Here is a 57,108-nt window from a genome sequence, read left to right on the forward strand (position 1 = left end):
GATGGCCGTGCCGACGGTGGCCAGCAGCAGGGCCAGGGTGACGGGGGCCGGGAGGAGTTCGGCCGGGACGGCGCCCAGCATGAGGAACTCGAAGAGCGTGAAGAAGAGGCTCATGGCGTCCTCCCTCCACGTCCGCGGTCGGTTCGCATCCTATCCGTGCCGGGAGCGGCCCGACAATGCGCGGTCGGCTCCCGGGCGACACGACAGGAGAAATCCGCCGACACTCCGCCCGAGCTCCTCTCGGTTCGCGTGATCCTGTAGCTAAATGACACAGAGTAACCAACTCCGTACTCGCGAGGAGCCGTCGTGCCCGTGCGAGCCCAGCAGAGAAGGGGAATCACGTGCCGATCCGCCCTGCGAACCTCGCCACCATGTCCGCCACCATCGCCGGAGCGATCGCCGGACTGTCAAGCAGAGAGGATCAGGCTCCCACCGTCCGTGTCACCTTCGAGTCCGGCTATGAGCAGACCGTGGAGAACGGGGGCTGCCGCACCCTCAAGACCGGACAGGGCGGCGTCACCGGGATCGCCACGGAGGGCAAGGTCAGGTACGCCCTCTTCTCCGGCACGAGCTGCCAGGGCAGCCGAGCCCTGGCCTCCGGGCACGGCTCGGTGAGCTTCGGCGACCCGGTCCTCGCGGGCGCCATCGTCATCGGCTGACCGTCCGCCCCGGCACCGCGCCAGCGCGCACGTACACGCGGCCGCGAAGCCACACCTCCAGCGAAGGAGTCCACGGATGTCCAAGAAGGCGGTCCACACCGACAACGCCCCCGTCCCCGCCGGCGCGTACAGCCAGGGAGTCGTCGTGGACGGGCTCCTGTACACCGCGGGCTTCGGGCCGCAGGAGCCTGGGACCGGCCGGGTGGCACCGAGCGTGGGCGAGCAGACCGCCCAGGTACTGGCCAACCTCTCCGCCGTTCTCGCCGAGCACGGCCTGACCCTGGATGACGTCGTGAAGGCGACCGTCCACCTGGAGAACCTCAAGGCGGACTTCGCCGAGTTCGACGCCGTGTACGAGGAGCACTTCACCGCGCCCTATCCCGTGCGCACCGCAGTGGGGTCGGATCTGGCCAACATCCTGGTCGAGATCGACGCGGTGGCCAGGATCCGCGACTGACGGGCCGTCCGCGGGACAGCCGCCCCTCCAGCCGTCCCGCGGACGCGGTCAGGCGCTCCTTCGGGCGCGGACCACCAGGTCGTGCACGGTGTAGGTCCTCCCGCCCATGGTGGAGGCCCCGGGACGTGCCTCGTCGACCAGCACCGTCCACTCCCCCTCGGGCAGGGCGGCCACCACCTCGTCGCCCGTGTAGAACATCTCCGGGAACGGCGGGCGCGGCACCCCCTCCTCCAGGTCCCGGGGATGGTGCGCGACGACCAGGAGCTCTCCCCCGGGTGCGACCGCCGAGGCCAGCGCCGGGAAGAGCCGCGCGCGGTCCTTCGGCTCCAGGTGCATGTACTGCGACGTCACCAGCTCGAACGCGGCCTCGGGCGGGGCCCACCGGGTCACGTCCGCCTGCGTCCACGTAATCCGCCCGGCCACGTCCTCGCCGCGTTCCCGGGCGTGGGCCCCGCCCTTCTCCAACGCCACAGTCGAGATGTCGAGCGCGGTCACCCGCCAGCCGCGCTCGGCCAGCCAGACCGCGTCGGCCCCCTCGCCGCTGCCCACGTCCAGTGCCCGGCCGGGTGCCAGGCCAGCCGCCTCGGCCACCAGGCGGCGATTGGGCTCTCCGCTCCAGATCCGCGCCTCCGAACGGTAGCGCTCGTTCCAGAAGTCCTCGCCCATGTCCTGGGGCAGGGGGTTCGTCGTGTGTTCGTCGGCCATGTCCGCCACCTCCGCGCCCCACTCTTCCCGCAGGACCCGCGGAGCACGAACTTCTTTGCCGTAACGGCAAAACATGTCGTCAGGACCACCCCTACGGATACCGCGTTCCCCGCGGTCCTCACCGAGCCCTCCACCGGCAGCGCACGCATGGTGGCGGAAGGACCGCGAAAATGCCGAAAAAAGGGGAAATGGTCGTAGTTCTCCGCTAACCTACGCAGGTCCGAAACAGACTCTCCCCCAACACGAAGAGGCACACCATGATCATCTGGAAGGGCTGGGGCATTCTGGTCCTGCTGATCGGGGCGGTCTTCACCGTTCCCCTGGGATTCGGTGCGGCTGCGCTCCTCGGTAGTGAGCGCGCCGGTTTCGGCGCCGGACTGGGACTCGTCCTGGCCTCGGTCGCCGTGTTCTTCGTCGGCCAGAAGCTCAACGCCCCCGTCCGGGGCTTCCACCCCGCCACCGGTCAGCCCGTGCTCTACCGCAACTCGCACACGTTCTTCTTCGTGCCGATGCAGTACTGGGCCTTCCTCCTGCCCGTCGGCGCCGTCGCGGCGGTCATCGCCTCGGTCCCCGCCCTGGCCTGAGGCTGACGGACGGCGGCCTTCCACACTCCCGAAGGCCGTCGTCCCAGATCACAACGGCCCCTCGGACCTCTCCGCCCCACCCGGCCCCTCCGGTGCGTCGAAGTCCTCCAGGCACAGGTCCAGCAGAGCATGGAGCCGTTTCGTGAGCAGCTCGCGGTTCAGGTCTCTCAGCGCCGTCGCCCCCTCGACCAACCGCACCCGGGTCAGCCCCAGCATCACCGCCGCCATCAGGGATGCGTGCGCCCGTGCGCCGTCCACCCCCAGATAGGTCGTCAGGGGATCGATCATCGCGGTGGTGATCCGTCCCTGGTAGACCGCTTGCAGGTCGGGATCGCCCGCCGAGTCGTCCAGGGCGCGCTGGAGCGCGGTGCCCTCACCGTGCATGCGGCTCACCGCGTGTTCGGCCAGGCGCCGTGTGAGAGTGGCGGGATCACCCTCGATCAGCCCGGGGAAGACGCCGTCCTCGCGGAGGAGTTCGGTCAGCAGGCCGCGCTTGGCTCCGAAGTAGCGGTTGATCAGCGCGACGTTGACCCCCGCGTGCGAGGCGATCATCCTCGACGACACCGAGCCGTACCCCTCGTTGGTGAACAGCTCCTTGGCGCTGGCGAGGATGCGAGCCCTCGTGGCCTCCCGGCCCCGCGTCGGCCCAGCACCGCCTCCGGTCTCTTCCGGACGGTCCATCTGCACACCCCTTGGCGGCTGTGATCTGGCTTCAGTCCTCCAGGCTGACACCTCTGAAGACCTCACGCATACCGAAACGTGAGGAGAGATATCGCTTTGCCAGGTAAACAGAGTTTACCTACATCCGGAAACGGGACCGCACAGCACGCGACCGACCGGGATCAGAGGTAGCGGCGGAAGCTCTCGGCGGACTTGTCGAAGCCCAACGAGGCGTAGAACCGGTGGGCGCCCCGCCCGTCCTCGTGGGACAGGAGCTCCATCTTGTAGCACCCGGCCTGTGTGGCGCGGTCCAGCGCGTCCTCCATCAGGGCCCGGCCGATACCCCGGCCCCGGGCCAGGGGGTCGACCACGAGGTTGTCCACCACCGCCCAGGGCTGGGCGTCATGGGTCAGGTTCGCCACTACCAGCAGGTCCAGGGTGCCGATGATCTGCCCGCGCTGCTCGGCGACGAGGATCGTGCGGTCGGGGTCGTTCTCCATCCGCGTCCAGGCACGTACGGCCGCAGAGGACATGCGGACGTGAGCGCTCTGCGTGCGGGTGGTGTCACCGAGTTCCCTGAGCAGGCGCAGAATCGCACCGAGGTCGGACCGGATGGCCGCGCGGATAATCATGGCTGTCGGCATCGTAGCCGACAACCTGTGACAAGGCGGACGCCACCCTACAACTGGCCATAAAACGCCGGGGGCGGGGACTGCGTCCCCACCCCCGGAAACCGTTCCGCACGAGGGACGGCGTTCCTGCTCCCCGTCGTCGTGGCGCACGGGCACATGAGCGGCGCGGTCGGATCGGGGCGTCTAGGGCTTACGGATGACCCGAACACCCTCATCGCCCGTGGGCGGCTGGTTCGGGCCGAACTGCTGGTTCGGACCAGCCTGCTGGCCCGGGCCGGACTCCGGACGGCGGTATACGCCGGTGATACCCGGATCGCCTCCGGTGGCCCGCGTGTCCGAATGGTCCTGCTGGCCGCCGGAGTGGTTCTGCTGCGCCTCAGGCCGTCCCTGCTGCGTGCCCTGGGCGCCCTCCGGCGCGGGAGCGTTGAAACGTGCGCCCTGCGGAGGACGGGACGCGGCCTGCGCCTGAGCGTCCTTCTCCTCCTCGGGCGGGGCCTGCCCGGCCTTCGGGGAATCCTGTTCGGCCTGTTCCGGCTTGGCCACCGGCTTGATACGCACGGTCGCCTCGTCCGTCTCCTGCTGGAGCGGAGGCAGTTTGGTGGTCGCCTCGGACTGCTCCTCCTTGCGCTCCGGCTCGGGCTTGGCGGCCTGGGCGGACTCGGCCTCCTCGGAGCGGGCCGCTTCCTTCCGTCCGGGCTCCTGCGACTTCGCCTCGGCCTCCCCCGACCTGCCAGAAGCGGGCTTGGCCGGCTGAGCGGGCTGAGCGGACTTGGCGGGCTGAGCGGACTTGGCCGCGCCGTCCTGCTTGCCGGCCTGATCCGGTGCGGAAGCCGAGTCCTCCCGGGCCAGGCCGGCCTCCAGGACGCCCGCCTCGTCCTCGGCCGCGACCAGGTCGGCCAGGGTCGAGTGCATGTCCTTGAGACGGCGCAGCGCCTCGGCGTGCGTGGCCGTGAGCGTGGCGAGCCTGCGGTCCGCCGTGTCGTGGATCTTCTTCGCGCGTGCTTCGGCCTCGCTCAGACGGCGGTCGCCCTCCCGCTTGGCCTGCTCGCGGAGCTGGTCGGCCTCCTTCTTGGCGCTGTCGACCATCTCGGTGGCCTCCGAGCGCGCGGAGGAGACGATCCGCTCGGCGTGCTGCTCGGAGTCCTTGCGATGCTTGGCGATCTCATCCTGGGCCTTTTTCTCGGCCTCCTTCACGTCGGCCTCGACCCTGGAGCGGCGCTCCTTGGCCTCCTCCTCGGCGATCCGTAGGATCTCGGCCATGCGCTCGCTGATCTGCTCGTGCTCAGGCTTGACCTGAGCCTTCTCGCGGGCGATGGCGAGGTCGCGCTTGTACTGCTCCAGCTCGTCGTCCATCCGCTGCAAGCGCTCGCGGAGGCTCTTGAACTGGTTGTCCATCCGTACGTAGTAGTCGTCGACGTGCGCCTTGTCGTAGCCGCCCTTGCGCACCGTCGGGAACCTGTCTTGTTGCAGTCCGCCGCCCGGCAACATATCGCTCATGTGCCTTTCATGTCCTTAACACCGTTTGACTGCGCATAGAAGAAGGTGCGAGTTTGCCCGTACCCATTGTCACAAGGACACCCATCGGGCCCCGTTAGCGACATCCGCCCGATAGTGTCCTTTTTCCGCGTCGGCTCGGCCGTATGGGGGGAAGTGGTCGAGAGCGGAGCGTAGCGTCGTGGACACCGTCCAGATGACCAAGGTAGACACGCGCGAAGCGACCACGTCAAGATCCCCGACAGGTACATCGCCGTGCGGACCCTGGTCCCGTTCTTACTAAGGTATGCGCGATCATCCCCGTACGGGGGTAGAGCGGTCAACTTCCCGCTGGTCCGGCCCCGCGGGGGGAGAACGGACACGGCGGCACAAGACGCAGGGAGGGCCACGAGATGAGTAGTGCGACGGACGCGGGGAACGGATCCGCTGGGCCGCGCGTGGGCGGCGCCGACTTCGGACGGCCGGAGATCCACCCCACCGCGTGGATCGCGCCCGGAGCGGTCGTGGTCGGCCGCGTGCGCCTGGGCGCTCAGAGCAGCGTCTGGTACGGGTCGGTGCTACGCGCCGACAGTGAGGACGTCGTCGTCGGGGACAGGGTCAACATCCAGGACCAGTGCGGCCTGCACTCCGACCCCGGCGAACCCGCCGTCCTGCACGACGATGTGAGCCTGGGCCACAAGGCGATGGTGCACGGCGCCGTCGTGGAGGAGGGCGCGCTCATCGGCATCGGCGCGATCGTCCTGGGCGGCGCCCGCGTGGGCCGGGGGGCGCTGGTCGCTGCTGGCTCCCTCGTCCCGCCCGGTAAGACCGTCCCGCCGGACACCCTGTGGGCGGGCGTGCCCGGCAAGGTGATCCGCGAACTGAACGACGACGACCGGCTCGTGCTCCAGCACACCCCGGCTCATTACGCCGCGCTCGCGGTCCAGCACCAGGACGTCACCTGGGGGTGACCCGAAAGCACCGCACCGAGCGCTCCTGGCTAACACGGGTGACCCCCGCTCTGGTCCTCACGGGTCATGTGCGGACACGTGCTCCCGCATACCCTGGAAACCCATGCCGCGTGGGACCGGTTCTGTCGCGCCCGTGCCCCACGGCAGCCCTGACCGGGCCACCGGCACACCTTCCGCGACACCGTCGTCGCCGGGAGGTGAGCGCACGTGGAACACGACACGGACCTGCGTCCGCACGACCGTCCCACCCTCCACGACCACGTCGCGCTGGATGAGATCGAGCTGTACGCCGAGGTGCTCATCGCCGTGGCCGACGCCGACCACCAGCTCACCCCGGACGAGATCGACCGCGTACTCGGGCTCCCGCCCCGGGGCGACGGAACCGGGAACGGCGTCGGGGCGGAGGATCCCCGGCCGGACACGGCGGACGCGCGAACGGACCGGGCCGAAGGGCGGGCCGTGCGGCCGACCGGGCCTTCCCCGCGCGTTCCGGAGCGGGCCCCGGGCACACGGCCGTCCGAGCCACGTGAGGAGGAACCCGGGACCCACGTGCTCCCCGACACCGGGCCCCTGCTCCCCGGGATGCGCGTCCTACCGGAGGCGCCGCCGTTCACCGACATGCTCCCGGTGCCGTTCAACAGGCCCCTCACGGCACGGAACCCGCCCGTTCTCCCCCTCACCGCATGGCCGCCCTGACGGCATGGACCGGTTCTTCCACGTTTCCCGCCCCTCGGCGGGGAACGGCCTCATCCGGCCACCCGTGTCCGGCTCCCTTCGCTCTCCCAGTGGGTACTTCCTCTGCGGGGCGCCCCCTCGCGCCCCGCAGAGGACACCTTCCAGGAGAGGTACATGCAGCCAGAGGATCCGGACCGCCAGGAGACCCGGGGCGGTGTCGACACGCGTCCCCGCCCCCGGCAGGGGCCCGACTCCACGCGCCGGGCGACGCTGGCCGTCGCGCTCGCCGTAACCTTCGTCCTCCTACTGGTCACCGCCGCCGGCCTGGGCCTGTTCCTGTCCGGTAACGGCCTCCTCTCCGGTTCGGGCCCCCTCACGTCCGATGGGAGCGGCGGGACCGCTGAGAGCGAGGAGGACACCGCTCCGGGCGGCTCCGCGGCCGGGAACGCCGACGAGGACGCCCGCGTGCCTGAGGGCACGGTCGAGGACCCCGCGTCGGGGCTGTCCTACCAGCTGCCGGGCGAGGACTGGCAGCGGCTCGGCGACGACGAGGTCCCTCCGGAGTACTCCTCGCACGCGGTGTACGGGTCCCCGGACGACCCCGACGCGTTCATCGTGACCGGCAGCGGGGACCTCGGCCCGGGGGAGTCGCTACCCGTGGCCGGAGCGCGCCTGGCCCTGGACGCGCTGGGCGACCTGGTCACCGACACCGGATCTCTCCGGGTGGAACCCTCCGGCCCGACCGAGGTGGACGGCGCCTCAGCGTTCGAGGCCGCCGTGGGCGGCGGCGCGGAGGTCTCCTACGGACGGTTCCTGCTGGTGGAGACGGTCGACCAGAAGGGCTCGTTCATGCTCGGGCTCAACACGGGCGAGGGGCCGGAGGCCTCCGCCGCCGTCGACGCGGCCTTCGAGACGGTGGAGCTCCTCTGAGGGGCCTCAGAGGGGGATCACGGTCCGGAGCAGGAAACCGCCGGTACCGGTGCGCGCCGCCGACATGGACCCTCCGCCCATCGAGACACGCTCGGACAGCCCCGCCAGCCCGTTGCCTGAGGACTCCTCCCAGGTCCCGTTCCCGCGTGCCCGGTCGTTGGACACCTCCACCACCAGGGCCCGGCCCACCGCGACGTCCCTGGCCGGTGTGAAGACGATCTGGCACTCGGTGGCGTCGCTGTGCCGCAGCACGTTGGTGGCGCCCTCCCGGACCACCCACGCGGCCAGCGCCGCCCGGTCCGGGGGCAGCACCAGACCGTCCAGCCCGGTGACGGACACCCGGGTGCCGTTGGCGGCCAGGACGGCGCTCACCGACTCCACCTCATCCGCGAGGTCGACCTCGCGGTAGCCGCTCACCGCGGTGCGTACCTGCTGGAGAGCCTTGCGGGCGAGTTCGTGCACCTCGTTCATCTCCGCGGCGGCCCGTTCCGGCGCGCGTTCGGCCAGCTTGCCCGCCAGTTCGGCCTTGACCGCCAGGGCCGACAGGCTGTGTCCGAGCAGGTCGTGCATGTCCCGGGCGAAACGCAGGCGTTCCTCGGTGACCGCGAGCTGGGCGCGTGCGGCCTGCCCCCGGACCGCGTCGTTGGTGACGTCCCACAGCCAGAGGGAGGCGAGGGAGCCCGCGGCCAGGACCAGGGCCCAGCTGACCGCGCCGACCCACATCACCAGGAAGGAGAGGAGGTTGACGTCCGTGGGGACGAGCGGGATGAACAACCAGGGCAGTACCAACAACCCCAGGGTGACCGCGACTCCACGCCCGCGGGGCGTCACGAACACCCCGATCCCCCACCAGGCGGCCAGGAAGAACATGGAGGTGAGGGGGTTCTGGAGGGCGGCGCTGCCGATGACGGCCAGCACGATCGACCCCCAGTAGAGACGGGGGTCGGGGTCGCGCCGCCCGTCGATCCTGCTGCGCAGCATCAGTACGAGCGCGGCGCTGAGCGGGACCGCGGCGACTTCAGCGACGAGGGGGCGCCACAGGGAGAGGTCGTCCGCGGCCATGGCCGCCTCCATCAGCGGGAAGACGAACAGCATCACGAGCAGGAACGCCATCGATCCCAGGATGATGAGCCTGGCGACGCGGAGCTTGCGGTCGTTCCGGGCGTCCCCGGCTGACGGCGTCCCGTTCTCTGTCAACGCGGTGCCTCCTCGTGAGCGGGTTCCTGGCCGGTCCGGGATCTCTCCCCGGGCACCGTGGACACGGGTCCAGTGTCCCGTGCCGGGGAGGCCGTCCGTCCCCGGCCTCCCCGACACCTCGGTACCGCCGCCCCTCAGGGCTGGCGGGGGTCCCACCTGAAGTACCGGCGCACCAGCAGCCCCATCACCGTGATCCAGGCGAGCATGATTCCGATGGAGGGCAGGGCGGCGATCCACAGGCCCGCGTAGCTCTTCTCCTCCCCCTCACCGAAGCCCCGGAAGGCGTCGTAGCCGGAGTAGGCGGTCTGTGCCATCTCCCCGGCGGGGAGGGAGGGAACGAAGCCGACGACCACGCGAGCGCTCTCCGGCAGGACCTCCAACGGGATGATGCCGCCGCCCAGGAACAGCAGGACCATCATGGGCAGCATCGAGATCATCTGGGCGGCCTCGGCGTTGCGGACGACCGTCGTGAGGAGCAGCCCCAGCAGGGAGAACATGACGGCGCTGAGGACGACGGCGACGACGAGCATCAGCGGGTCCCGGGGCAGGCTCCCGAAGACGGCGAAGACCAGGGCGGCCACCACCACCATCATGGCCAGGGAGAGGACCACCACGACCGCGATGACACCGCCGAAGATCGCCTGCTGGGGCACCCCGCTGACCCGCAGCCGCTTGAGGACCAGCGCCTCCCGCCGAGCGGTGAACACGTTGGAGGGATGTCCGACGCCAAGGATGAGCCCGATGGAGCCGATGGTGGCGACCATGGCCATCTGGCCCGTCCCGAAGCCGGGGACCACCTCGTTGTTCGGGAGGTTCATGGCCATGAAGGCGAAGAACGGCGGTAGGACCAGGTACATCCAGGCGGTCTTGTACCGCATGAACAGGGTGAACTCGGTCCGGGCCAGGCGGAGGCCCTGCTTCAGCCAGCTGGCGGTGGGCCGGAGACCGGGACTGGTGGTCTCACCGGCGGGTGCGGTGGTGCTCGTGCTCATGGCGGTGTCTCCTCGAAGGGCTCTGCGGGGCGGGGTCGGCGCGGAACGCGGCGGCGTGCGTCAGGCCAGTTCGGCGGCGCCGTCCGCGACACGGAGGAACACGTCCTCCAGGGAGGCGCCGCGGACCTGGAGGTGCTTGAGCGTGGTTCCGCGTTCGGCCGCCCACGCGACGAGCGCCGCGACCGCGTGGTGCGCCCGGTCGGCCACGTCCTCGCCCATGGCCGTGTAGGTGGCCCACGGGGTGTGGTCGCGTGTCTCCACGACCAGTTCGGTGCCGGGCAGCTCGGGCAGGTCGCCGGTGCGCACGTCCTCGGGGAGCAGGAAACTCACCCGGTCGCCCCAGCCCGCCAACACGCCGGACAGGGTGCCCTCGACCCTCACCTCGCCGCGGTGCATGATCGCCAGCCGGTCGGCGAGCCGCTCGGCCTCCTCCAGGTAGTGGGTGGTGAGCAGGATCGCGACCCCGTCCCGCTTCAGGTTGGAGATGATCCGCCACGTCTCCAGCCGTGCCTCGGGGTCCATGCCGGTCGTCGGCTCGTCCAGGTACAGCACCTCGGGCCGGGTCACCAGGGCCAGGGCCAGGTCCAGGCGGCGCTTCTGACCTCCGGAGAGCTGCCGGACCGCGACCTTGCGCTTGTCCGCCAGGTTCACCATGTCCAGGATCTCGGCGGCGGATCGGGGGGCGGCGGCGAGGTCGCGGGCGAGGTCCATGGTCTCGTCGACGCTCAGGTCATCCAGCAGGCCGCTTCCCTGGAGGACCGCGTTGGTGCGCTCACGGACACCGTGGGGCTGGCCGTAGGGGTCGGTCCCGAAGACCCGGACGGTGCCCGAGCTGGGGCGGCGGAAGCCCTCCAGGGTCTCGATGGTGGTGGTCTTGCCCGCGCCGTTGGTTCCGAGGAGGGCGAAGAGCTCGCCGGGGTGGATCTCGAAGGAGACCCCCTTGACCGCCTCGAAGTCGCCGTAGTGCTGGCGTAGGTCGCGGACGGCCACCACCGGTCCGGTGGTCTCCCGGCTGCTGGGGTCGGCCGCCTCGGTGTTCGCTGTCGTCGTCATACACCCAGGTTCCCGCCGAACCGGGGCCGCCGGACAGACGCCGTTGTCACCGGCTGCCGGTGTGGAACCTCCCGGAGGACCCACTGACAAATGTCATCCGCGGTGCGCTCCCCGCCGCCCTTCGGCGGTGACGGCGGCGACGGCCGCCGTCACCGCCGCGCGCTGGGCCTCCAGCGAGGCGCCCGGCGGCTGGCGGACGGCGCTGAGCCAGATCCCGTCCACCAGGACCAGCAGCAGCTCCACCAGGGCGTCCGTGTCCTGGCCCGGTGCCAGCTCACCCTGCTCGGCGGCGTGGGCGACGGCGGTTCGGAGGGCCGCGCGGGCCTGGACGTCGAGCTCGGCGAGTGTGTCCGCGAAGTCGGCGTCCACGGCGGCTCTCGCGTAGAACGCGGACCAGACACGGGCCTCGGCCAGACGCTCCTCGTCGGTGGGCAGCAGGTCGGTGAGGACCCGGCGCAGCCCCTCAGCGAAGGACAGCCCTCCGGGGCCGACACGGATTCCGGAGAACCGCCTTGCCACGTTGGCGAGCGCCTCGCGCAGGGCGAAGCGGAGCAGTTCGTCCTTGGTGCCGAAATCGCGTTGGACGGCGCCGACGGAGAGCCCCGCCTCGGTCGCCACGGTACGGATGCTGACGCTCTCCAAGCCCTCCCGTGCGGCGATCCGGTGGAGCGCGGCGGCCACGTGGCGGCGGCGTTCGTCCTTGTCTACGTACCTGGGCACGGCCGTATTCTGACACACTCCATACACTGATACAGTCGTATCGATACACGCGTATCAGAAGGAGGACGTATGACCCCCCGGCTCTTCACGCGAGACCGACTGGCCATGGCCGGACACTGGCTGTCTGTCGCCGTGGCGGGTGCGACCGCCCTTATCGGCACGTGCGCCGTGGCACTCGTCCTGCTGCCGCCGCCCACCTGGTCGGCGTGGCAGTTCGGACTGCTGGCACTGGAGTTCAGCCTGGTGTTCGCCGTGCTGGCCGCTGTCGGCCTGCTGCTGTCCCTCGTCGCGGTGAGACGCCCCCGGCCGCGCGCGAAGGCGGACGCCGGGCGCGCCGGACCGGTGTGGAGGCGGCGCCTCGCGGCTCTGGCCGCCACGGCCAACGGTGTCGTACTGGTCGCGGCGCTCGTCCCGCCCGCCGCGGTCTGGTCCACCGCACGCGCCGAGGACGTCCCGCTCAGCCTCGGCGAGTACACCGCCGGACTCGCCACCAGCACCGACCGCGCACCCGAGACCCGCGTCTACCTGCGGACCGACGGCTCCGGCGCCGAGGACGCCTCCACGCCCCAGGATCTGGAACTGGACGTGTGGGAGCCCGCGAACCGGGACGGCGACGCCCCGCTGCCGATCGTGGTGAACGTCCACGGAGGCGCGGACGACCTGCCGCAGAGCCTCCTCCCCCGCTGGGACACGTGGCTCGCCGACAGCGGGTACGTGGTGTTCGACGTCGACTACCGCTACTTCCCCGACGGGGACTGGTCAGCGCCGGTGTCCGACGTCAAGTGCGCGATCGGCTGGGCCCGCGAGCACGCCGGGGAGTACGGGGCCGATCCCGGGCGGGTCGCCGTGACCGGCCAGTCGGCGGGCGGTCTGCTCGCCCTCCTGGCCGGGTACACGTCGACCGAGGAGATCCCGCCGAGCTGTGCGGTACCGGACACCGGTGTCGACGCGGTCGTGGCGTGGTACTCGGTGGCCGACGGGACCGCCGACGCCCCCGAGGTGCCGTGGCGGCAGCGGCACTCCCCGATCGGTGAGGAGCTGGCCGAGGACACCAGGCGGATGATGGGCGGCACCCCGGACGAGGTGCCCGGGGAGTACGCGTTGAGCTCACCCCTGACCCACGTCTCCGCCGACACCCCTCCCACCCTGCTGGTCATGTCCGGCCACGACCTGTTTCTGGACGTGGAGGACAACCGGCGCCTCGCCGCACGGCTCGACGCCGCCGGTGTCCCGCACCGGCACCTGGAGATCCCCTGGGCGGAACACATGTTCGACCTCAACTGGGGAGGGTTCGCCAGCCAGGTCGCCCGGCACACGGTGGACGACTTCCTCACCGGACACCTCGCCCCCTCCTGACGAGGGGACGGGCCCGGGAACGGACCGTGTCGCGGTGCGCGGCCCCGTGCCTCCCGCGGCCCCGGCCAGACGTGGGAGTGGCCGGGGCCCGACCTCGCGGTCGGCGCCCCGGCCACTCCCAGGTACTCCGGGCGTCAGCCCTGGGTGTCGGCGGCGGCCTCCTTGGGCGCCTCCTCGCCCCGGACCGAGCGCAGCAGCAGCTGGGAGACGTCCACGACCTCCAGCGACTCCTTCGCCTCACCCTGCGACTTCTTCTCGTTGATCGCGTCGCCGAGCATGACCTGGCAGAACGGGCACGCGGTGGAGACGGTGTCGGGGTTGGTGGTCAGCGCCTCGTCCACACGCTCGGTGTTGATGCGCTTGCCGATCCGCTCCTCCATCCACATGCGTGCGCCGCCGGCGCCGCAGCAGAAGCCCCGCTCCTTGTGACGGTGCATCTCCTTCGTCTTGACCCCGGGGACCTGCGCCATGATGTCGCGCGGCGGCGTGTACACCTTGTTGTGGCGGCCCAGGAAGCAGGGGTCGTGGTAGGTGATGTTCTCGTCCACGGAGTTGACCGGCGTGAGCCTGTCCTCCTCCACGAGCTTGGCCAGCAACTGGCTGTGGTGGATGACCTCGTAGGTACCGCCGAGCTGCGGGTACTCGTTGGCGAGGGTGTTGAAGCAGTGCGGGCAGCTGGCCACGATCTTCGTGACACCGGCCTCGTTCAGTGTCTCCACGTTCTGCTGGGCGAGCATCTGGAAGACGTACTCCATGCCCAGGCGGCGCGCCGGGTCACCGGTGCAGGCCTCCATGCCGCCCATGACGGCGAACTTCACGCCCGCCATGTCCAGCAGTTCGGCGATGGCCTTGGTGGTCTTCTTGGCGCGGTCCTCCAGAGCACCGGCGCAGCCGACCCAGAACAGGTACTCGGTGTCCTCGGGCAGCTTGTCCTCGACGACCTGGACCTCGACCGGGTTCTCCTTGGCGGCCAGCTCCTCGACCCAGTCCATGCGCCGGTCCTCGGCCATGCCCCACGGGTTGCCCTTGTTCTCCAGGTTCTTGAGGAGCGTGTTGGCCTCGGACGGGAAGTTGGACTCGACCATCACCTGGTAGCGGCGCATGTCGAGGATGTGGTCGATGTGCTCGATGTCGACCGGGCACTGCTCGACGCAGGCACCGCAGTTGGTGCAGGCCCACAGCTCGTCGGGGTGGATGACGCCACCCTCCTCCTCGGTGCCCACCAGCGGCTTGTTGAGGAGGGAGAGGACGTCCACGCCCGCGTGGCTCTCGTCGGGCTGCTCGGCGAGGGTCTCCTCGGTGATGCCCTGGAGCAGGTACGGGGCCTTCTCGTAGGCGTGCTGTTGCAGGTCGAGGATGACCTTCTTGGGCGAGAGCGGCTTGCCGGTGTTCCAGGCCGGGCACTGGGACTGGCAGCGTCCGCACTCGGTGCAGGTACTGAAGTCCAGGAGGCCCTTCCAGGTGAAGTCCTCCAGCTTGCCCGCGCCGAACGGGTCCTCGTCGGGGTCGGCCTCCTCGAAGTCGAGGGGCTTGGTGCCGGTCCTGTCCATCATCTGCTTCGCGCCGCCCAGCGACGGGGAGCCGTCGGCGTTGCGCTTGAAGAAGATGTTGAACGGCGCGAGGAAGCGGTGCCAGCCGATGCCCATGGTGAGCACGCGGGCGATGACGACGAAGAACATGTAGCTGATGACCAGCTTGAACGCGGCGACCAGGGCGATGGCGGGCTCGGCGACCGCGGGGTCGCCGGGCAGGATCGCGCCGAGACCGGTGGAGACCGGCGTGGCCCAGGCCGGGAAGGGGAAGTCGCCCATGGCGGACTTGAGACCGCGGATCACGAAGATCGAGATCAGCAGGCCCCACAGGTAGGCCTCGACGTAGTACGCGGTCCAGTGCCGTGAGTTGGTGAACCGGGACTGGCGGCCGAGGCGGCCGGGGCCGTTGAGCAGCCGGTAGACGGTCAGGCCGACGATACCGACGAGGCTGGCCGCGGCGATGACCTCGATGACCAGGCCGTAGAGGGCCCAGTCGTAGATGATCGGCAGCTTGAAGTGCGGATCGAAGACCTCTCCCTGGGCCTCCACGACCGTGAAGACCAACAGCGGGAACGAGACCATCACGAACCAGTGGGCGACACCGACCCAGGGCCGCTTGAGCATCCGCCCGTGTCCGAGGATCTCGATGAGCGTCATGGTGAGCCGCTGGCCGAACGGCCCCTTGCGCTCCGGCTCCGCCGTACGGCCCACACCCACGGTTCGCACGATCTGGCGAATGCCCAGAGCGAACATGGTGAACGCGACCACGGCGAAGACCGAGGTGATGATGCCCAGTGTCAGGTACAGCATCGTCCGTGGCCTCCCATCCTGCTTCGTCGTCCGGTGCGCCACACACCGGCGGTCCAAGTCTATGTTACTTACGAGTAATAGCGCGTCCGCCACCGGACGGCCCGGCGCTCCCGAAGGCCCTCCGGAAGCGCCGCCGTCGCCACGCGAACCAGGCCGCGGAACCCGGTCGGCGCGTGTGCGCCAGCACTGGTCGGCACTGGCACGGCGGACCGCGCGGGTGCGTCCGAACGGAGTTCGAAACACACCGCACGTCCTATGTGTAGCGGACGGCGGTCACGGGACGACTCGACGGGGGTATCGGTGACTTCACCGTTCCCCCGATACCAGGTTGCGGCATGCCCGGAAATGGTGCGACCACGCCCTCGGACCTGTGGCCACAGCCCCCGCGGCTGCGCCCCGGGAGCACCCCTGGATTCCCCTGAGAACCCCTGGTTTCCAGATCAAGGATCTCCCCGAGTTGTCCCGGAGTCGTCCCGTATCCCCCGCGAAGAATGCCCAGGCCGGGAACATCCCAGCCCGTCCAGCCGTTGTCAGGGCGTAGGATTTACTATGAGTCGGGTTGGCTCAACTGACTTGACAGCCGCTACTCGACGAAGCAATATTGTGCCTGAACGACTCAACTTTGACGGAGGAAGCAACCATGGCACGTGCGGTCGGAATCGACCTCGGTACGACGAACTCGTGTGTCGCGGTCCTGGAGGGCGGCGAACCGACGGTCATCGCCAACGCCGAGGGTTCCCGCACCACCCCGTCCGTCGTCGCCTTCGCCAAGAACGGCGAGGTGCTCGTCGGTGAGGTGGCCAAGCGGCAGGCCGTCACCAACGTCGACCGCACCATCCGCTCAGTCAAGCGCCACATCGGCACCGACTGGTCGGTGAAGATCGACGACAAGACCTTCAACCCCCAGCAGATGAGCGCCTTCGTGCTCCAGAAGCTCAAGCGCGACGCCGAGGCCTACCTGGGCGAGGACGTGACCGACGCGGTCATCACCGTCCCGGCCTACTTCAGCGACTCCCAGCGCCAGGCCACCAAGGAGGCCGGCACCATCGCGGGTCTCAACGTCCTGCGCATCATCAACGAGCCGACCTCGGCCGCGCTGGCCTACCACCTGGAGAAGGAGGACGAGGCGACGATCCTCGTCTACGACCTCGGTGGCGGTACCTTCGACGTCTCCCTCCTGGAGGTCGGCGACGGCGTCGTGGAGGTCAAGGCGACCAACGGTGACAACCACCTGGGCGGCGACGACTGGGACCAGGCCATCGTCGACTGGCTGGTCGAGCGCTTCAAGAACTCCAACGGCGTGGACCTGTCCAAGGACAAGATGGCTCTCCAGCGCCTGCGCGAGGCCGCGGAGAAGACCAAGATCGAGCTCTCCAGCTCCAGCGAGTCGGCGATCAACCTGCCCTACATCACGGCTTCGGCCGAGGGCCCGCTGCACATGGACGAGAAGCTCAGCCGCGCCGAGTTCCAGCGCCTGACCTCCGACCTGGTCGAGCGGACCAAGGCTCCGTTCCAGCAGGTCCTCAAGGACGCCGGGATCCAGCTCAGCGCCATCGACCACGTGGTCCTCGTCGGCGGCTCGACCCGTATGCCCGCCATCGTGGAGCTGGTCAAGGAGATGACCGGCGGCAAGGAGCCCAACAAGGGCGTCAACCCGGACGAGGTCGTGGCCATCGGCGCCTCGTTGCAGGCCGGTGTGCTCAAGGGCGAGGTCAAGGACGTCCTGCTGCTGGACGTCACCCCGCTGTCGCTGGGCATCGAGACCAAGGGCGGCGTGTTCACCAAGCTCATCGAGCGCAACACGACCATCCCGACCAAGCGCTCGGAGATCTTCACCACGGCCGACGACAACCAGCCGTCCGTGCAGATCCAGGTGTACCAGGGTGAGCGCGACATCGCCCAGTACAACAAGAAGCTGGGTGTCTTCGACCTGACCGGACTGCCCCCGGCGCCGCGCGGCGTCCCGCAGATCGAGGTCGCCTTCGACATCGACGCCAACGGCATCGTCAGCGTCACCGCGAAGGACCTGGGCACCGGCAAGGAGCAGTCCGTCACCATCTCCGGCGGTTCGGCGATGTCCAAGGAGGACATCGACAAGATGGTCCGCGAGGCCGAGCAGTACGCGGAGGAGGACCGCAAGCGCCGCGAGGAGGCCGAGGTCCGCAACAACGCCGAGTCCCTCGTCTACCAGACCGAGAAGGTCATCAAGGACAACGAGGACAAGGTCCCCGCGGACGTGCGCTCCGAGACCGAGGCGGCCATCGCCGAGCTGAAGACCGCTCTTGAGGGCACCGACGTCGAGACCATCCGCTCCACGAGCGAGAAGGTCGCGCTGGCCAGCCAGAAGATCGGTTCGGCGATCTACGGCCAGGGCCAGCAGGACGGCGCCGAGGGCGGCGCTGGCCAGGACCAGGGCCAGGGCGCTTCGGGCTCCGCCGACGACACCGACGTCGTGGACGCCGAGATCGTCGACGAGGACAACGGCAAGGGCAACCAGTCCTAGCCCGAGGCCAAGTCGAGGAAGGAGGGCACGTCGCAGATGGCTCCGTCGGAGAACACGAACAGCACCGGCGACGGTGAGGAGCGCCAGGGGCCGGTGATCCGCGACAACCGGCGGATCGACCCCGAGACCGGTGAGGTCAGGAACCCAGAGGCCGAGGGCGACGCCACCGAGGAGATCCCCGAGGTCGTCGAGGAAGAGGTCGTCGAGACCGACCTGGAGGACGACGCCCCCGAGGTGCCGGACACCCCGGAGTCGGTGGTGACGGACGCGATCAACGCCGATGAGCGGGTCGTCGAGCTCACCCACGACATCAAGCGGGTACAGGCGGAGTACGCCAACTACCGCAAGCGCGTCGAGCGCGACCGCGTGGCCGTCCGCGAGATGGCCACCGCCCAGGTCGTCGGCGAACTCCTGCCGATCCTGGACGATGTCGGACGCGCACGTGAGCACGATGAGCTCAACGGCGGGTTCAAGGCGGTGGGCGAGGCCCTGGAGGCCACGGCCACCAAGCTGGGCCTGGAGCGGTACGCGGAGAAGGGCGACGCGTTCGACCCCAATCTCCACGAGGCGCTCACCCTGGTCCCGGTTCCGGGCATCTCCGACCAGACGGTGATCGAGGTGTTCCAGCCCGGGTACCGCATCGGTGAGAGGATCCTCCGTCCGGCCCGTGTGGTCGTCGGGGACCCGGTGGAGGAGGGCGACGAGGCTGCGGCCGAGTCGTCGGAGTCCACCGCCGGCGGACAGGGCACGGACGCCCCCGAGCCGTCCGGCGGGGTTGACACCGACGCCAACGGTGGGGAAGACAACAAGTAACGGGTCCGCCCGTGATCCTCCGGCCGCGGCCACCGCTCACGCGGGGCCGCGGCCGGAGACGGACCCCGGACCGAAAGGGTTCGGGGCCACGTGGAAGCATCGGACGCAACCGGCACCAGCGGGAGAAGGCACCAGTCGATGAGCACCAAGGACTACCTGGAGAAGGACTACTACAAGGTCCTCGGAGTCTCAAAGACCGCCTCGAAGGACGAGATCAAGCAGTCCTATCGCAAGCTGGCCCGGGAGAACCACCCTGACGCGAACGCCGACGACCCGAACGCGGCGGAGCGCTTCAAGGAGATCTCCGAGGCGTACAACGTCCTGTCGGACGAGAAGCGCCGCAAGGAGTACGACGAGGCGCGCTCGCTGTTCGGCGGGTCCTACCGGCCCGGCGGCGGCACCGGCCCCGGCGGATTCGACATGGGCGACCTGTTCGGCCAGGGCACCGGCACCGGCGGAGCCCCCGGTGGTGAGCGTCTGAGCGACCTCTTCGGCGGTCTGTTCGGCAGCCGCGGGCGCGGCGGCGGTGGCACCCGCAGCAGGCGCGGCACCGACATCGAGACCGAGACGACACTGACCTTCCGCGAGGCGGCGGAGGGGGCCACGCGCTCCTTCAAGCTGGCCAGCGAGGCGCCGTGTCCCACCTGCAAGGGCACCGGTGCCAAGTCGGGGACCGCCCCGCGCATGTGCCCGAAGTGCTCCGGGACCGGGCACGAGAACACGAACCTGGGCGGCTTCTCGCTGTCCGAGCCGTGCAGCGAGTGCAAGGGCCGAGGCCTGGTCGTGGACGACCCCTGCCCCACCTGCACCGGCAGCGGGCGCGGCAAGAGCACCCGCACCATCCAGACCCGCGTCCCCGGCGGCGTGTCCGACGGGCAGCGGATCCGTATCAGGGGCAAAGGCGCACCGGGCGAGAACGGCGGCCCGGCAGGCGACCTCTACATCGTCGTTCATGTGAAGGGGCACCCGGTGTTCGGCAGGAGTGGTGACAACGTGACGATCTCCGTGCCGGTGACCTTCCCCGAGGCCGCGCTCGGTGCCGATGTGCGCATCCCCACCCTCCAAGGTTTCCCGGTGACGGTGAAGATCCCGCCGGGCACGCAGAACGGGCACAAGCTCCGGGTGCGCGGCAAGGGCGCGACCCGCAAGGACGGCACCACGGGCGACATGCTGGTCACCATCGAGGTGGCGGTGCCGAGAACACTCAACGGTGACGCGCGCGAGGCTCTGGAGAAGTTCCGCGCCGCGACCTCCGACTACGACCCGCGCGACGGTCTCGAGTCGCGGGCGAAGGGTGTGTGAATGAAGTGAACGACTCCTTCGGCGCTGACGCTCCGGTCTACGTGATCTCGGTGGCAGCCGAGCTGGCGGGGATGCATCCCCAGACCCTGCGACAGTACGACCGATTGGGGATCGTCTCGCCTGGCCGCGCGTCCGGCCGCGGACGCCGCTACTCCATGCGCGACGTGCAGACGCTGCGCCAGGTACAGCAACTCTCCCAGGAAGAGGGCATCAACCTCGCCGGAATCAAGCGGATCCTGGAACTGGAGCACGAGGTGGAACAACTGCGCGAGCAGGTGTTCCACCTGGCCAACGAGCTGGAGGCCGCGCGCCGGGCCGTGACCCGGCGGGGCCGTCCGGCGCGTCCCGAGGACGGCGCGGGGGTGCGCGGCGAACTGGTGCGCCGCACCCGCGTGACGATCTTCAACACCGCCGAACCACGAAGCGACGACGAACCCCGGGACGGGGGCTCCGGGGAGGGCGGCCCCGGCCGCGCCGAGGACGGGCAGGACTGACGGAGCTCCGCCACGGCGACACGGGGGCGCGGTCGGCCGCTGGACATCACCCCCCGTGACACGACTTGTGAAAAGGGTTACCGCGTATGAACTACAAGCTCACCCAGAAGAGCCAGGAAGCCCTGTCGGTGGCGATCCGGCGGGCCACCACGGACGGAAGCCCGCAGACGGAGCCCGTGCACCTGCTGGCGGCGCTGCTGGACCAGGCGGAGGGCATCACCCGGCCGCTGCTCAAGGAGGTCGGTGCCAGCCCGGACACGCTCAAGGACAAGGTCGACGCGGCCATCGAGGCGCTGCCCAAGGCGGCGGGTTCCACGGTCAGCTCACCGAGTTCCTCGCGCCAGCTGATCGTCTCCATCAACACGGCGGCGCAGCGCGCCCAGCAGATGGAGGACGAGTACGTCTCCACGGAGCACCTGCTGGTGGGGCTGGCCGCGGACGGCGGCGAGGCGGCCCGGCTGCTCGCTGAGGCCGGTGCGGCCCCGGAGACGCTCCTGGAAGGGTTCGAGCGGGTGCGCGGCTCGGGCCGGGTCACCTCCGAGAACCCCGAGAACACCTACCAGGCCCTGGAGAAGTTCGGTGTCGACCTCACCGAACGGGCCCGCGAGGGCAAGGTGGACCCGGTGATCGGCCGTGACGGCGAGATTCGGCGGGTCATCCAGGTACTCAGCCGCCGCACCAAGAACAACCCCGTGCTCATCGGTGAGCCGGGCGTGGGCAAGACCGCGGTCGTGGAGGGCCTGGCGCAGCGGATCGTGGCCGGTGACGTGCCGCGGTCGCTGGTGGGCAAGCGCCTGGTGAGCCTGGACCTGTCCGCGATGGTGGCGGGTGCCAAGTACCGGGGTGAGTTCGAGGAGCGGCTCAAGGCGGTGCTCTCGGAGATCAAGGACTCCGAGGGCCAGATCATCACGTTCATCGACGAGCTGCACACCATGGTGGGCGCCGGTGCCGCCGAGGGCGCCATGGACGCGGGCAACATGCTCAAGCCCATGCTGGCGCGCGGCGAGCTGCGCATGGTGGGCGCGACCACGCTGGACGAGTACCGGGAGCGGATCGAGAAGGACGCCGCCCTGGAACGCCGGTTCCAACAGGTCATGGTGGGCGAGCCCTCGGCCGCGGACACGATCGCGATCCTGCGCGGGCTCAAGGGCCGCTACGAGGCTCACCACAAGGTACAGATCGCCGACTCGGCCCTGGTGGCCGCCGCGACCCTGTCCGACCGCTACATCACCGCGCGGTTCCTGCCGGACAAGGCGATCGACCTCATCGATGAGGCGGCTTCCCGTCTGCGCATGGAGATCGACTCCAGCCCGGTGGTGATCGACGAGCTACAGCGCGCCGTCGACCGCCTGAAGATGGAGGAGATGGCGCTCGACAAGGAGTCGGACCCGGCCAGCCGCCAGCGGCTGGAGCGGCTGCGCGCGGACCTGGCCGACCGCCAGGAGCAGCTCAACGGGCTCGTGGCCCGGTGGGAGCAGGAGAAGGCCGGACTCAACCGGGTCGGCGAGCTCAAGGGGCAGCTGGACGACCTGCGCACGCGGGCGGAGCTGGCCCAGCGCGAGGGCGACTTCGGCGAGGCGTCCCGGCTGATGTACGGGGACATCCCGCAGCTGGAGAAGCAGGTCGAGGAGGCGTCCAAGGCCGAGGAGAACGCCGCCAGCCAGGGCGGCGACACCATGGTCAAGGACGAGGTGGGCGCCGACGAGGTCGCCGACGTGGTGTCGTCGTGGACCGGCATCCCGGTGGGACGGATGATGGAGGGCGAGACCTCCAAGCTGCTGCGCATGGAGGATGAGCTGGGCAGGCGGCTCATCGGCCAGAAGGACGCCGTGGCGGCGGTGTCGGACGCGGTGCGGCGTGCCCGGGCGGGCATCTCCGACCCGGACCGGCCGACGGGGTCGTTCCTCTTCCTGGGTCCCACGGGCGTGGGCAAGACCGAGCTGGCCAAGGCTCTGGCGGAGTTCCTGTTCGACGACGAGCGCGCGATCGTGCGCATCGACATGAGCGAGTACTCCGAGAAGCACTCGGTGTCGCGCCTGGTGGGCGCGCCCCCCGGCTATGTGGGGTACGAGGAGGGCGGCCAGCTGACCGAGGCGGTACGCCGCCGCCCGTACACGGTGGTGCTGCTGGACGAGGTGGAGAAGGCGCACCTGGAGGTGTTCGACACCCTGCTACAGGTGCTGGACGACGGTCGGCTGACCGACGGACAGGGCCGCCAGGTGGACTTTCGCAACACCATCCTCATCCTCACCTCCAACCTGGGGTCGCAGTTCCTGGTGGACCAGTCGCTGGAGGAGTCGGTGCGCCGGGACCGCGTGATGGACGTGGTGCGCGCGACGTTCAAGCCGGAGTTCCTCAACCGGCTGGACGACGTGATCATGTTCGACGCGCTCTCCACCGAGGACCTGACGCGGATCGTGGACCTACAGGTCGACAAGCTGGCCAAGCGCCTGGCGGACCGGCGGCTGGAGCTGGACGTGACGCCGGGCGCCCGCGAGTGGCTGGCGCTGACGGGCTACGACCCGAGCTACGGCGCGCGTCCGCTGCGCCGCCTGGTGCAGTCCGCGATCGGCGACTCGCTGGCCCGTGAGCTGCTGTCGGGCGGACTCGCCGAGGGCGACACCGTGGTGGTGGACGTGGACGACGCCTCGGACAGGCTCCGGGTGACCCCGCACAAGACCGGGGTCCCGTCGGTCTGACGGCGGTGACCGAACACGGACTGTGAAGGGCCGTCCCCTCGGGGCGGCCCTTCGCCGCGTCCGCGGCCGGGAGGAGCCGGCCTCCTCAGACGGGGACGATCCGCACCATGCTGTCGAGCCCGAGGAAGTCGTCGGCGTTGCGCGTGTACAGGGGAAGCCCGTACAGCGAGGCCACAGCGGCGATCATCAGGTCCAGGCGGCGCGGCTTCGGAGCGCGGTTCGCCGCGAGGGTGAGGGCGACGAGCGTTCCGTAGCGGGCCGCGGCCTCACCGTCGAACGGCAGGGGAGAGAAGTCCACCACGGCGGCCTGGAGTTTCTCCGTGCGCTGGGCCCTGTCCACCGGGTCCTTCGCCATCGCCACACCCTGGTGGAGCTCGGCCATCGTGACGGAGGTGATGTCGGGAAACCTGGGGAGTCCGGCCGGATCGATCTCACCGAGGTCGACGAAGACGCACGTGTCGAGGACGCCTCGGTCAGGCCGCTCAGCCACGTTCGTCGTCCCCGATCCGGTCCTCGCCGCCGAAGGACTCGTCGGATTCCTCACGCATCCGTGTGTAGTCCACCCGGGGAAGCCTGCGGTGACGCTCCACGAGTTCCTCCGCGCTGAGGCGCCGACGGCGTGCGACAGGGCTGACCTGGGCCACCTCGACCCCGTTGCGGGTCACGTGGAAGCTCTCACCCGCTTCGACCTGGTCCATGACGGAGGCCGCGTTGTTGCGGAACTCTCGCTGAGTGATGGTCTTCATAGCCCGATTGTAGCTCTCCGTGTCCCGAGGTGCTACACACCTTCTCCTGGAGCCGCCGGAACACCGCGTGGGCGCATCCCTCCGGGCACACCCGCGCGGATCCTGCGGTCCGGGACCGCGTCAGGCGCCGAGCAGTCGGGCCTCCACCCGCGGGTCCAGACCGACCCGGGGGCGGTCGGGGCGCTGGGGCGCGCCGCCCTCCAGGGTCCGCAGCCACGCCCAGGTGTCGGCGACGGTCTCGGCCACGGGGCGGCAGCGCAGCCCGGTGGCGAGCGCACGGGACACGTCGCCCCGGTGCATGGTGTCGTACGTTTCGCCCGGCGGCAGCCAGATCGGCAGCTCCGTCCACGGCTGGACGCCCGCGTCGAGGATGTCCCGGGGACCGGTCCAGCGCAGCTCGGCGTCGGATCCGGTGACCGCCGCGCAGGCCTCCAGGAGCTCCTCCGTCGTGGTGTGCCCGGGCGGACTCACCAGGTTGTACGGACCGCCCCGGCCCTTCACGACCGCGTCGAGGGTCCACGCGGCCAGGTCGCGCGCGTCGACGTACTGGAGCGGCAGGTCGCGCGGACCGGGTACCAGGACCGGGCCGCCCCGGGCCATCCGCTCCAGCCACCAGGGCAGCCGGCTGATGTTCTCGTACGGACCGAGGATGAGACCGGCCCGTACGGACAGCGCGCGGTCGCCGAAGGCCGCCTCCGCGGCCAGCTCTCCGCCCCTCTTGGCCCGCGCGTAGTCCGTGCCGTCGTCCTCGGGAGAGGCGTCCACGACCGGCCCGTCCTCGTCCAGCCCCGCCCTGGCGGGGAAGGCGTAGACGGACCGGCTGGAGACGTAGGCGTAGTGCCCGGCCCGGTCGGCGAGCAGACGGGCGGTGCCGGCCACCGCGGCCGGGGCGCCCGACCAGGTGTCGACGACGGCGTCCCACCGGCCCGGCGCCAGGGAGCCGAGCCCGTCCCCCTCGGTCCGGTCACCGTGGAGGACGGTGGTGCCGGGGGGCGCGGGATGCCTGCCGCGGTGGAAGACGGTGACGTCCCAGCCCCTGGCGAGCGCGTCCTCCACGACGGCCCGTCCCACGAACTCGGTGCCACCCAGAACCAGAAGTCTCATGGCGGGCAGTCTGCCGGGTCCCGGACCGACACGCCAGGCCCGCCTGCTCCTGGCAGAATCCCGGAGGGGGCCCGGTCGTCAGACCACGTCGCGGCGGAGGGTGGTGACCGAGGCCAGGACGACCGCCACGGCGGCGTAGCCCACCAGGACGAGGGCCGCGCCCCAGACCGGGAGCAGGTCCGCGACGCCGAAGCCGTAGTCGGTCCCGGTGTCGTAGAGCGCGGAGACCGCACCGCCGGGCATCCACTTGCCGACGTCCTGGAGCCGGGGGATGACGACCAGGACCGGCTCCAGCATGAACACCCACAGGATGCTGAACACCAGTGCGGCGACCTGGTTGCGGACGAGGGCTCCGATACCCACGCCGATCATCGCGTAGACGACGTAGGCGGCCACGGAACCGACGAGGATACGCGGCACCTGGTTGTCGACCAGGTCCAGCCCGCCGCCCGCGCTCAGGATGGAGGCGCCCGCGGCGAGGGCGGACGCCCCGACGACGACCACGCCGAACACCAGGCTGACCAGGACCGCGGCCACGACCTTGCCGAGGATCACGGGTAGGCGCCGGGGGCTGACCAGGAAGGTGACGTTGATCGTGCGGTGCTGGTACTCCGACGTCACCATCATGATGCCGATGATCATGACGAACAGGGTCCCGGAGGCGCCCATGGGCCAGACCGACCCGGCGTACTCGGTACTTTCGCGGCTGAGGCCGCCCTCCATCCCCGAGGCGAAGACAGCGAGGCCCAGGGACAGCGCCACCCAGGCCAGTGCGACCAGGAGCAGGATCCACCACAGCCGGGTGGTGAGGACCTTGCGGAGTTCGGACTTGACGAGCGCGATCACTTGGAGTCTCCAACCGGGTGGGAGGCCGTCCCCGCGGCGGTGAGGCGGAGGAAGGCGTCATGCAGGCTCTCACCGTTGCCGGTGACCTCGGTGAGGGACCCCTGGTGGACCAGGCGGCCCCTGGCGATGATGACGACGTCGTCGACGGTCTGCTCGACCTCGGCCAGGACGTGACTGGACACGAGGACCGCCACACCCTTCTCGTGTGCCTGGTGGCGCAGGAAGCGGCGCAGCCACTCGATGCCCTCCGGGTCCAGTCCGTTGGCGGGCTCGTCCAGGATCAGCACCCCGGGGTCGCCCAGGAGCGCCCCGCCCAGGGACAGGCGCTGGCGCATACCCATCGAGTAGCCGCCGACCCGCTTGTCCCCGGCCTCGGCGATCCCGACCTCCGCGAGTACCTCATCGGCCCGGGAGCCCGGCAGGCCCGCGGCGTCGCACATGACGCGCAGATGGTTGCGGCCGGTACGGCCCGGGTGCAGGTTGGTGGCCTCCAGGACCGCGCCGACCTCGGTCAGCGGATTGGGCAGGCTCGTGTAGGAACGGCCATTGATCAGTCCCTCACCGCTGTCCGGCCGGACCAGGCCGAGCAGGCACCGCAGCGTGGTGGTCTTGCCCGCACCGTTCGGTCCCAGGAAACCGGTGACCGTGCCCGGCTCCACCGCGAAGGAGACCCGGTCGACCGCCTGGTTCCCGCGGAACGACTTCGATACGTTCCTTATCTCGATAGCTGACATTTCCTGCGCTTTCATAGGGGGAATGGAAGGGCGAACCGTCGGACAGAAACGCCCAATCCTCATACGGCCCTTGATTCTGTGCCCGCGATGAGGCTAGCAAGAATTCACCCGGGCCCCCGGGCGGCCGGGCGGGCCGAACCGAACGCCGCCACATATGACTTTCGTTGGTTGCGAACCGTCGCATGCAGAAGCTATGGCCTGGGAAGCAGGGCGGTAGGCCGTCGGCCAGCGGCGCGGCCGGACCGGGCGCGGCCCGTATCGAAACAGGCACATCTTTCGACACGTCGGCGCCTGCCTTTCGCAGTACCGCCTTCGAAGGAAAAGGCACGGCGGAGCCGCTGAAGGCCGCAGAAAAAGGCCGCCACCCTCCCGGAGATGACCACATGCGGCCAGACCGCCCGGGTCAGCCGCCGCGGTCGCGGACTCGCGCCAGGAGCAGGCCGCGTTCGCGCTCGTTGCGGGTGAGGGCGGCCGCACGCTCGAACTCCGCACGGGCCTCAACACGGCGGTCCAACCGCGTGAGCAGGTCGCCGCGCACCGCGGGCAACAGGTGGTACCCGGCCATCTCGGGCCGGCCTCGCAGCGCGTCCACGATCTCCAGCGCCGGGCCGGGCCCGAAGGCCATCGACACCGCCACGGCCCGGTTCAACTCCACCACCGGCGATCCCGTGACCCGGGCCAGCGACAGGTACAGCCTGGCGATGCCCGCCCAGTCGGTGTCCTCATGGGTGACCGCCCGGGCGTGCTCGGCCGCGATGGCCGCCTGTAGCGTGTAGGGCCCCCGCGGCTCGTCCGGATCGGTCGGCAGCGCCCTGGCCAGGGCCTCCAACCCTCGGGTGATGAGCATCCGGTCCCAGCGCGAGCGTTCCTGCCCGGCGAGGGGGACGGGCTCCCCGTCACGGCCGACGCGGGCCCGAAGCCGTGAGGCGTGCAGCTCCATCAGCGACACCAGGCCGTGTACCTCGCGTTCCTTGGGCAGCAGCCCGGCGAGCACCCTGCCCAGCCGCATGGCCTCCTCGCACAGGTCCGGACGCATCCACTCCGCGCCCGACGTGGCCGTGTACCCCTCGTTGAACACCAGGTAGACGACCTCCAGGACCGAGGCCAGCCGGGCGTCACGGTCCTCGCCGACGGGCACCTCGAAGGGCACCCTCTTCCTGGCGAGGGTGCGTTTGGCACGCACGACACGCTGGGCGACGGTGGGCTCGGGCACCAGGAAGGCGCGGGCGACCTCGTCGGTGGTGAGTCCGCCGAGCAGCCGGAGGGTGAGTGCGACGCGGGCCTCGGCGGTCAACACCGGGTGACAGCACACGAACATCAGTTTGAGGAGGTCGTCGCCGTAGTCCTCCTCCAGGACGGCGTCGAACTCAGCCTGCCCGTCACGTTCGGCGATCTCGCGGCCGAGGTCGGCCATACGCTGCTGGAAGCGCTCGTCACGGCGCCAGCGGTCGAGCACGCGGCGCTTGGCGACGGTGGTCAGCCAGGCTCCGGGGTTGTCGGGCACGCCCTCGTCCGGCCACTTCTCCAACGCGCTGACCAGGGCGTCCTGGGCGAACTCCTCGGCGAGCCCGACGTCGCCGACCATACGTGTGAGCGCGCCGACGAGGCGGGCCGACTCTATGCGCCAGACCGCCTCGACCGCACGCGTGGTGTCGGTGTGACTCACGGATTCATCACAGCACCGCGGGCCACACCGGCGCAAGCACGGTCAGCTTCCGTGCGCGTATCCCTCGGCGCGCAACTCGCGCTCGCGATCCTTCAGGTGCTCGGGCATCTCGTCACCGAAGTCCTCGGTGTCGAGGATGCGCCGCAGCACCAGGTTCGTCTCGGTGTCGTCGCCCTCCTGCGGGTGCGGGCAGCGCTTGGCCCACTCCACGGCCTCCTCGTGCGAGGACACCTGGATGACCCAGTACCCGGCGATGAACTCCTTGGCCTCCGCGAAGGGGCCGTCGGTCACGTTCGCCCCGCCGTTGCCGAAGGTGACCCGGGTCGCCTCGGAGCTGGGGGCCAGACCGTCCCCCGCGAGCAGGACCCCGGCCTTGACCATCTCCTCGTTGTAGGCCGCCATCGCCTCGAAGACCTCCGGGGCGGGCCCCTGCCCCGCCTCGGACTGCTCGTCGGACATGATCGCCATCAGGTAGCGCATGGCTCGCTCCTCTCGTTCGGTGTGGGGACTTCTCCTCCCCGCTCTCATACACACGTCGAACGGGTCCACGCCGAATCGACACCCCTCCCGAACTTTTCCGAGGATTCTTCTGGTGGGTCTGACCGCTCCCCTCGCCGAAGCGCCGACCAGCGGACACAGGCACCGGCCGACGGCGGGCCCGGGTGAAGCCGCGCAGGCGGGTGCGGCCCCCGTCGCCGGACACAGCGGACTCCCGCCGTCCCTGATCGCCCTGGGGACTCCCGTCCGCCGGGCGAGCGCCTTCTCCTCCGCCGGAGAACCGCTGCGACCAGCGGTCATCCCGCGCCAATAGTCCGGTGATAAGGCGGGGAACGGTTCTCTTCCTAAGTTGGTGACATCCCCGAAAGGTCAAGGGCACATCCCTCACAGGAGACACGAAATGCGAATCGCCACGCTGACCCTCACACTCACCGCGACCGCCGCCCTCTTCTCGCTCACGGCTCCCCCCGCGTTCGCCGAGTCCGGTCGGACCGCCTCGGCAGTGACCGAGCTGCCGCAGCACCTCTCGACGGCCTCCGCGTGCGAGCTGACGGCGGTGGAACCGTGCTCCGCCAACGACCCCTGGCAGTAGGCCCCGGGGTCAGCCCCCCAGCTTGGCCAAGGCACGCTCGGCTTCGGCCAGACCCTGCTTGTCACGGATGCGCTCATAGACCCCGCGGGCCCGTTCGAGTATCGGTCGGGCCCGCTCGGTATCGCCTCCCCCAGAGTGCGCCCGAGCCAGGTCGTGGAGTATCAGGGCCTCACCGACCGGGTCGTCGAGGCCCTTGACCAGCTCCAGGGCGCTGCCCAGGTTCCGCAGCGCCGACACGTGGTCCCCGGCTAGCAGGTCGGTCTGTCCGATGAGACGGAGCACCTGGGCACGCCCCCGGATGTCGCCGGTCCGCTCGGCGAGGGCGCGCGCCTCGTCCAGGCGTTCCCGCCCCCGGTCGATGTCGCCTCCCCTGGCCCGCAGGTGGCCCAACAACATCAGACTGCGCCGCTGGCCGCCCAGGTCGCCGACCTTCAGGAAGCCCCTGAGCGCCAGATCACTCTCGGCCAGGGCCGAGGCGTCGTTGCGCTCACGGCGGTCCATGAAGGCCAGGTGGGTGCGGACCAGGGCCTCACCACGGATCTCACCCAGCTCGGCGAACTCGTTCAGGGTCCACTCCAGCAGGCGACGACGGTCGTCCCCGCTGTAGCGGTGGCTGAGCACGTTCGCCAGTCCTTCGGCCAGGGCCGCTGCGCCGAGCCGGTCGCCCGCCGCCGTGACGACCGGTTCGGCGCCGTCGTACAACTCAGCGAGGTCGTCCACGTACCCACGCCGCGTCAGGAACGTGGAGAAGCCCACCGCCAACTCCCAGCACTGCTGGTGCATGCCCTCGTACGCGGCCTGGAACACGGCGTGTCGCAGGTTGGCGCGCTCGGCCTCCAGCCAGGTGTAGGGATCGGCCAGCAAGCGTTCCACGTACCTGCCGGGCGGGGACCACCGCAGTGCGTTCCCGCGCACCTGGAGGAAGTCACCCCCCAGGAGCCGACGGTTGGCCTGGTCCAGCAGGGCCAGCCACCCTCCGAGCAGGCGCTCCAGCGCAGCCCGCCGCTCCTCGGGGCTCACGTACCGGGAGAGCTGCTCGCGCGCGTAGTCGCGGACCAGGTCATGGAACCGGTACAGCGGTTCGCCAGCCGCGTCCACCCCCACCACGTCGAGCATGTGCGCGTCCACCAGCGGTTCGTCCAGGTCCGTGGGGAACGGGGAGCCGTCGTCCAGCAGCGCCCCGGCCGCCCAGGCGGGGATGGTGGGGCCCTCCACCATCCCGATGAGGGCGAACACCTTGCGGTCCTGGTCGCTGAGGCCCTCGTGGGTCAGGGACAGGCTCGCCCGCACGGTCATGTCGCCGTGGCTGAGCTCGTCCAGGCGACGGCGCTCGTCCGCCAACCGGTCCACCATCCCGGCCAGGGGCCAGTGCGGCCGTGCCGCCAGACGGGCCGCGGCGATGCGCAGGGCCAACGGCAGGCGTCCGACCGCGCGGACGAGGGCGCGCGCGGCCTCGGGCTCGGCTCCGACGCGTTCTTCCCCCAGCACGTGTCCGAGCAGTTCCAGCGAGACGTCCCTGGACAGGATGTCCATCTGCACGAGGGTGGCTCCGGAAAGACCCGTGATGCGGACCCTTGAGGTGACGATGACACCACACCGTGTCCCGGCGGGAATGAGGGGGAGCAGCTGGCCCTCCGACGAGGCGTCGTCGAGCAGGACGAGAACCCGGCGACTGGCCAGGATTCCCCGGTACATGGCGGACCGCTCGTCGATGTCCTCCGGGATTCCCTGACCGGGTACGCCGAGGGCACGGAGGAAGCGGGCCAGCACGTCCGCGGGCTCCAGGGGGATCTCGCGGCTGCCCCGCATGTCGCAGTACAGCTGGCCGTCAGGGTAGTGCTCCTCCGCCAGGTTGTGGGCGGTGTGCACGGCCGTGGCGCTCTTTCCGACGCCGGCTTTGCCCATGAGGACGACGAGGCCCACCGAGTCCCGCCGTCCCAGCAAAGCCTCCTCGACGGTGCTCAGCACGTCCTTCCTGCCGACGAAGTCGGCCGTGACGGTCGGTAACTGGTACGGGGTCACGGTGTTCGCGGCGGTCTCGGGCCCCGGCAGCTCCGGTGCGGACCCGAAGCCCTGCCCTATGGCATAGCCCTGCGCCGACTCCCCGGGCGGGTTCAGCACCGGGTCCCCGGCCAGGACGGCCCGCTCCATGTCGCGCAGGCGGCGCCCCGGTTCGAGGCCGAGCTCCTCCACGAGCAGGTCACGGCCTGCCCGGTAGGCCTCCAGCGCCTCGGCCTGGCGTCCGGACCGGTAGAGGGCGAGCATGAGCTGGGCCCGCAGGTTCTCCCGGAGCGGATGGGCCTCCACGAGGGCACTGATCTCCGAGACCAGGTGTGAGTGACGCCCCAGGCCCAGCTCGATCTCGAGATAGGCCTCTGTGGCGTCGACGCGCTCCTCCTCCAGCCGTACGGCCTCGGAGGCGAGTACCTCGTTTTCAGCTCCCCCCAGCGCGGGTCCGCGCCACATACCGACCGTCGCCCTCAGAAGGTCGGCGGCCTCCTCGGCGCGTCCCTCACGGAGCAGGACGGAGGCGTCCTTGATCTGGAGGGAGTGAAGTTGGGCGTCCACCGCCTCCGCCGGGGCGGACAGCTGATAGCCGGGACGCCTAGTGACGATGGTGATCCCGGTGTCCCGGAGGTGCCTGCGCAGGCGGGACACACAGATCTGAACCTGGGTGCGCGCTGTCTCGGGAGGATCATGGCGCCAGAGGGCGTCCACGATCCTGTCGGTGGGCACAACCCGGTTGAGCTCCAGGAGCAGCAGGAACAGGACCACCTGCTGCCGTCCCGGAGGCACACGTACCGGCCCGCCCTCTCCCATGACCTCCAGCGGGCCGAGGATACGGAAAGTCACCTCTGGTGCGTTCTGTTCACGACTCCGGGCTGTGTCGATCGGGAGACCTCCCGCATCAATTTAATTACTCACTGTAAACATGAGAGAACTGACGGGAAAAATGTACCACGGGCCGCTTCGGAGCGACATCAGATCTTCTCCGCGCATCCCCGCGGCCCCGAAGATAGCGAAAGAATAGCGCGACGGTTCCGACGGCCTTCACAATGAAGGCGTCAAAGTCACCGACAGACTTGGGAGGGGCCGTGGTCTATCCGGCGGAAAGGGGGCACGAGCTGGCTGCCAGCGCACGTGCCACAGTGGTCGGACGCGAGCACATCCACCTGTCCTATGGATACCTGGACGACGATGACCCCGAAAGGTACGCGTCTCTGGTAGACCCGGAAGCCCGCTTCCACGGACCGGAGCAGAGCGTGGCACGCGGCCCCCAGCAGGCGGCCGAACTCCTTGGCGGGCTGCTCGGCGGGGGCGGACGCCACAAGCTCCACAGAACCATCGTCGAGAACGGCAGCGCCGCCACGGTCGGCACCCTGGTCGACGGAAACACCATCCGGCATGAATTCGTTGACGTATTCACCATTTCCGAGCACGGCCTCCTGCTCTCCTGGAGACGATTCCATGCTGCCTGACGGCTTTCGCCACAGGTAATCATAGCCAAGAGAAAAACGGTACCAAACCGACAGGAAAAGGACAGGACGCAAACGGTTTCACGGCGCATACCCCCTGGTGTGCGCCCTCTCTCCGGGAGGATGGCCACAAGCGGCCACCGGTGGTACCCGCCCGTGTCCCGGGAGCTGGAGGTCGGTAGAGTTCCGGCACGGTCGGCGCGTTCGAGGGCGGAGGTAAGCGGATGGGGCTGTTCCTGAGTACCGCCTTCGGGTTCCCCACGGTGCTGTTCACCCCGCTGCTGATCGTCGCCGCCGCCTACTGGTTGTTCGTCGTGATCGGCGCCGCCGACTCCGAGATGCTCGACAGCGCGGACGGCTCCGGCGACGCCGCGGGCCTGAGCGCGGTCATGGTCAGAGCCCGCATGGGGCGGGTCCCCGTCACCGTGGCGCTGAGCATGCTGGTCTGCGTCGCCTGGTTCGTGAGCATGATGGGGAGCATCGTGACCAGCCTTCTGGAAACCACTTCCACCCCGCTGCTGATCGCCCTGGGCACGGTGGTCCTGCTGATCGCGGTCGTGGTCGCGTGGGCGGTCACCAGCGGCCTGGTCATGTCGGTGCAGCGGTTCCTGCCCGAACGCCGCGGCGACTCCAAGCACGAACTGGTCGGGCGCACCTGCACGGTCCGCATCGGTGAGGCGAGCGAGGGCTTCGGCCAGGCCGAGATCACCACCGCGGGCGGCGCCTCGATCTCCGTCCCGGTGCGCACCACCGGCGGCGAGGTCCTGCCGGTCGGCAGCACCGCTCTGATCTTCGACCACAGCGCCGAGGACGACGTCTTCCTCGTCACCTACTTCGACTCGGCGCTGGACCCCGGCCAGTAGGACGCCCCTGCCTGTAGAGCACCGGCAGGACCTCTTCCGCGAACGCACGGACCGCCGTGCGCCGCGCCCGTGGGAGACGCTCTGCCCCGCCCCTTCGCACGGCGCCGGGCCGCGACGCGGAACCGTTCCCCGCCTCGGTGCGTCACAGTTCCGGAGCGCCCCCTCACAACGCTCTCCCCTCTACACACGTCACTCGCAGAAAGAGACCCCTACGTGTTTCTGAGTGCCACAACGAACGGGCAGGAGGCGGCGGACGCGGCCTTCCTGACCGTGGGCGTCGCCATCGCCGTCGGCGTCGTCGTCCTACTCGCCCTGATCCTGATGGTCACCCGGCTCTTCCGCAAGGTCGAGCAGGGCAAGGCCCTGATCATCTCCAAGATCCGCGACGTCCACGTCACCTTCACCGGCTCGATCGTCCTTCCGGTCCTGCACAAGGCCGAGATCATGGACATCTCGCTCAAGAGCCTGACGCTTGAACGCGGTGGCCGCGACGGCCTGACCTGCAAGGACAATATCCGCGCGGACATCAAGGTGTTCTTCTACGTCCGGGTCAACGAGACCGCCGAGGACGTCAAGAAGGTCGCCAAGGCGATCGGGACCGAGCGCGCCAGCGACCAGGACACCTTGCAGGAGCTGTTCAACTCCAAGTTCTCCGAGGCCCTCAAGACCGTCGGCAAGCAGTTCGACTTCGAGGAGCTGTTCACCCAGCGCGAGGAGTTCCGCCAGGCGATCGTCTCGCTGATCGGCACCGACCTCAACGGCTACATCCTCGAGGACGTCGCCATCGACGAGCTGGAGCAGACCCCGCTGCACCAGCACGACGCCAACAACATCCTCGACGCGCAGGGCATCTCGAAGATCACGGAGCGCACCGCCAAGGAGCACAAGCGCACCAACGAGTTCGAGAACGACCGCAAGAAGGAACTCGACCGGCAGAACACCGAGACCTCCGAGACCCTCGCCGAACTGGAGAAGCGACGCGAGGAGGCCTCCGCCAAGGCCAAGCGCGAGATCGAGATCATCCGCGCCCGCGAGGAGGCCGAGACCGCCCGCGTGCAGGCCGAGGAGCGGCTCAAGGCCGAGACCGCCAACCTGCGCACCGACGAGACCCTGGGTGTCCAGCACCAGAACCAGCAGCGTGAGGTCGCGGTCGCCGAGAAGAACCGCGAGCGCGTCATCGCCATCGAGACCGAGCGGATCGAGAAGGACCGTCTCCTGGAGGTCATCGGCCGCGAGCGCGAGACCGAGCTGAGCAGCATCGCCAAGGACAAGGAGGTCGAGGGCGAGAAGCGCGAGGTCGCCGACGTCGTCCGCGAGCGCCTGGCCGTCGACCGCACGGTGGCCGAGCAGGAGGAGGCCATCAAGAAGCTGCGCGCCGTCGAGGAGGCCGAACGCGAGCGCCAGGCCGTCATCATCCAGGCCGAGGCCGAGGCCCAGGAGAACCTGGTCAAGGACATCAAGGCCGCCGAGGCGGCGGAGGCCTCCGCCAAGCACAAGGCCGCCGAGGAGCTCACCCTGGCCGAGGCCCGCCAGCAGACCGCCGAGCTGGACACCCGCGCCAAGATCCGCCTGGCCGAGGGCCTCCAGGCCGAGGCCGCCGCGTCCGGGCTGGCCGAGGTCCAGGTCCGCCAGCAGGACGCCGACGCCCTCGAGAAGGTCGGCCGCGCCGAGGCCACCGTGTCCCGTGAGAAGGCCCAGGTCGAGGCCGAGGCCATCGAGCAGAAACTGCGCGCCGAGGCCGCGGGGCTCACCGACAAGGCCGATGCCATGTCCGCTCTGGACCAGGTCAGCCGCGAGCACGAGGAGTACCGCCTGCGGCTGGACGCCGAGAAGGAGGTCCGCCTGGCCGGGATCGACGTGCACCGGCAGGTCGCAGAGGCCCAGGCCACCGTGCTGGCCACCGGCCTGGAGAGCGCCGACATCAACATCGTCGGCGGCGACGGCGCCTTCTTCGACCGCATGGTCAACTCCATCGGGCTGGGCAAGGCCGTGGACGGCTTCGTCGACAACTCCCAGACCGCGCAGGCGCTGGGCGGCAACTGGCTCAACGGCGGGGGCAGCTTCGCCGAGGACATGCGCAGGGTGCTGGAGTCGGTGGACACCGACGACGTCAAGAACCTCACCGTCTCGGCGCTGCTGCTCAAGCTCATCGGTGCGGGCGGACCGCAGGCCGACAAGCTGGACGGCCTGCTCGGCACCGCCCGTTCCCTGGGCGTGGACAAGCTGCCCGCGACCGCCCTCGCCCCCGCCAAGCAGTGAGGTAGCCCTCCGTGACCGAGGCCCTGTCCCAGGAGACCGAAGGCACCGGGCCGGACGCCGATGACGCGCGGTCGCTGGACGCGGGCACCTACGAGGTGCTCCGCGCCCGGCTGCGCGAGCAGACCGGCGAGCTGGCCCGGCGGACCGAGGAACTGAACGCGCGCCGGCTGGAGGTGTTCGGCGGCACCGAGCTGACCCTGCTCGGCACCGAGCGCATCCGTACCGAGCACAACTGTGTGCCCCGGGACATCGCGAGCGTGGGACGTTCCGTCGGATCCGGAGCCGACGGCGCCGTGATCCTTTTCGGCTACAACGTCTTCATCGGTATGCAGCGCGAGACACACGTCTCCGACGTGTTCTCGCTGCACCGGTACGAATGCGACGGTGACGGCTTCTCCTTCGCCGACGCCCCCGGGGACGCCGTCCCCGGGCTGCTCTCCGACGAGCGGTTCCAGCAGGATTTCGGCCAGCTCTACCGCTACTACCGCGACGCGCACCTGCTCCAGCTGCGCCGGGTCGAGGAGCAGCTGCTGGCCGTGTTCCAGACCGGCCCGAGAACCGAGGACGTGCGGGTGCTGCGGTGGTCGGTCTCGCCCGCCGGCGAGATCGCCTACCTCGACGCCCGGGGGGAACGCGACCACGTGTTCCCGCCGTCGCACGACTTCACGTGGGTGGAGACCACCCGCGAGGACCACGTGACCGGCCGTCATCCGCACATCTCGATCCTCGACGAACTGTTCGTGGAGACGGTCGGCGGCGACCTCACCATCAAGGTCGAGAACAACACCGAGGTCGGCGCGGGCATCTACAGCGAGCCCGTGAACGAGCCGTTGCAGAGCCTGGCCGACGCGTCGATGCACTACGCGCGGGTGGGCGCGCTCGTCCTGCTGCGCGTGCGGCCCTACAACGAGACCGAGTGGCGGCACCTGGTCTTCAACACGCGCACCAAGGAGGTCGAGCGCCTCGACGGCATCGGCCAGTCCTGCCAGCGCCTGCCCGACGACCAGGGGCTGATCTTCCCCGGCGGCTACTACCTGGCCACCGGGGTGGCGCGGACGTTCGACACCGACGTCACCGACCTGGAGTTCGAGCGCCTGGTGCGCTCGCCCAACGGCGAGGACGTGCTGTACGTCTTCCACTCCCGCGCGGACGGCCGCAGCCTGCTGCTGCCGTACAACACCATCCGCAAGGAGGTCGCCACCCCGATCGTCTGCCACGGGTACTCGCTGTTCGACGACGGCACCATGACGGTGTTCCGGGACGGCTCGGGCGAGCCGACCCGGGTGCACCCGATGCAGGTGTGGCAGACCCCGTACGTGTCGGACGTGTACGCGGCGGCGCAGCCGGTGGGGACCGGCCCGCTGGAGCGGATCGGCAACGCCGAACTGGTCCGGGGCGTATCCGAGTGCCTCTCGGTGACACGGATGGTCCAGGACATGCGGCCCTCCACCGAGGTGTTCGAGGCCCTCATCGCCGCCTGTCGTCGGGTGTCCGACCAGTTCCACTGGCTGGGCGAGGAGAGACTGGGCGACCTGGCGGCGCCCCTGTCGGAGGTGCGGGCCACAGCCGCGCGGGTCCTGGAGGAGTTCGAGACCGTCCAGTCCCTGACCAGGCAGGCCGCCGAGACCCTGGCCGAGGCCGAGGAGAGGACGGTCTCGCTCATCCGGACGGCCCGCGGGCAGACCCCGCGGTCGGCGGAGGGCTGGGTGTCGCGGCTGACCGAGCTGCGCCGCGCCCAGGGGCAGGCGGCCACGCTGCGCGAGATGCGCTACGTGGACACCGGCCGCCTGGACGAGCTGGACGGCAAGCTCTCAGAGGAGATCGCCGCGACCGGCCGCCGCACGGTGGCCTTCCTGGAGCAGGGCGAGGCCTTCGCCGGGTACCACGACGAGGTGGACCGGCTGATCGCGGACGCCGAGGGCATCGAGGCGGTCAGCGCGGCGACGGCCGTCGGCGAGCACATCGCCGAGCAGACCGAGGGCCTGCAAGTGGTCACCGAGGTCGTCGGTTCGCTGGACATCGGCGACGCCCAGGTGCGCACGCGCATCCTGGAGCGGGTCAGCGAGGTGCTCGCCGGGATCAACCGTGCGCGCGCCACGCTGGAGACGCGGCGCAAGGAGCTGCTGGCCCTGGAGGGGCGGGCGGAGTTCGCGGCCGAGTTCGCGCTGCTGGGGCAGGCGATCACGGGAGCGCTGGCCGCCGCCGACACTCCGGACCGGTGCGACGAACAGCTGGGGCGCGTCATGCTCCAGCTGGAGAACCTGGAGTCGCGGTTCGCCGAGTTCGACGACTTCCTCGGGGAGCTGGCGGACAAGCGCGAGGACGTGTACGAGGCGTTCTCCACCCGCAAGCAGACCCTGGTGGACGAGCGGGCGCGACGTACCGACCGCCTGGCCACGTCGGCGGCCCGCGTGCTGGAGGGCGTGTACCGGCGGGTCGCGACGCTGGGCACGCTGGAGGACGTCAACACCTACTTCGCGTCGGACGCGATGGTGGCGCGGCTGCGCCGCACCGTCGAGGAGATGCGCGAGCTCGGCGACACCGTACGCGCCGAGGAGCTGGACGGGCAGATCATGGCCGCCCGGCAGGAGGCCGGGCGGGCCCTGCGGGACCGCGCCGACCTGTTCGAGGGCGGCGCGGGCGGCGAGACGATCCGGCTGGGCAGGCACCGGTTCGCGGTGAACACCCAGCCGATCGACCTGACGCTCACCCCTCATGGCGGGGAGATGTCGGTGGCGATCACCGGCACCGACTTCCGGTCCCCGGTCACCGATGAGGAGTTCGGGCGCACCCGGCACATGTGGGACCGGGTGCTGGTGTCGGAGAGCCCGGAGGTGTACCGGGCCGAGTACCTGGCCGCGTCGATCCTGGCCTCGGCCGAGGAGGGTTCGGACGGGCTGTCGCTGGAGCGGCTGCGCGAGGCCGAGGTGCACGACGAGAACGGGTCGTCGCTGCTGGCGGCCGTACGCGGTGCGGCCGAGTCCCGGTACGACGAGGGGTACGAGCGGGGCGTGCACGACCACGACGCCGCCCGGATCCTGTCCGCGCTGCTGCGGCTGCGCACCGGTGCCGGCCTGCTGCGGTATCCGGGCGGGACGCGTGCGGCGGCGCAGCTGTTCTGGGCGTTCGGCGCCGCCGAGGAGCGGCGTTCGGCGTGGCGTACCCGGGCGGGTTCGCTGGCCCGGGCCCGTGAGGTGTTCGGGGTGCGAAGGTCGGCGGCGGTGGACGGCCTGCGCGCGGAGCTGGCGGCCGGCGTGGACGGTTTCCTGACCGACACCGGACTGCACCAGGACGCCGACCTGGACCTGGTGGGTGAGTACCTGTTCGAGGAGATCTCCTCAGACGTACCCGGTGAGCGGGGGTTCGTGTCCGGTGCGGGCGCCCGCCTGCTGCTGGACCGGTTCCACCGGGCGCTGGGCAGTGCGCGGGAGACCACGCGCAAGGCCTTCGAGGAGGACCTGCGCGAACTCGACGGCGATCTGGCGGCACGCCACCAGCTGGTGACGGCCTGGCTGGACGCGTTCGCGACCACTCTGGAGGACGTGGACCCGGGCGACCTGCCCGAGGCCGCCGCGATCGAGCTGGCCGCCGTGGACCGGTACGAGTCGTCGGCGGCCGTGCACGAGAGTGTGGGCGGGCTGCTGGGCTCGCACCCGCGCGTGCGCGAACGGTCCCTGGAGGTGCGGCTGGACGAGTTCCTGCCGCGTACCCGACGGTTCCGGTTGGAGGAGGTACCCGCCTACCGGGACTTCCAGCGGCGCAGGAACGAGCTGGTGGCGGCCGAGCGCGAGCGCCTGCGGCTGGAGGAGTACCGGCCGAAGGTGATGAGCGGGTTCGTCCGCAACAAGCTGCTGGACGAGTCGTACCTACCGCTGATCGGCGACAATCTGGCCAAACAGCTGGGCGCGGCCGGAGACGGCAAACGCACCGACCAGAGCGGCCTGCTGCTGCTCATCTCCCCTCCCGGATACGGCAAGACCACGCTCATGGAGTACGTGGCCAGCCGTCTGGGACTGGTCTTCGTGAAGATCAACGGGCCCGCTCTGGGGCACGCGGTGACCTCGCTGGATCCGGACGAGGCACCGGACGCCACCTCCCGCCAGGAGGTCGAGAAGATCTCCTTCGCGCTGGAGATGGGCAGCAACACGATGCTGTACCTGGACGACATCCAGCACACTAACCCCGAGCTGCTACAGAAGTTCATCTCGCTGTGCGACGGGCAGCGCCGCATGGAGGGCGTGTGGAACGGGCGGACCCGGACCTACGACCTGCGGGGCAAACGGTTCGCGGTGTGCATGGCCGGCAACCCCTACACCGAGCGGGGGAAGCGGTTCCGGATCCCGGACATGCTGGCCAACCGCGCCGACGTGTACAACCTCGGCGACGTGCTGTCGGGCAAGGAGGAGCTGTTCTCCCTGAGCTACATCGAGAACGCGCTCACCTCGAACCCGACCCTGGCACCGCTGTCCGCCCGGGACCGGGACGACGTGTACCGGTTCGTGCGGATGGCCCAGGGGGATGACTCGGTGGGCACGGACCAGCTCAGCCACCCGTACTCGGCGGCTGAGGTGGACCGGATCGTTTCGGTGCTGCGCAAGCTGCTGCGGGTGCAGGAGGTGGTGCTGGCCAACAACCAGGCCTACATCGCCTCGGCGGCGCAGTCGGAGGACGCGCGCACCGAGCCGCCGTTCCAGCTCCAGGGCTCGTACCGGAACATGAACCGGCTGGCGGAAAAGGTCGTACCGGTCATGAACGACGCCGAGGTGGAGGCCGCGATCGACGACCACTACCTGGGCGAGGCGCAGACCCTGACGTCGGGCGCGGAGGCGAACCTGCTCAAACTCGCGGAGCTGCGCGGGGTGATGACCCCCGAGCAGGAGGCCCGGTGGACGGAGGTCAAGGAGGCCTTCCGCCGGGGCCGTGCGCTGGGCGGCGCCGACGACGACCCGATGGCCCGGGCCATCGGCGCCGTGGGCCTGCTCGCCGACCGCGTGGGCGAGATCGGCACCGCGATCGGGCGTACGCGGGAGGAGTAGCCGCACCGCCGCGGGCCGTCACCCCTCGTGGGCGGCGGCCCGTCCGCGTCGGTGCGCGGTCACAGGCGAACGGGCTCCCTGCCGGGGTCGGTGAGCAGCTTCGGGTCACGGTCGCGCAGGACGGCGACGAGCGGGGCGGCGGTCTCCGCCTCCTGGACGTCGGAGCCCTCCCCGGCCGTCAGGCCGACGAGCTGGAAGAAGAGGACGATCCCGTTGGGGGTGTCCATGGCCCGGACCTCGACGTCGGGGACGATGACGAGGGAGGTCATGTCGCCGTTGGCGGGATCGCCGCCGAGCGGGGACGGGGTGACGATCCAGTGGCCGACGTCCAGGTCACTGCCCGAGAGGAAGCGGTCGGCCAGGGCGTGGAGGACGCGCAGGATCCAGGCGGGGACGGTCTCGTCCCCGTCCTCGCGCGGGATCCGGCAGGTGAACTCGAAGCCCGCGCCGGAGACCCGGGGCTCCTTGCTGGTCTTCTCGCCGAGTTCGGTCAGGCCGAAGGTCACCAGCAGCCAGTGGCCTTCGAGGGGGTAGGCGAGCACCCCGTCGAGGCCCTCTCCCGAATCCTCGCCCGCCGGGAACTGGACCGTCAGCGGCTGCACGTCGGGGTACCGCTCCGCCCACTCCTCGTAGATCCGGATGAGTCCGGGCAGCATGTCCAGCATCGTGTCGTCGCTCTCCAGGTCGGTGGCCGTTCCTCGTCCGAGGATATGAGCGTGCCGGGAGCGCCTGGCCCGGTGGCGGCCGGACCACGAGGGGGCCCGGTGGGCTCCGCCCGGATCGCCGCGTAACACTCGGGGGCCGAGGCGACATGTAGGGGGAACGATACGGAGGACCACCCCGCATGAGCACTGACCACGTACCCGGCGATCGCGACGGTCCGCCCGGGGAAACGGAGTTCCGGAGCTTCTTCACCCGCCACTACCGGGCCGTGCACGACTACGCCTGGCGGCGCGTCGGCCCGTCGCTGGCCGACGACGTCGCCTCGGAGGCGCTGCTCGTCGCCTGGCGGCGCTTCCACGAACTCCCCGCGAACCGCCCCCTGCCGTGGCTGTACGGCTGTGCCCGCAGGATCGTCATGGCCAAACTGCGGCAGAGGCGCGACCGCGGCGAGGCGTTCGGCCCACTCGACGACGAGCGATCGGCGCCACCCGGGTCGGACACCGCCGACACGGTGGTGCGCCGGGAGAGTGCCCTGAGCGCCCTGACCGCGCTCAACCCGGCCGAACGGGAGTTGGTGATGCTCGTGACCTGGGAGGGCCTGAGCTCACGGGAAGCGGCACGGGTCGTCGGATGCACACACGCGGCGGCCCGGGTGCGCCTGTACCGGGCCCGAAGACGCATCGAGGCGCACATGTGCGGGGACGGAGCCGAGGCTCTACGCACCCGTACGGCCGGTTCCGTCCGCGCCACCGCGACCAGCGTCCCCGTTACCGGTACCAGTGTGGAGGAAACGCGATGAACGACGTCCGCGAGTTGAGGAGACTGGTCGGAGCGCACGACCCGCGCGCGGGTGCCGTGGTGGGCGACGAGCAGGTGTCGCGTGCCGTGGACGCGGCGGCGATGAAGCTGGGCGGGGCCTTCGAAGAGCGCGGCGAGCGTGCCCGCCGGACCCGCGCGCCACGACGGGGGTGGATGGCCGCGGCCGCTATGGCGACCGCGACCGCCGTGCTGAGCGGAATCCTCGTCCTGGGCGCGGAAGAGGGGATCGGCCCCTTCGCTCCTGCCCGGGCGTACGCGGAAGAACCCCCGCCGCTGCTCGTGGAGCCCGTCGACCCCGTCGACGGCACAGAGGCACTGCTCGCGCTAGCCGGGACCGCCGGGACAGCCGAGGTCCCGGCCGCCGGATCAGGCGGCATCGCCCACATCCGCACGTCGCGGATGGACCTGCTGATGGTGAACGGCACGAGCAGCGGGGACCGAAGTTCCGGCTTCGTCCCCGCGGAGGCGGAAGCTTGGTACGCACCGGACGGCTCCTACCGGGAGGTCTACCGTCCTGAGGCGCCGAAGGACCTGCGCGGCGACTACGAGGAGCACCTGGAGATCCTGGACAGCGGCCCGGAGGACCGGGCCTACCCAGCGGGCTCCCTGGGCGGGCAGATGCGGCCCGGAGCGCTGCCGACCGATCCGGACGAGGTGGCCGAGGCGTTCGCCATGGCCCCGCTGAACGGGGGGCCCGGCGGGAACCACGATCCGGACGATCTGCGGGTGTTCATGACGGGGTTCGGATTCTACCACGATCGGCTGCCGCTGGGTGCGCAGGAACGTGCGGCGGTACTGCGCGCGCTGGCCGAAGTGCCGGAGTTGCGTTACGTCGGCCGGGCCGACGACCGCGAGGGCCGGAGCGGGCTGCTGTTCGAGGCGTCGGTGGAGTCGGACGGTATGAACCCGGCGCTGCGGTACCGCGTGCTCTTCGACGAGGGCACGGGCGCGCTGCTGTACCGGGAGGAGCAGCAGACCAGTGAGGAACCGGTGGGCGAGCCCCTGTCCGCCTTCGGGCTGGAGCCACCGGTTCTGACGTCCTACGTCACCTACCTGGAGTCTGGCTGGGTGGAGGACCTGGAATCGCGCCCCTAGGCACTGTTTTTTGGAAGTGAGAGCGGAGCAGGGTCTGCTCTGGCAGGGTGGGTGAACGTGCCCGGACGCCATGAACTCACCGATATCGCCGACCGGCTGCGGATCGACGCCGCCACCGGCGAAGAGCTCATCGCGAGCGTGGACTCGACCACGGTGCGGGCCCATCAGCACGCCGCCGGGGCGGCGAAAAAGGGGACCGGGTCCGGGACGAACCGGACGGGGCCGAAGCACTGGGGCGCTCCCGGGGCGGGCTGACCACCAAGATCCACCTGCTCTCAGACCAGCATCGGCGCCCGTTGGTGCTGGCCACCACCCCGGGCCAGCGCGGGGACAGCCCCATGTTCGAGCCCTTGATGGGCGCTCTCCGGCTGCCGCGCAGTACGGGCCGGCCGCGCACCCGCCCGGACCGGGTGCTGGGCGACAAGGCCTACTCCAGCCGCGCCAACCGGGCCCACCTGCGCCGCCGCAAGATCAAAGCGACCATCGCCCAACCCAAGGACCAGCGTGAGCACCGCCGGCGCAAGGGGTCGGCGGGCGGCAGGCCCCCGGCCTTCGACCAGGTCGCCTACCGCGACCGCAACACCGTGGAGCGGTGTATCAACCTGCTCAAGCAGAACCGGGCGGTCGCGACCCGCTACGACAAGCGGGCCGCGATCTTCGACGGGACCGTGCAGGTCGCCTCGATCCGGATCTGGCTTCGAGACCTCACCCGTTCAAAAAACAGCGCCTAGTCGTGGCCCTGAGCGTCCAACAGCGCCTGCCGCTCTTCTCCCGCGGTATGAAAAACCCCAGGCACGCCCGCTGCCGGTTGTTTGGCTTCTCCGCGATCGCGGTCGGATACGGCTGGTGCTGCGCCAGGATCGCGTGGAACCGGGTCTGGCGGTCCACCAGGGTGACCACCGCCGTCTTGCCGTCCTTGCCGAGGACGGGTCGGGTGGCGGGGACGCCTCGCCACCGCGTGGAGCGGGGCGCTGGACCACTCCCGTGACCACGACGCCCCCGGACCCCAGAGGCCGAAGTGCGGCCGCGCGCGATCACGCCATCGCGGCGCTGAAGCGCTACACGGGAGTCCATCCGCCCGGGTCAGCGGGTAGGACCGGGCCGACCGGGACGACCGGACCGGTCCTACTCGTGCCCGCGACCGCGGTCGCGGAGCAGCCGCTCCGCGGTTCTGTTCACCACGCGCACCGGGTAACCCCCCGTGAAGTCGAACGCGAACAGGGCGACACCGCGTTGGTCGGCGTACTCGACGGCGGCGTCCGTGTAACGCGAGGAGGTGAAGAACACGGCCACGTCACCGACCCGGGCCGCGCCGACCAGCTGCTGCACCTCAGGGCGCCCAACGCCTTTGGAGTCGTAACGTTTGACCTGCACGGAGATACCCGAGGCGGTAACATCGATCCCCGCGTCACCCGACGGAGGCGTGGCCCGGGCACCCCGGAAACCCTGGCTCCGCAGCCACTTCGCCACGAATGTCTCGGCCTCCGTGGGCGTGTGGATCCGCGTCCGTGCGCGCTCCCGCGCCTCCTGCTTCCTCTTCCGCTCGGCTGCGGCCTCCTCGTCCATCACACGCGCCAGCCAGCCCTTGGGCCGGGCCGCCGCCGTGTCCTGGCCCTTTTTCGCCCGCCTGCGCCTGCGCAGAGCGGCGAGCGCCCAGTACAACAGCAGGCCGCCCACGGCCGACGGCCCGAGAGCGTCGATGAGAGCGGGCTCCTCGGAGCGGTATTCCACGAACAGGGCGGCGGAGAACGCCACCGAGACCAGGACGAGGACCACCGTGGATCGTTCTGGCCCGGTCCGGATCGCGGGCGAGTTCGCCTCGCCATCCGAAGACGACGCGGGGGATGAGGGTGAGGGGGATGGTTCTGGAGTCACTCTGTGTCCTCTGCTTCCGAGGATGCCGACTCTTTGCAGCAAACCAAGAAGAGATCAAATAAGGAAAAATTGAGCATATAAGACATATCTTGACCGCGCCCGGACGCGGCCACTGCCGGGCTCGCCATAGGGCGACCGACCCTTGCTCGCCCTGCTCATGCCCCCGAACCCGCGCAAGGGCAAGAAGTGGGCCGACCACCGCCGCCTCGTCAACGGCATCCTGCTCCGTGCCCCCGCCGGCATTCCCTGGCGGGACCTGCCTGAGCGCTGCGGCCCCTGGGAGGCCGTCGCGGGCCGTCACCGACGCTGGTGCATCGACGGCACCTGGCAGCGGATCGCCGACCGGCTTCGCATCGACGCCGCTACCGGCGAGGAGCTGATCGTAGGGATCGACTCCACTACCGTGCGGTCCCATCAGCACGCCGCCGGAGCGGCGAAAAAGGGGAAATAGAATGGGAGGAACCGGACGGGGACGAGGCCCTGGGCCGCTTCCGGGGCGGGCCGACCACCAAGCTCCACCTGCTCGCCGACTCCCGCCAACGGCCCCTGGTCATGCTCTCCAGCCCGGGCGAGCGCGGGGACAGTCTGATGTTCGAGCCGTTGATGGCCGCGTTGCGGCTGCCCCGCCGTGTGGGCAGGCCCCGGACCCGTCCGGACCGGGTGCTGGGCGACAAGGCCTACTCCAGCCGGGCCAACCGGGGCCACCTGCGCCGCCGCAAGATCAAAGCGACCATCACCCAACCCAAGGACCAGCGTGAGCACCGCCGTCGAAACACCGTGGAGCGGTGTATCAACCTGCTCAAGCAGAACCGGGCGGTCGCGACCCGCTATGACAAGCGGGCCGTGATCTTCGACGGGACTGTGTTGGTGGCTTCGATCCGGATCTGGCTCCGTGACCTCATCCGTTCACAAAACAGTGCCTAGCGGTTGGACTTCCGGTGTGGGTGGCCAGGACCCGTCCGCGGTTCCCGGAAGACGTACTGAGCGCTCCACCACAGGGAAGGGCCTCCCGGAAACCCCGGCCAGGCACCCGTAGAGCCCGCAGCGGCGCTCCGCCCCCTGGGGCCGGGCGCCGCTGTCAGCTCTACCCCTGGGACGCGCGCCACCCGCACGCTCCGCACCGCCTCCGCCACGCTCTCTGGGAGCGCTTCCATAGCCTGCTCCCGTATACGGCTCCTCTTCCGGCTACGTGAACTCCGCCCCCTTTTGTATCCCATGGGCTACAACTCCCTCCCCCCACTGGCGCACGTGGCTACTCGGTAGTAACATTGGTTTGTTACTAGTCGGTAGATCCGCGTGTACAGACACCGCGGCCGGGACACAGCGGAGCTGTCCATGACGCATTACAAGAGCAACCTGCGCGACATCGAGTTCAACCTCTTCGAGGTCTTCAAACGCCAGGACGTACTGGGCCAGGCCCCCTTCGAGGAACTCGACGAGGAGACCGCCCGCACGATCCTGGACGAGGTCAACCGCCTCACCACAGGTGTGGTCGCCGAGTCCTTCGAGGACGCGGACCGCAACCCCCCGGTCTTCGACCCGAAGACGAACACCGTCGCGATCCCCGAGAGCCTGAAGAAGTCCTACAAGGCCTACATGGACGCCGGCTGGTACAACCTCGACCTCCCCCAGGAGCTCGGCGGCCTCGGCGCCCCCCGCTCCCTGGTCTGGTCCGCCGCGGAACTGGTCCTCGGCTCCAACCCCGCCGTCCACATGTACTCGGCAGGCCCCGGCTTCGCGAGCATCCTCTACTCCGAGGGCAACGAGAAGCAGAAGGAGTTCGCCAAGCTCGCCATCGAGCGCGGCTGGGGCGCCACCATGGTCCTGACCGAGCCGGACGCGGGCTCGGACGTCGGCGCGGGCCGCACCAAGGCCGTCGACCAGGGTGACGGCACCTGGCACATCGAGGGTGTGAAGCGCTTCATCACCTCGGCCGAGCACGACATGAGCGAGAACATCTTCCACCTGGTGCTCGCGCGCCCCGAGGGCGCGGGCCCCGGCACCAAGGGCCTCTCGCTCTACCTGGTGCCGAAGTACCTGGTCAACGAGGACGGCTCGCTCGGTGAGCGCAACGGTGCCTACGTGACCAACGTCGAGCACAAGATGGGCCTCAAGGCCTCCACCACCTGCGAGCTGACCTTCGGCGACAAGCACCCCGCCATCGGCTACCTCGTGGGCGACAAGCACGACGGCATCCGCCAGATGTTCCTCATCATCGAGTACGCGCGCATGATGGTCGGGACGAAGGCGATCGCCACCCTGTCCACCGGCTACCTCAACGCGCTGGAGTACGCCAAGGAGCGCGTGCAGGGCAACGACCTGGCCGGAGAGAAGAACTCCCCCAAGGTCACCGTCACCCACCACCCGGACGTGCGCCGCAGCCTCATGACGCAGAAGTCCTACGTGGAGGCCATGCGCGCCCTGGTCCTGTACACCGCCACCCAGCAGGACGCGATCCAGATCGCGCACGAGGCGGGCCAGGACGTCACGGAGCTGGAGGCGATGAACGACCTCCTCCTGCCGATCGTCAAGGGCGTGGGCTCCGAGCGCTCCTACGCGCTGCTCTCCGAGTCCCTCCAGACCCTGGGCGGCTCCGGGTTCTTGCAGGAGTACCCGATCGAGCAGTACATCCGCGACGCCAAGATCGACACCCTCTACGAGGGCACCACGGCCATCCAGGCCCAGGACTTCTTCTTCCGCAAGATCGTGAAGAACGGTGGCGCGTCCCTGGGCAAGCTCGCCGGTGAGATCAAGGACTTCGCGCAGAGCGACGCGGGCAACGGCCAGCTCAAGGAGGAGCGCGCCCTGCTCCTCGAGGCGACCGAGAACGTGGAGAAGATCGTCGAGCTGATGGTCGGCCACGCGATGGGCTCCGCCGAGGACAAGCGCGAGCTGTACAAGGTGGGCCTGAACTCCACCCGCCTGCTCATGGCCTTCGGTGACGTCGTCCTGTCCTGGCTGCTGCTGCGCCAGGCCGAGGTCGCCCTGAACAGCACCGACGGCGCCAGCGACGAGGACAAGGACTTCTACACCGGCAAGATCGCCGCCGCGCGCTTCTTCGCCGAGCAGTTCCTGCCGCGCATCGCCGCCGAGCGCCGCGTCGCCGAGGGCGTGACCCTGGACCTGATGGAGGTCCCCGAGTCCGCCTTCTAGGACACCGGACCCGCGACGGGCGGGACGGCCTCCGGGCCGCCCCGCCCGTTTCGTGTGCGGCCTCCAGCGCGCGCGGGCGGCCTCCAGCGCGCCGGGGCCCGACAATGGGGATATGGAACGTCCGGAGATGGCGCTCTTCGTGGGGCTACAAGCGTCGGGCAAGACCACCTTCTACCGCGCTCACCTCGCGGCCACCCACCTACACGTCAGCAAGGACAACTTCCGCAACGCCCGGAGGCCCCAGCGACGACAGCTGCACATGGTGCACGAGGCACTGGAAGCGGGGCTCAGCGTGGCCGTCGACAACACCAACCCCTCTCCCGAGGAGTGGCGGCCGCTCATCGACGCCGCCCGGGAACACGGCGCACGGGTCGTCGGCTACTGGTTCCCTCCGGACCTGGCGCTCTCCCTGGAGCGCAACGCGGCGAGGCGGGGACGGCTCCGGGTTCCCGACGTGGGGGTCCACGCCACGTGGCGGCTCCTGCGCCGTCCAGGCCGGGCTGACGGGTTCGACGAGATCCGCACGGTCGTCCCCGACGGTTCCGGCGGGTTCACGATCCGGCGGGACCGGCCGTGACCGCTCCCCAGCCCGGCCCCTCCCCCGCCGGCCGGGCAGTGCCGAGCCATCCCACAACCCCGCGAACTCCGTCCCCTTCCGGGGCACCAGCCACGCGGCTGAGACCACCCCGCCGTCGGCCTCGGCGACCATGACGACGGTGTCCTCGGGGCCGGCGGCGATGCGGGCGACCAGGTCGTCACGCAGCCAGCCCGTGTCACCGCCCCGCACACGCGACTGCATGTCGGCGGTCCGGCGCAGGTCGGCGTCCTCGTCCACCCGGCTCAGGACGGTCCCGGCGGGCGGCACGGAGGCGGAGGCGGCCGTGTCGGTCCGGCCGACCATGACGGTCTCGCGCTCCTCCGGCGCGAACCCCGCGGCGCGGAGCCGCTCGGGCAGGCCCCGGGCAGGTCATGCCCGTACGCCTTCCACTCCACCGGCTCCCCGCGTGCCGCGAAGTAGTCACGTTGCCGGGCGACCAGCCGGTCCGGCCCCTCCCCGCGCGTCCCCGTGTCGGGCGGCGCGCCGACGAGCCCCCGGTGTCGGCCGACCAGGCGCGTCACCGGGCCGACCCTACAGTTGTCGCCGCACCGGGCAACCGGTTTTCCGGGGGCGCCGGGAGGGGCGCTCCACGGCCCCGGCCCGCCGATCGTCCCACGTGTACGGAAGGTCGCGCTGGGTAGCCGCACACCCGAGCGCATGCGCCGCCGGACGGCGCACGGAAGGGGGCACAGGCATGGCACGACCCGACGACGACCGCGTCGAGGGGGCGCGCGAGTTCGACGACTACGACCGTGTGGCGCTGGTGACCGGTGCGGACAGCGGGATCGGCCGGGCGACCGCGATCCGCCTCGCCCAGGAGGGTTTCGACGTCGGCGTGACCTTCGAACTGGACGAGGAGGGCATCAGCCGGACCGAGACCGAGATCCGTGAGCTCGGCCGCCGGGTGTCGATCCGCCAACACGACCTCACCGACCCCGTGCGGGGCTCGGAGGCCATCACCGAGCTGATCGAGGATCTCGGAGGCGTGGGCGTCCTGGTCAACAACGCGGGCACCGGCTCCGAGGAACCGCTGCTGGAGACGGACTACGAACGCTGGCGCGAGGTCCTGTCCGTGGACCTGGACGGGTCCTTCCTCTGCTCGAAGATCGCGGCGACGCACATGCGCGACGCCGGCCGCGGCGGCCGCATCGTCAACATCACCAGCGTCCACGAGGAGTATCCGAGGGTGAACGCCGGCGCCTACTGCGTCGCCAAGGGCGGGGCCAAGCTCCTCACCCGCGTCCTGGCCCTGGAGTTGGGGCTGTACGGCATCACAGTGAACGCTGTGGCACCGGGCGAGATCGCCACCCCCATGACCGGCCAGCACGAGGAGGAGCCCGCACTGGACTCGCGCGCCGGGTATCCGCTGTCCCGGCCGGGACATGCCTACGAGGTGGCCGGGGCCGTGGCCTTCCTCGCCAGACCGGAGGCGTCCTACGTCACCGGGGCCTCGCTGTTCGTGGACGGCGGCCTGTCGCTGATGGGCCCTCAGGCCGGCGGCGCACTCCAGGACGCCACCTGGCGCGCGGGCTGACCGCTCGCTGACCACTCGGGCCGACCGCTCGGACCGCCGGCCGCACGTCCCGGGTCACCGGCCCGGGTCACCGGCCCGGACGGTCGGCCTCCGCCTGGGACGACCATCCCGACCAGTGGTGGACCTCGACCAGGACGATCGCCTCGTCGGGCGGCTCATCGCGGTACTGGGGATACCGTTCGGCGAGCCTCTCCCGGGCCTCGCTCCAGGCCGGACCCGAGTGCTGGACCAGCGCCTCACCGTCCGCCCGGACCCACCACAGCCGGTCCCAGTCGTCGCTGTACTCGTCGGTGAGCAGCGACACACGGGGGTTGCCCTCGATGTTGCGTATCCGCTTGAGCCTGTACGTGGTCTTCGGTTTGCGGTCCACGGGGATCGCGACCGTGTCGCCGTAGGCCGCGAACACCACGGGCACCAGGTGGGGCCGCCCCTCCCCGTCCACCGTGGCCAGCCTGGCGACGCGGCTTCCCGAGAACCTCTCCCTCGCCTGCTCCGCGCTCCACCTCATAGGGAGAAACTCCCACGCCGGCCGGGACGGCACAAGGAGGCGCCGAGGATTCGGCACCGCCTCCGCTACACGCGCGGGCGTCGCAGGATGAAGTAGTACAGCACCGCGGTCGCGCACGCCGTGGTCACGCACATCGGCACGAACGCCACCTGGTACGACTCCGGCTCGTCCGGCAGCGCTTGCAGGACCACGCCCGCCGCCACGGTGCACACCACGGCGGTCGTGAAGCCGCTCATGTTCACCAGACCGGAGGCGACCCCGGTCCGGCTCGCGGGGATGCCGTCGCGCGCGAAGTCGAAGGAGATCGTCGGCGCCAGGGTCTGCCCCATCGCGCTGGCCGCCATCACCGTCAGGCCCAGGGCCACGGGGGCTCCGCCGGGCCAGATCACCAACAGCAGCCAGCCCAGGCTCAGCACTGTCCCCAGTGTGAGGGCAAGTCCTCGGCGCACGCCGGGGTTGCGGCCGATCACGATGCCCGCGACCGGAGCCAGCCACAGCCCGCCAGCGGCCAGGGCCGTGAGGGTGAGGGCGGCCGTGCCCTCGGACAGCCCCAGGCCGCCCACGAGGAACGGATAGCCCCACAGCACCATCATCATCGTGAAAGGCGCCATGACGGCCGCGTGGTGGGCCATGCCGATCAGTGGACCGCGTGTACGCAGCGCCTCCTTGAGCGCGGCCCACACCGGGATCGGCTCGGCGACCGTGGACCTCCCGCCCACCCCCGCGGGCCGGTCGCGCACGACCACCAGCATCAGCAGTGCCATCAGCGCGGTCAGCGCCGTGGTGACCAGGAAAGCGGCCACCCAGCCGATCCCGTCCAGGGCCCACGCCAGTGGCGCGGCGCTGGCCACCTGACCGGTGCCGCCGACCACGCCGGTGAGCCCGCTGATGAGGGCGTAGCGCGCACGCGGGAACCACAGGGCGGCCAGCCGGATGACGTTGAGGAACACCAGGGCGTCACCGACACCGATGAGGAACCGTCCGGTCACCGCCACCTCGATACCGGGGGCCAGTGCGAACAGGCACGACCCGACCGTCATCGCCACCATGCCCATCACGAGCGTGTAGCGCGGCCCGAGCCGGTCGGCGAGCAGGCCGGCGGGCACCTGGAGGAGCACGTACACCAGGAGTTGCAGCATCGGCAGCAGGGACAGCAGCGCCGGGCCGACGTCGAAGCGCGCCTGAGCCTCCAGGGCGGCCACACCGAGGCCGTTGCGGTGCAGCATCGCCAGGAAGTACCCGCCCACGGCGACGGCCCATACGAGCCAGGCGCGGGTACCGCCCGCGGGCTCGGCGGGATCGGTACCCCCGCGTGCAGTAGTCCTGTCACCGGATGTTTCGGTCTGTGCCACTGGGCGACTTCTCTCCGTTTCGTACGACCTTTCCAGTGTCCTCCAACCGACGGACCGCCTCATACACCGGGGTGGACGCGTGGGCAAAAGTCGCCGGGACACCTTCCGCGCCACGGGGTACGGGGCTGTCAAAGCCCGTGTTCGGCCGAGTCAAGGGCGCGCAACCTGCGCGGAGTCACAGAAAGTCATGCCATGCGAGCCAAGAGTCGCCGAAACGGGTGAGACCCACAACATCCAGGGTGCAATCGGACACCCTTCATCTCGCGGACAGAAGCCAGACCAGTGTTCGAAATATATGCCCTGACCTGCTGGTTCTTATCAAAACGCAGATGATATGGTTTTGTTAAATGTGACATTGGTCACCCCTAGAAGCCTCGACTACCTGGGGTCAGTTACTGCTAGCATCCGGAGCGCAAAGAATAACTGCGAGGTAACGACAACGTTCGGGCCTCACCAACTTTGTGGAGGGAATCCGTCAAGGTCACATGACGGGCGGTGCACCTCGAACCGCGGCGACATGCCGCATATGCGGCATGGTCACCACCGCGGCAACCTAGACCCAATGGAGACGACCTTGAGTCACTGGCGCCTGAACAATCCCCGGGCCTCCTGGGCGAAGTCGGCCCTCGCCAGACGAATCAAGCACAAGCCCCGCCACGCCTTCTGCGCGGAGCGCGCGATCACGGCACTGCTGGGCGAACTCGCCTCCCTGACCCCACGCCAGTTCTACTGGTCGGGCACCTCCGAGCTGGCCGTCGTCTCGGTCCAGCGCGACGTCAACGTCTGGTGTCGCGACGGCCGCTTCTTCTGGAACGACCTGTTCCACGGTGGGCCCATCTCCCACCCCGCGAGCGACCCCGTCGGCGCGGCCGAGCTCCTCAACCCCTTCGCGCGGGGGCCGGAGCCGGTACACGGGCACGGCGCCGTCATCAGCCACACGGTCGCCGCCTGAGACCCTCCCGGCGAAGCGGTCCTCCTCCGCCGGCGGCGGCCGAGCGACGCCCGGCCCCACTCCCGCCCTCTCCGCTTCCCGAGGCTCTCCGCTCCGCCCCTCCACCGCCCCTGGCCCCTTCCCGTCCCCGAACCGTCCGGGAGACGGCTCCGCCGCGCCGCGGACCCCGTTCAGCGCGGGGAGCGCGTGGAGGACCGGCACCGGGCGGAGTAAATCTTCCGACCTACAGCACCAAACCCATACATACGGGCACACAACCTTTTCGAACCGTCAAGAACCGTGCCCCACGCAGGGCGTCCACGGGTTACGGTGACTGCTGACATACCTCCGGGCACACGCACAGGCCCGAACCCCGGCGGGCCGTCCTCGACCACCCCCTGAACCACCTCAGAGGACCCATGCGCCCTCTCAGCCCTGGCGGTCCCGTCGGTCTCGGGCACTTCCGGCTCCTTGCCCACCCCGGCTCCGGCGGCGTGCCGAGCGGTACCGGCGCGTCCTCGGCCGGAGCCCTGCTCCGGAAGGGGCGCCGCTCCCTGCTGCGTACGGCCGCGCTCGTCGGCGTGGTGGCCCTCATCGCGGGTGGGAGCCTGTACGCCTTCACCGCCACGCCCCAGGACCCGGTCGGAACGACGGACACCGGCACCGGCGGCTGCTCCGTGTCCGAGTGGGCCGTCTCCGACCACTTCGCGCCGCCGAGCGACCCGCAGGTCACCTTCGACGACGACGTCCCCCTCGGGTTGACCTTCTCCCCGGACGGGTCCGTCCTGGCCGTCTCCCGAGCCGACACGGTGACCCTGTGGGACTGGCGGGGATCACGCGCCCTCGCCCGTATCGACCAGGAGTCCCCCGCGGCGCCGCCGAGCCCGGCGGTGTTCAGCCCCGACGGGTGCCTGGTCGCCTACGGCACCCTGCACGGCGCCGTCGTCATCGACCTGACGACCGGCGGGAGCCGGACCGTCGGTGAGGGCCTGGCCGTGCAGGCCGTCGCATTCAGCCCGGACGGCTCCTCACTCGCGGTGGGCGTGCAGAGCGACCCCGACGGTCGGCTCCTGCACCTGCACGACACCGAGACCTGGGAGCTGAGGGATCGGTTGCCCGGTTCCGCCACGCTGGGCTCGATCAGGTACTCGCTCGACGGCAGTGTGGTGGCGGGTGGCGAGGAGGACGGCGGGATCGCCGTGTGGAGCACCGAGGGCCCCTCGCCGACGGGCCTGGTCCGGGATCGCGCGGGTGTGGGCGCGGACGCCTTCGACCTCGTCCCGGGCGGTTCGGGTGTGCTGCTCATCCGCTCCGGCGGCGTACTCATCGTGGACCCGGAGACCGAGGAGGTCCTGCGCGAGTACGTTCCCGGCGCTGACGAGGGCGTCCTGGTGGACGTCGCCTACAGCGCGGCGAGCGGACGGGTGTTCGCGGCCCGGCTGGATCCCGTCACCGATACCGGCGACATGGTGGCGTGGGAGTACACCTCGGCGACCGAGGTGGCCCTGGGGCAGGACCTGCCGCGCGTGTTCCCCATGGCCCTGTCCAGGGACGGTTCACGGGTGGCGGGCCTGCGTACGGGAACGGGTGACATCGCGGTCTACGACACGGAGCTCTCCCTGCTCAACGTGATCACCGACTGATCCGGAGCCCCGTCCGCCGGGCGCCGTGACGCCCGGGCCCGTACACCGCGGCCGCGCGCCCAGCAGAGCGACGGGGTGCTCCACCTCGCGGCGGCCGGGAGGTCCTCGCGGCGGTCGCCCCCGAGGACCGTGCCGTCCTGGTGGACCCGCGGCCCCCGGAGTCCGCCGGACCACCGCTGTTCTGACGCCCGGAACCGCTACACACCGGTGGCGGCGAGGATCTCCTCCGCCGCCCTGATGGCGCGTGCGACCATCTCGTCCTCCTCGACGTAGGAGACGCCCTCGTAGTCGACGACCTCCGTCGCCGAGTAGTCGACGCTCACACCGAGCTGCCCCTCGACCACATCGAGGGCGACGTCGGTGCCCTCCGGATCGATCTCCACGACCGCGTAGTCGCCGATCCCGATCGAGGGGTCGGCGTCCTCCTCCGCCGGCGCCGAGACCTCGTCCTTGTAGAGCCCCTCCCTGATCTCCAACCGGTAGGTGAGACTGTGGCTGCCCGGCGGGTCGATGCTCGTGGCCACGGTGGTGCAGGTCATGGAGAGACCGCCGAGCCTCTCCACGTCCTCCGGGTCGGGAAGGCCGCTTTCGGTCTCCTGACTGCCCGCCCGGTCCTCACGCGGGCCGACCAGCTCCGTGAGCGTCTCCTCGGAGAGCACCTGGCACAGGTCGTCGGGCGCCATCTCCATCGGATCGCGCAGCTCGACGCTCTCCTGGCGAGTCTCCTCGGGCGGGCCCTCGGCGTCGGCGGCCGCGGTGTCCGGAGCGTCCGCGGTCTGCCCGGGCTCCCCACCGCCGCAGGCGGTCAGCAGGAGGGCCAGGCCCGTGGCCAGGGCAGCCGCGCTCTTCGTCGGGTGGGAGGCAGGGGACACAGGGGGTTCCTTTCTCAGAGGACCGGGGCGGACACCGTATCGCCCGGTACGTACAGGCCCTCACCCAGCGTCCCGGAACGCGCCGGGAGCGCCTTCTGGCTCCGCCGCGCGGCGTCCGCGCTATAGCGTGGGATCCCGTGTCCGTCCCCGGAGGGATCCACCATGCCAGGCACCGACGCCACCCGCCGCACGCGCGAGGCCCTCAACCGCCGCGACCACAACGGCAGTACCGCCATATCCGCGCTGACCAGGCTGATCGAGAACACCGGTGCGTCGGCGCGGTCCACGTCGGTGTTCGGCGACCCCGTGGTCTCCGACGGCACCACGGTCATGCCCGTCGCCCGGGTCACCGCGCTGACCACGATGGGCGGGGGCACCGGCCGCATGTTCCCGAGGGCCAGCGGGGACGGGGCCGGGGGCACGGGCTTGGTCCGGGTCCGGCCGGCGGGCTTCCTGGTGCTCGACCGCGACGGGGCCCGCTTCCGGTCCATCCGGCAGCCCGCCACGATGATCGCCATCCCGCTGGCGGTGATCGCGGCCGCCGCTGCCACCCGCATCGTGGGCGTCTCGCTGCGCGAGGCGCGCCGTCGCCGCCGCGCGGCCGCCTTGGAGAAGGCACGCGGGGAGAAGCGCTCCGACTGACCGGGACGGCCCTCGGGCCGTCTGGCGGCCACGAGTCCACCAGCGCCGCAGCAGCCCTTTCCCGGAGCGCCAGGGAGCCGAGCGCCGCCTCGGCGCCCCCGGTATCTCCGCTCGGCTACGGCCGCGGTCATAGCGCATCTCCGGCGGAGCTCGGACGAGGCCTCAGGTCAACCCGACCATGTGCGTTGATCCCGACTGTTGGTCGATGACGACCAGCGCTCCGGAAACCAGAACCATCTCTGGTGTGCGCGCCGTGTCCATCGTGGCCATGAAGCTGGCCGGCACACGTTCGTGCGTGTCGAAACCCAACGGAATCGAGTGTTCCGGTCCTTCCCCTCCCCACGCCAGGGCCTCCAGCGTGACCGGCCCCCTGAGCAGACTTTCCT

Annotated in this window: 51 protein-coding genes and 1 pseudogene (2 of these 52 cut by a window edge); 28 read left to right on the plus strand and 24 right to left on the minus strand. The window is 70.3% G+C overall.

The window, feature by feature from the left end:
- On the minus strand, window positions 1–114 hold the beginning of the coding sequence (locus AC0T5L_RS03795; RefSeq protein ID WP_476163924.1) for a DUF6412 domain-containing protein. 177 nt of this gene lie to the left of the window's left edge; 114 of the gene's 291 nt are visible here — the first part of the coding sequence; its start codon is at window positions 112–114; its stop codon lies off the left edge, out of view.
- A gap of 227 nt (window positions 115–341) precedes the next feature.
- On the opposite strand from AC0T5L_RS03795, the gene AC0T5L_RS03800 reads away from it, so the two are divergent.
- Window positions 342–659, plus strand: a complete 318-nt coding sequence (locus AC0T5L_RS03800; RefSeq protein WP_476163925.1) for a hypothetical protein — start codon at window positions 342–344, stop codon at window positions 657–659.
- 76 nt (window positions 660–735) lie between these two features.
- On the plus strand, window positions 736–1,116 hold the full coding sequence (locus tag AC0T5L_RS03805) for a RidA family protein (RefSeq protein WP_476163926.1): 381 nt from the start codon (window positions 736–738) through the stop codon (window positions 1,114–1,116).
- A 48-nt stretch (window positions 1,117–1,164) separates the two neighbouring features.
- Here the strand turns inward: AC0T5L_RS03805 and AC0T5L_RS03810 are convergent, their stop codons facing one another.
- Complete coding sequence (locus AC0T5L_RS03810; protein ID WP_476163927.1) at window positions 1,165–1,821, minus strand: class I SAM-dependent methyltransferase; 657 nt, start codon at window positions 1,819–1,821, stop codon at window positions 1,165–1,167.
- 257 nt (window positions 1,822–2,078) lie between these two features.
- On the opposite strand from AC0T5L_RS03810, the gene AC0T5L_RS03815 reads away from it, so the two are divergent.
- Window positions 2,079–2,405: a hypothetical protein gene (locus AC0T5L_RS03815; protein ID WP_476163928.1), complete on the plus strand. Its 327-nt coding sequence runs from the start codon at window positions 2,079–2,081 to the stop codon at window positions 2,403–2,405.
- Between the two features lie 48 nt (window positions 2,406–2,453).
- On the opposite strand, the gene AC0T5L_RS03820 is transcribed toward AC0T5L_RS03815, so the two are convergent.
- The 3 genes from AC0T5L_RS03820 to AC0T5L_RS03830 form a co-directional block, all read right to left on the minus strand.
- A complete protein-coding gene (locus AC0T5L_RS03820) occupies window positions 2,454–3,086 on the minus strand; it encodes a TetR/AcrR family transcriptional regulator (protein ID WP_476163929.1) in 633 nt (210 codons plus the stop codon).
- Between the two features lie 161 nt (window positions 3,087–3,247).
- On the minus strand, window positions 3,248–3,697 hold the full coding sequence (locus tag AC0T5L_RS03825; RefSeq protein ID WP_476164095.1) for an N-acetyltransferase family protein: 450 nt from the start codon (window positions 3,695–3,697) through the stop codon (window positions 3,248–3,250).
- Between the two features lie 183 nt (window positions 3,698–3,880).
- Complete coding sequence (locus AC0T5L_RS03830) at window positions 3,881–5,185, minus strand: cell division protein DivIVA (protein ID WP_476164096.1); 1,305 nt, start codon at window positions 5,183–5,185, stop codon at window positions 3,881–3,883.
- Between the two features lie 398 nt (window positions 5,186–5,583).
- Here AC0T5L_RS03830 and AC0T5L_RS03835 point away from each other — a divergent pair, with 398 nt between their 5' ends.
- The 3 genes from AC0T5L_RS03835 (at window position 5,584) to AC0T5L_RS03845 (ending at window position 7,746) form a co-directional block, all read left to right on the plus strand.
- Window positions 5,584–6,141, plus strand: coding sequence for a gamma carbonic anhydrase family protein (locus AC0T5L_RS03835; RefSeq protein WP_476163930.1), 558 nt, complete (start codon window positions 5,584–5,586; stop codon window positions 6,139–6,141).
- A gap of 207 nt (window positions 6,142–6,348) precedes the next feature.
- Window positions 6,349–6,837, plus strand: a complete 489-nt coding sequence (locus tag AC0T5L_RS03840) for a hypothetical protein (protein WP_476163931.1) — start codon at window positions 6,349–6,351, stop codon at window positions 6,835–6,837.
- Between the two features lie 153 nt (window positions 6,838–6,990).
- Window positions 6,991–7,746 (plus strand): hypothetical protein, encoded by a 756-nt coding sequence (locus AC0T5L_RS03845; protein WP_476163932.1) that lies wholly within the window; start codon window positions 6,991–6,993, stop codon window positions 7,744–7,746.
- Window positions 7,747–7,752: 6 nt separating this feature from the next.
- On the opposite strand, the gene AC0T5L_RS03850 is transcribed toward AC0T5L_RS03845, so the two are convergent.
- The 4 genes from AC0T5L_RS03850 to AC0T5L_RS03865 form a co-directional block, all read right to left on the minus strand.
- Window positions 7,753–8,943, minus strand: a complete 1,191-nt coding sequence (locus AC0T5L_RS03850; RefSeq protein ID WP_476163933.1) for a sensor histidine kinase — start codon at window positions 8,941–8,943, stop codon at window positions 7,753–7,755.
- Window positions 8,944–9,077: 134 nt separating this feature from the next.
- Complete coding sequence (locus AC0T5L_RS03855) at window positions 9,078–9,935, minus strand: ABC transporter permease (RefSeq protein ID WP_476163934.1); 858 nt, start codon at window positions 9,933–9,935, stop codon at window positions 9,078–9,080.
- 60 nt (window positions 9,936–9,995) lie between these two features.
- Window positions 9,996–10,988: an ABC transporter ATP-binding protein gene (locus tag AC0T5L_RS03860; protein WP_476163935.1), complete on the minus strand. Its 993-nt coding sequence runs from the start codon at window positions 10,986–10,988 to the stop codon at window positions 9,996–9,998.
- A 93-nt stretch (window positions 10,989–11,081) separates the two neighbouring features.
- Window positions 11,082–11,708, minus strand: a complete 627-nt coding sequence (locus AC0T5L_RS03865) for a TetR/AcrR family transcriptional regulator (protein ID WP_476163936.1) — start codon at window positions 11,706–11,708, stop codon at window positions 11,082–11,084.
- 69 nt (window positions 11,709–11,777) lie between these two features.
- Here AC0T5L_RS03865 and AC0T5L_RS03870 point away from each other — a divergent pair, with 69 nt between their 5' ends.
- Window positions 11,778–13,064 (plus strand): alpha/beta hydrolase fold domain-containing protein, encoded by a 1,287-nt coding sequence (locus tag AC0T5L_RS03870; protein WP_476163937.1) that lies wholly within the window; start codon window positions 11,778–11,780, stop codon window positions 13,062–13,064.
- Window positions 13,065–13,198: 134 nt separating this feature from the next.
- Here the strand turns inward: AC0T5L_RS03870 and AC0T5L_RS03875 are convergent, their stop codons facing one another.
- A complete protein-coding gene (locus tag AC0T5L_RS03875; RefSeq protein ID WP_476163938.1) occupies window positions 13,199–15,406 on the minus strand; it encodes a (Fe-S)-binding protein in 2,208 nt (735 codons plus the stop codon).
- A 640-nt stretch (window positions 15,407–16,046) separates the two neighbouring features.
- Here AC0T5L_RS03875 and dnaK point away from each other — a divergent pair.
- From dnaK to clpB, 5 genes are all read left to right on the plus strand, one after another.
- On the plus strand, window positions 16,047–17,909 hold the full coding sequence (gene dnaK, locus AC0T5L_RS03880; protein WP_476163939.1) for a molecular chaperone DnaK: 1,863 nt from the start codon (window positions 16,047–16,049) through the stop codon (window positions 17,907–17,909).
- Window positions 17,910–17,945: 36 nt separating this feature from the next.
- Window positions 17,946–18,722 (plus strand): nucleotide exchange factor GrpE, encoded by a 777-nt coding sequence (grpE, locus tag AC0T5L_RS03885; protein ID WP_476163940.1) that lies wholly within the window; start codon window positions 17,946–17,948, stop codon window positions 18,720–18,722.
- 138 nt (window positions 18,723–18,860) lie between these two features.
- Entirely contained in the window at window positions 18,861–20,024 is a 1,164-nt protein-coding gene (gene dnaJ, locus AC0T5L_RS03890) for a molecular chaperone DnaJ (RefSeq protein WP_476163941.1), read from the plus strand.
- Window positions 20,021–20,518 carry a heat shock protein transcriptional repressor HspR gene (locus AC0T5L_RS03895; RefSeq protein WP_476163942.1) on the plus strand — a complete coding sequence of 166 codons (498 nt, stop codon included), beginning with the start codon at window positions 20,021–20,023 and terminating at the stop codon, window positions 20,516–20,518. Before dnaJ ends, AC0T5L_RS03895 begins: the two co-directional genes overlap by 4 nt.
- An 86-nt stretch (window positions 20,519–20,604) precedes the next feature.
- Entirely contained in the window at window positions 20,605–23,217 is a 2,613-nt protein-coding gene (gene clpB / locus AC0T5L_RS03900; RefSeq protein WP_476163943.1) for an ATP-dependent chaperone ClpB, read from the plus strand.
- An 85-nt stretch (window positions 23,218–23,302) separates the two neighbouring features.
- On the opposite strand, the gene AC0T5L_RS03905 is transcribed toward clpB, so the two are convergent.
- From AC0T5L_RS03905 to AC0T5L_RS03935, 7 genes are all read right to left on the minus strand, one after another.
- Window positions 23,303–23,707 carry a type II toxin-antitoxin system VapC family toxin gene (locus tag AC0T5L_RS03905; RefSeq protein WP_476163944.1) on the minus strand — a complete coding sequence of 135 codons (405 nt, stop codon included), beginning with the start codon at window positions 23,705–23,707 and terminating at the stop codon, window positions 23,303–23,305.
- Window positions 23,700–23,963 carry a type II toxin-antitoxin system Phd/YefM family antitoxin gene (locus AC0T5L_RS03910; RefSeq protein ID WP_476163945.1) on the minus strand — a complete coding sequence of 88 codons (264 nt, stop codon included), beginning with the start codon at window positions 23,961–23,963 and terminating at the stop codon, window positions 23,700–23,702. The genes AC0T5L_RS03905 and AC0T5L_RS03910 overlap by 8 nt, the downstream gene beginning before the upstream one ends.
- A gap of 120 nt (window positions 23,964–24,083) precedes the next feature.
- Window positions 24,084–25,067, minus strand: a complete 984-nt coding sequence (locus AC0T5L_RS03915) for an NAD-dependent epimerase/dehydratase family protein (protein WP_476163946.1) — start codon at window positions 25,065–25,067, stop codon at window positions 24,084–24,086.
- 78 nt (window positions 25,068–25,145) lie between these two features.
- Window positions 25,146–25,913 carry an ABC transporter permease gene (locus AC0T5L_RS03920; RefSeq protein WP_476163947.1) on the minus strand — a complete coding sequence of 256 codons (768 nt, stop codon included), beginning with the start codon at window positions 25,911–25,913 and terminating at the stop codon, window positions 25,146–25,148.
- Complete coding sequence (locus AC0T5L_RS03925; RefSeq protein WP_476163948.1) at window positions 25,910–26,662, minus strand: ABC transporter ATP-binding protein; 753 nt, start codon at window positions 26,660–26,662, stop codon at window positions 25,910–25,912. Before AC0T5L_RS03925 ends, AC0T5L_RS03920 begins: the two co-directional genes overlap by 4 nt.
- A 388-nt stretch (window positions 26,663–27,050) precedes the next feature.
- Window positions 27,051–28,313 (minus strand): RNA polymerase sigma factor, encoded by a 1,263-nt coding sequence (locus AC0T5L_RS03930; protein ID WP_476163949.1) that lies wholly within the window; start codon window positions 28,311–28,313, stop codon window positions 27,051–27,053.
- A 42-nt stretch (window positions 28,314–28,355) separates the two neighbouring features.
- The gene (locus AC0T5L_RS03935; RefSeq protein WP_476163950.1) at window positions 28,356–28,793 is read right to left on the minus strand and encodes a YciI family protein; all 438 of its coding nucleotides are present in this window, start codon (window positions 28,791–28,793) and stop codon (window positions 28,356–28,358) included.
- 418 nt (window positions 28,794–29,211) lie between these two features.
- Here AC0T5L_RS03935 and AC0T5L_RS03940 point away from each other — a divergent pair, with 418 nt between their 5' ends.
- Window positions 29,212–29,403: a hypothetical protein gene (locus AC0T5L_RS03940; RefSeq protein ID WP_476163951.1), complete on the plus strand. Its 192-nt coding sequence runs from the start codon at window positions 29,212–29,214 to the stop codon at window positions 29,401–29,403.
- Window positions 29,404–29,412: 9 nt separating this feature from the next.
- On the opposite strand, the gene AC0T5L_RS03945 is transcribed toward AC0T5L_RS03940, so the two are convergent.
- Window positions 29,413–32,256, minus strand: a complete 2,844-nt coding sequence (locus AC0T5L_RS03945; RefSeq protein WP_476163952.1) for an AfsR/SARP family transcriptional regulator — start codon at window positions 32,254–32,256, stop codon at window positions 29,413–29,415.
- Window positions 32,257–32,498: 242 nt separating this feature from the next.
- On the opposite strand from AC0T5L_RS03945, the gene AC0T5L_RS03950 reads away from it, so the two are divergent.
- From AC0T5L_RS03950 to AC0T5L_RS03965, 4 genes are all read left to right on the plus strand, one after another.
- Window positions 32,499–32,882, plus strand: a complete 384-nt coding sequence (locus AC0T5L_RS03950) for a nuclear transport factor 2 family protein (protein ID WP_476163953.1) — start codon at window positions 32,499–32,501, stop codon at window positions 32,880–32,882.
- A gap of 221 nt (window positions 32,883–33,103) precedes the next feature.
- Window positions 33,104–33,742, plus strand: a complete 639-nt coding sequence (locus tag AC0T5L_RS03955; protein WP_476163954.1) for a DUF1449 domain-containing protein — start codon at window positions 33,104–33,106, stop codon at window positions 33,740–33,742.
- Between the two features lie 213 nt (window positions 33,743–33,955).
- A complete protein-coding gene (locus AC0T5L_RS03960) occupies window positions 33,956–36,001 on the plus strand; it encodes an SPFH domain-containing protein (RefSeq protein ID WP_476163955.1) in 2,046 nt (681 codons plus the stop codon).
- A gap of 11 nt (window positions 36,002–36,012) precedes the next feature.
- Window positions 36,013–41,037 (plus strand): DNA repair ATPase, encoded by a 5,025-nt coding sequence (locus AC0T5L_RS03965; protein ID WP_476163956.1) that lies wholly within the window; start codon window positions 36,013–36,015, stop codon window positions 41,035–41,037.
- A gap of 59 nt (window positions 41,038–41,096) precedes the next feature.
- On the opposite strand, the gene AC0T5L_RS03970 is transcribed toward AC0T5L_RS03965, so the two are convergent.
- Window positions 41,097–41,702, minus strand: coding sequence for a suppressor of fused domain protein (locus AC0T5L_RS03970; RefSeq protein WP_476163957.1), 606 nt, complete (start codon window positions 41,700–41,702; stop codon window positions 41,097–41,099).
- A 179-nt stretch (window positions 41,703–41,881) separates the two neighbouring features.
- Here AC0T5L_RS03970 and AC0T5L_RS03975 point away from each other — a divergent pair, with 179 nt between their 5' ends.
- The 3 genes and pseudogenes from AC0T5L_RS03975 to AC0T5L_RS03985 all read left to right on the plus strand — a co-directional run.
- On the plus strand, window positions 41,882–42,499 hold the full coding sequence (locus AC0T5L_RS03975) for an RNA polymerase sigma factor (RefSeq protein ID WP_476163958.1): 618 nt from the start codon (window positions 41,882–41,884) through the stop codon (window positions 42,497–42,499).
- The gene (locus tag AC0T5L_RS03980) at window positions 42,496–43,614 is read left to right on the plus strand and encodes a CU044_5270 family protein (RefSeq protein WP_476163959.1); all 1,119 of its coding nucleotides are present in this window, start codon (window positions 42,496–42,498) and stop codon (window positions 43,612–43,614) included. The genes AC0T5L_RS03975 and AC0T5L_RS03980 overlap by 4 nt, the downstream gene beginning before the upstream one ends.
- A gap of 129 nt (window positions 43,615–43,743) precedes the next feature.
- Window positions 43,744–44,345: pseudogene (locus AC0T5L_RS03985) on the plus strand (IS5 family transposase); the annotation flags it as partial.
- Between the two features lie 394 nt (window positions 44,346–44,739).
- Here the strand turns inward: AC0T5L_RS03985 and AC0T5L_RS03990 are convergent.
- Window positions 44,740–45,390, minus strand: coding sequence for a restriction endonuclease (locus AC0T5L_RS03990; RefSeq protein ID WP_476163960.1), 651 nt, complete (start codon window positions 45,388–45,390; stop codon window positions 44,740–44,742).
- 241 nt (window positions 45,391–45,631) lie between these two features.
- On the opposite strand from AC0T5L_RS03990, the gene AC0T5L_RS03995 reads away from it, so the two are divergent.
- From AC0T5L_RS03995 to AC0T5L_RS04015, 5 genes are all read left to right on the plus strand, one after another.
- On the plus strand, window positions 45,632–45,940 hold the full coding sequence (locus AC0T5L_RS03995; RefSeq protein ID WP_476163961.1) for a transposase: 309 nt from the start codon (window positions 45,632–45,634) through the stop codon (window positions 45,938–45,940).
- Window positions 45,937–46,413, plus strand: coding sequence for an IS5 family transposase (locus tag AC0T5L_RS04000; RefSeq protein WP_476164097.1), 477 nt, complete (start codon window positions 45,937–45,939; stop codon window positions 46,411–46,413). Before AC0T5L_RS03995 ends, AC0T5L_RS04000 begins: the two co-directional genes overlap by 4 nt.
- Before the next feature lie 411 nt (window positions 46,414–46,824).
- Window positions 46,825–48,642, plus strand: coding sequence for an acyl-CoA dehydrogenase (locus AC0T5L_RS04005; RefSeq protein ID WP_476163962.1), 1,818 nt, complete (start codon window positions 46,825–46,827; stop codon window positions 48,640–48,642).
- Between the two features lie 112 nt (window positions 48,643–48,754).
- On the plus strand, window positions 48,755–49,219 hold the full coding sequence (locus AC0T5L_RS04010; RefSeq protein WP_476163963.1) for an AAA family ATPase: 465 nt from the start codon (window positions 48,755–48,757) through the stop codon (window positions 49,217–49,219).
- Between the two features lie 715 nt (window positions 49,220–49,934).
- Window positions 49,935–50,774 carry an SDR family oxidoreductase gene (locus AC0T5L_RS04015; RefSeq protein ID WP_476163964.1) on the plus strand — a complete coding sequence of 280 codons (840 nt, stop codon included), beginning with the start codon at window positions 49,935–49,937 and terminating at the stop codon, window positions 50,772–50,774.
- A gap of 67 nt (window positions 50,775–50,841) precedes the next feature.
- On the opposite strand, the gene AC0T5L_RS04020 is transcribed toward AC0T5L_RS04015, so the two are convergent.
- Both AC0T5L_RS04020 and AC0T5L_RS04025 read right to left on the minus strand, forming a co-directional pair.
- Window positions 50,842–51,282 carry a TIGR03668 family PPOX class F420-dependent oxidoreductase gene (locus AC0T5L_RS04020; RefSeq protein ID WP_476163965.1) on the minus strand — a complete coding sequence of 147 codons (441 nt, stop codon included), beginning with the start codon at window positions 51,280–51,282 and terminating at the stop codon, window positions 50,842–50,844.
- A 65-nt stretch (window positions 51,283–51,347) separates the two neighbouring features.
- Entirely contained in the window at window positions 51,348–52,634 is a 1,287-nt protein-coding gene (locus AC0T5L_RS04025) for an MFS transporter (RefSeq protein ID WP_476163966.1), read from the minus strand.
- Between the two features lie 574 nt (window positions 52,635–53,208).
- On the opposite strand from AC0T5L_RS04025, the gene AC0T5L_RS04030 reads away from it, so the two are divergent.
- Entirely contained in the window at window positions 53,209–53,586 is a 378-nt protein-coding gene (locus AC0T5L_RS04030) for a hypothetical protein (RefSeq protein ID WP_476163967.1), read from the plus strand.
- Between the two features lie 398 nt (window positions 53,587–53,984).
- Window positions 53,985–55,208, plus strand: a complete 1,224-nt coding sequence (locus tag AC0T5L_RS04035) for a WD40 repeat domain-containing protein (protein WP_476163968.1) — start codon at window positions 53,985–53,987, stop codon at window positions 55,206–55,208.
- A gap of 197 nt (window positions 55,209–55,405) precedes the next feature.
- On the opposite strand, the gene AC0T5L_RS04040 is transcribed toward AC0T5L_RS04035, so the two are convergent.
- A complete protein-coding gene (locus tag AC0T5L_RS04040; RefSeq protein ID WP_476163969.1) occupies window positions 55,406–56,080 on the minus strand; it encodes a hypothetical protein in 675 nt (224 codons plus the stop codon).
- 162 nt (window positions 56,081–56,242) lie between these two features.
- On the opposite strand from AC0T5L_RS04040, the gene AC0T5L_RS04045 reads away from it, so the two are divergent.
- Window positions 56,243–56,722, plus strand: a complete 480-nt coding sequence (locus AC0T5L_RS04045; protein ID WP_476163970.1) for a GerW family sporulation protein — start codon at window positions 56,243–56,245, stop codon at window positions 56,720–56,722.
- 162 nt (window positions 56,723–56,884) lie between these two features.
- Here the strand turns inward: AC0T5L_RS04045 and AC0T5L_RS04050 are convergent, their stop codons facing one another.
- Window positions 56,885–57,108 carry the 3' end of an outer membrane protein assembly factor BamB family protein gene (locus tag AC0T5L_RS04050; protein ID WP_476163971.1) on the minus strand. It continues 1,129 nt past the right edge of the window, so the window shows 224 of its 1,353 coding nt (coding positions 1,130–1,353); its start codon lies beyond the right edge, outside the window; it ends in the stop codon at window positions 56,885–56,887.

This window comes from Nocardiopsis sp. TRM 82005, assembly GCF_056312425.1.

Bases quoted from the DNA above. Each gene is read 5' to 3' on its own strand.
- AC0T5L_RS03980 (WP_476163959.1), top strand. From the start codon at position 42,496: ATGAACGACGTCCGCGAGTTGAGGAGACTGGTCGGAGCGCACGACCCG.
- AC0T5L_RS03870 (WP_476163937.1), top strand. From the start codon at position 11,778: ATGACCCCCCGGCTCTTCACGCGAGACCGACTGGCCATGGCCGGACAC.
- AC0T5L_RS04005 (WP_476163962.1), top strand. From the start codon at position 46,825: ATGACGCATTACAAGAGCAACCTGCGCGACATCGAGTTCAACCTCTTC.
- AC0T5L_RS03940 (WP_476163951.1), top strand. From the start codon at position 29,212: ATGCGAATCGCCACGCTGACCCTCACACTCACCGCGACCGCCGCCCTC.
- AC0T5L_RS03955 (WP_476163954.1), top strand. From the start codon at position 33,104: ATGGGGCTGTTCCTGAGTACCGCCTTCGGGTTCCCCACGGTGCTGTTC.
- AC0T5L_RS04010 (WP_476163963.1), top strand. From the start codon at position 48,755: ATGGAACGTCCGGAGATGGCGCTCTTCGTGGGGCTACAAGCGTCGGGC.
- AC0T5L_RS03820 (WP_476163929.1), bottom strand. From the start codon at position 3,086: ATGGACCGTCCGGAAGAGACCGGAGGCGGTGCTGGGCCGACGCGGGGC.
- AC0T5L_RS03810 (WP_476163927.1), bottom strand. From the start codon at position 1,821: ATGGCCGACGAACACACGACGAACCCCCTGCCCCAGGACATGGGCGAG.
- AC0T5L_RS03970 (WP_476163957.1), bottom strand. From the start codon at position 41,702: ATGCTGGACATGCTGCCCGGACTCATCCGGATCTACGAGGAGTGGGCG.
- AC0T5L_RS03830 (WP_476164096.1), bottom strand. From the start codon at position 5,185: ATGTTGCCGGGCGGCGGACTGCAACAAGACAGGTTCCCGACGGTGCGC.
- AC0T5L_RS04020 (WP_476163965.1), bottom strand. From the start codon at position 51,282: ATGAGGTGGAGCGCGGAGCAGGCGAGGGAGAGGTTCTCGGGAAGCCGC.
- AC0T5L_RS04045 (WP_476163970.1), top strand. From the start codon at position 56,243: ATGCCAGGCACCGACGCCACCCGCCGCACGCGCGAGGCCCTCAACCGC.
- clpB (WP_476163943.1), top strand. From the start codon at position 20,605: ATGAACTACAAGCTCACCCAGAAGAGCCAGGAAGCCCTGTCGGTGGCG.
- AC0T5L_RS03915 (WP_476163946.1), bottom strand. From the start codon at position 25,067: ATGAGACTTCTGGTTCTGGGTGGCACCGAGTTCGTGGGACGGGCCGTC.
- AC0T5L_RS03975 (WP_476163958.1), top strand. From the start codon at position 41,882: ATGAGCACTGACCACGTACCCGGCGATCGCGACGGTCCGCCCGGGGAA.
- AC0T5L_RS03860 (WP_476163935.1), bottom strand. From the start codon at position 10,988: ATGACGACGACAGCGAACACCGAGGCGGCCGACCCCAGCAGCCGGGAG.
- AC0T5L_RS03845 (WP_476163932.1), top strand. From the start codon at position 6,991: ATGCAGCCAGAGGATCCGGACCGCCAGGAGACCCGGGGCGGTGTCGAC.
- AC0T5L_RS03925 (WP_476163948.1), bottom strand. From the start codon at position 26,662: ATGAAAGCGCAGGAAATGTCAGCTATCGAGATAAGGAACGTATCGAAG.
- AC0T5L_RS03935 (WP_476163950.1), bottom strand. From the start codon at position 28,793: ATGCGCTACCTGATGGCGATCATGTCCGACGAGCAGTCCGAGGCGGGG.
- dnaK (WP_476163939.1), top strand. From the start codon at position 16,047: ATGGCACGTGCGGTCGGAATCGACCTCGGTACGACGAACTCGTGTGTC.
- AC0T5L_RS03835 (WP_476163930.1), top strand. From the start codon at position 5,584: ATGAGTAGTGCGACGGACGCGGGGAACGGATCCGCTGGGCCGCGCGTG.
- grpE (WP_476163940.1), top strand. From the start codon at position 17,946: ATGGCTCCGTCGGAGAACACGAACAGCACCGGCGACGGTGAGGAGCGC.
- dnaJ (WP_476163941.1), top strand. From the start codon at position 18,861: ATGAGCACCAAGGACTACCTGGAGAAGGACTACTACAAGGTCCTCGGA.
- AC0T5L_RS03815 (WP_476163928.1), top strand. From the start codon at position 2,079: ATGATCATCTGGAAGGGCTGGGGCATTCTGGTCCTGCTGATCGGGGCG.
- AC0T5L_RS03910 (WP_476163945.1), bottom strand. From the start codon at position 23,963: ATGAAGACCATCACTCAGCGAGAGTTCCGCAACAACGCGGCCTCCGTC.
- AC0T5L_RS03855 (WP_476163934.1), bottom strand. From the start codon at position 9,935: ATGAGCACGAGCACCACCGCACCCGCCGGTGAGACCACCAGTCCCGGT.
- AC0T5L_RS03805 (WP_476163926.1), top strand. From the start codon at position 736: ATGTCCAAGAAGGCGGTCCACACCGACAACGCCCCCGTCCCCGCCGGC.
- AC0T5L_RS04015 (WP_476163964.1), top strand. From the start codon at position 49,935: ATGGCACGACCCGACGACGACCGCGTCGAGGGGGCGCGCGAGTTCGAC.
- AC0T5L_RS04035 (WP_476163968.1), top strand. From the start codon at position 53,985: ATGCGCCCTCTCAGCCCTGGCGGTCCCGTCGGTCTCGGGCACTTCCGG.
- AC0T5L_RS03825 (WP_476164095.1), bottom strand. From the start codon at position 3,697: ATGATTATCCGCGCGGCCATCCGGTCCGACCTCGGTGCGATTCTGCGC.
- AC0T5L_RS03875 (WP_476163938.1), bottom strand. From the start codon at position 15,406: ATGCTGTACCTGACACTGGGCATCATCACCTCGGTCTTCGCCGTGGTC.